Here is a 57,671-nt window from a genome sequence, read left to right as displayed (position 1 = left end):
ACTCCTAATAAACCACAGACTGTTCCAGATTTAATATCAAAACTGATATCTTGTAGCACCTGCTTTTCTTTATATGTTTTAGAAAGATTTTGAATTTTTACCTGCATTATATTTCCTCACTTTATTTTATGTTTAAAAAAAGTATATAAAACAATTTTCAGAATCTATTCAGAAACAAAAAAAGTAATCCTTAGAGATTACTAAATTACTTTTTTATTTTTAGGATAACTTCTGCCCCACCTTTTTGAGGATTACTGAGAATTAAGTTTCCTTGATGTTTTAAAGCTACACCTTGAGCAAAAGATAGTCCAATCCCATAGTGTTTCCCACTACGTCCAGTATCTTCTGTGAAAAATAGTTTTCCAGCATTTTTTTTTGCTTGTTCAGAAAAAGGATGACCATTATTCCAGATTTCAAAATAGAGATATTTTTCATCATCATAAATACTCAAACTGACTATTTTTTCACCCTCTTTAGCATACTGACAGGCATTAACAAAGATATTGATAAGTGCTCGACTTAAAGCTAATGTATTTCCGTAAAAAGTGGTTAAATCTGTTTTTTTAACTAGCTGATAGTCCACTTGATAAGTTGTTGACAACTCTTCCAATTCAAATGATAAATCTATCAAAAAATCCTCCAGGGAGATTCTCGCTTTGTAATCATTTTCATCATTCAAAAGTTTTGTATAACTAATCATTGTGTTAAAATACTTGTCAAAAACAGTCAAACTATTTTTCATTGACTCAATAAAATCAGCTTGTTGTTCATTTACTTCAGTCATCTCTAGCAGTTCAATATTTCCTTTTAATACTGTTAAAGGTGTCTTAACATCATGTGAAAGTGCAGCAACCTGGAAGGATAAATCATGCTTTTCATGACGCTCCGCTTCAATAAGGAAAGCTAATTCCTTACTTTTCGAATATAAGTTATTCAGAACCTGATCAAATTCAATAATTTTTGATTCCTCTTGTTCAGGAAAAGTAGTTATTTCCCCCATCTTCAATGCAATCTTTTGAACGGCTTGAAAATTCTTAGAAAATTCTCTAATGAGATGATAGACAGAAAAAATAATGAGTATTATTTCACCAAGAAAAAAGAAAAGGTAAGTAAATTGATTATAAGAAATTGAACGAAGCGTATGATTTGTAAATTCTGGCATACTGTTTTGTCTTAAAACAACTGAAAAATGCTTATTGCTTGAATAAGTATAAGTAATTTCTCCTTCTGTAATATTATGTGAAGACTGTTTTGAAGCTACAAAACTAGGTACATCCGACTTGACATAATGTCCTCCCAAAATTTTACTTGTCTCATTGTCAAAAATAATATAATCATATGGGTAGTGTTTCATATCACGTTCGATATCAGAAATAGTTAAATTATCTGAATCTAAAGATAAACGAATAGTTTCTGAACCACTGATTTGTCCAATTTGTCGTAGAAAGAAAGTCAAGCCCAGTAACAACAGGATAAGTAGACAAGTACCTATGATAATTTCAATGACAGCTTGCCATATCCGTCGACGCATTGAATATTTTTTACCCATGCCACTGATACCCAAGTCCCCGAACCGTTTTTATCGGATTAATATCGTATGGTGCAAACTTACTCCTAATCTGATAAATATACTCCGAGATTGACCGAAAAAGTGCATTAGAATATTCATCATATACGTCATCATAAATATCCTCTCTCGTATAAACTTTAGAAGTTCGTTGTGATAGTAATTCAAGAATATCGTATTCACGACAAGTCAGTGGAATTGTTTGACCATTGACACAGACTCGCCTTTCTTCTAAATAAAATGTAATTGGTCCTAAATCTCTACGAATCTCTGAAAAAACATGAACTGCATGTTTATTGCGTTCCTCTCGCTTTATATTTGCTTCCACTTTTGCAACCAACTGTTTAAGGCTAAAAGGCTTAGTAATATAGTCATCCCCACCAATATCTAAGCCGTTTATAATATCCTCTTCTGTATCTTTCGCACTAACAAAGATAATTGGAGTTGATATTTCTCTGCGAATCCTTTTACAAATTTCCGTCCCTTCAATATTTGACAACATGATATCTAACAAAATCAAATCAAAGCCCTGAAAATCAGTAATATCCAAGGGAAGTGAAATGTTTTGATGCGTCGCAACTTCATAGTTTCTCATTTCTAATGCTGTCTTCATTAATTTTAAAATTTCCTGATCATCATCAACTATTAAAATTTTATACACCACTTTACCTCCGATTGTTTAGTACTCATTACTTCATTATACCATTCATTCTGAAGAAATATAATCTATCAATTTTTAGTCTTTCTTTTCAATATACCAAGGATTGAGATACACACTATACCTGAAGCAGGTAAAAAATCTTCTCCATCTCCAGTAACAGGTAAAATTTCTTGACTTCGTACAGAAACAGCACCTCTCAAATTTCGATTATTAGCCATTTTTTGATTAATATTATAATCAACTGAAATTACTTCTTTTGAAATGTTTGATAGAAAAATTGTTATTTGTATTTCTTTGAATTTCCTTATCTTGTTCCTGTTTCATTGTATCCCTAGACTCTTTAAGATTCTCCATGGATTTATGGTTAATAGCATCATCCTGACCTTTATCTGTATCTAAGCTAAAAGCTTTATTTTTCCCATTCAATAAATCAACAATATTCAATACTCTATTCCCATTAACTTCTGGAGAATTCATTAGAAGAAACCTTTTTAGTTGGTTAGGATTCTTTATTCCATATTTATCAACTACTAATGCCAGTGCCCCAGATACTTTAGGAGCAGCAAATGAGTTGCCATAAACATATTGGTACCAGCCAGTATTAGTAGTTGTAAAAAGCCAATTTTTCAAATAATAACCCTGACTGACAAATTTATCTTGCCCATATTTTTTAAAATTGGCCGTTGTACCAGCAGGAGCATAAATTGCATCCGCTTCAATATTACTAAAATCAGAAATATTATCATATAATTCGCATTATTTCTAGTAAATGATAACTTTTTTGAGAAATCTACTTCCATTTTATGAACTAGGCGAATCAACCACTGAGTATCCAATCTTATACCCTTTGTAGTCTTTCCCATTAACTTGTACTGTGAACTTTTCGAAAAAACACCAATTGAAGTTTCACTAAATAATCCAAATGGAGTTGATCGTAAATAACTTCTCTTATAATACTTGTAAATAGATTCAAATAATTTTTTAACCCTTTTCTTCTTTAACAGACCAGCATTATATTTCTGCATAACATCATAGAGTTTAGGATTAGCTAGTAGTAACTGTTCCAAAAAAACTTTATTTTTACTTACAGTCTCAATGACTTGAGTATATTCAGTAAAACTCCGTTTATCGTTTGGAGATAATATTGTATTTCTTACTAAAAACGGTTGAGCTTTAAATGAACTTTTTATCATGTTTTTTCCTCTCTTTATTTTTATAAGCTATTTAGCAACCCTAAATAACTTATAAAAATAGGATAGTATCCATGTCTGAACTAACAAAAAACTATCCTTTGATTTGGTTATTTGCTTACGTGAATACTACAATTACAAGTTGCTGTTTTCATGTTACAACCCATCACAGCTCCTGTTTTACAACCGGGTGTACATAGCGAAATACTTGTAATGCGTGGTGATGCACCTGAATTTTTCTTCGAAACAGATACCAAATCCAAGTTAAAATCTTTTGTACTCATTTTGAGTGCCTCCTTATAATTTATTTTGTAGTTCCTTCGAACGAAATCTTTGTATCTAACAAACTTCAGAATTTAATCAGAGCCGTTTATTATGCTCGCGTTATCGACATTAATATTATTGCCAATACTTTCTCAAGATAGAATTAAGACTGTTTTAGATTTGTTAATGTTTCTATTGTCAGTATAGTTATAAGACTAGGTCATTCAAGTATGTCTAAGACTCAATAAACCTATCTCTATATTATTCAGGAACTAGAAAATCAAGATATTAATAAAATTATTAAATATTCGTCAACTATAACTTAAATAAATATTTTTTGTAAAAGAGATTATTCTAATGATTTTAACTTGTTAATTTTAGGTTAATGAAGAGTGATGGTATCGTCGAGGCGTTTAAAGAGTAGTCCAACTTCTGTTGTTCCTCATAATTTGAAACATTGAGAACTCAATCGTTTACAATTAATCATGATAAGTTCACTTGTCCTCCCCATAAATATTTATCTATTTATCTATTTATCTATTTATCTATTTGTTTTTGTCATTTTAACGATTGGATAATAACAAAAACCATCAAAATAGTAAATACTATCATGAAACTCAATGACTGAGATACATTTGATAAGGTTACTGCCGAACGTGCCTAAAAATAAGGTGACGGTGATTTTAATCTAAGTTATTGGCGTCAAACTCATGAGAGATTCCTTAAAACACATAGTATTTTTAAACCCGATATGCCAATTATTTGTTAAGATTACGAGCTTGTATACAAAAAAGGGAATTAAACAATAAAAAATCTAAGCATAATGGAAAGGTTATAATATGGAAAGGTTATAATAAACTAGACACAAAGTTAAGAGAAATCGTGGAAAGGTTTATTATGGCAAGAAGAAAATTCGATAAACAATTTAAAAATTCTGCAGTAAAACTCATTCTTGAAGAGGGTTACTCTGTTAAAGAAGTCAGCCAAGAGCTTGAGGTTCATGCCAATAGTCTTTATCGCTGGGTTCAAGAAGTTGAAGAATATGGAGAAAGTGCTTTTCCAGGCAATGGGACAGCCCTAGCTAATGCCCAACATAAGATTAAATTGTTAGAGAAAGAAAATCGTTATCTTCAGGAGGAACTTGAACTTCTAAAAAAGTTCCGGGTCTTCTTGAAGCGAAGCAAGTAAAACGTTTTGAATTTCTCTTGAAACATCATGGGAAGATAAAAATTAAGCATGCAGTAAAAGTTCTTAAGGTTTCTCGCTCAGGTTTCTATGAATACATGCATCGTCGTCCTTCAAAACAACAAGTGGAGAGAGAAATTCTCTCAGAGAAGATAAAAGCTGTCTTTCATGAGCATAAGGGACGCTATGGTGCGGTTAGAATTACCAAGGTACTTCATAATACTGGTATTATGACCAACACGAAACGTGTTGGAAAACTGATGCACTTGATGGGACTTTATGCCAAGGGAAGCCGTTATAAATATAAACATTACAACAGAAAAGGAGCTTCGCTTTCAAGACCCAATTTAATTAATCAGATCTTTAAAGCAACAGCTCCTAATAAAGTATGGCTGGGAGACATGACCTATATCCCTACCAAAGAAGGCACCTTATACTTAGCCGTGAATATCGACGTTTTTTCACGTAAGATTGTAGGCTGGTCAATGTCTTCACGGATGCAAGATAAACTGGTGAGGGATTGCTTCTTACAAGCTTGTGGGAAAGAACATCCTCAGCCTGGCTTGATTGTCCATACTGATCAAGGGAGTCAATATACAAGCTCTCGTTATCAATCTACTCTTCGTCAAGTCGGTGCTCAATCTAGCATGAGTCGTAAAGGAAATCCCTATGACAATGCAATGATGGAGTCTTTTTATAAGACGCTAAAGAGGGAGCTTATTAATGATGCTCATTTTGAGACAAGAGCTGAGGCTACTCAAGAAATATTTAAATACATTGAGACCTATTACAATACAAAAAGGATGCATTCAGGTCTTGATTACAAGTCTCCAAAAGACTTTGAAAAATATAATTCTTAAATTCTCTTAACTCCGTGTCTAGTTTTTCGTTGACTTTCCAAAAAAGTCTAACTTTTGGGGTGCACATCAATTCATTTATTTAGACTCTCTCACTTAAGAGTTATTTGTAAATTTACTTTAATATTTTAAACTACAAAACCTACTATAAATTTTACAGTAGGTTTTGGATAAAGTAAATGCTGTATAGTTTTGCTTTGGTTAGTTCTTTGGTTCATTTTATTTTTATTAACAGTAAATCTTTTAAAACTAGGTTAAAACGCACTTTATATGTGTATCAAAAATTTCCATTATCTTATTTGAAATTCCTTCTCCGTAATTTTTTAAGCAAAAAATTTTCCAATTTATTACTAGAGTTTTTTCTCTTTTTTATTAATCTGTCATTGATTAATTAATTTTACTTTTATTTAATCAACCCTAAAACATATTTTCATTTTTTTCCAAGACAAAAAAGTCAATAAGCATTTATATTATAACATATCTGTATATCTCTTTCATCTCTTCCTAGACCCCTATATTATTTTTCAATGCTTTCTATAGATATCATTCTGATAAAGCAGCTTGACAAATGTCATATAAAAAAATACAATCGTAAACAGGAGGAAGAAAATGGATAATTCAAAATTATTTGGCGAAGCTGCGAATGAAGAACAACTATTGAAAAATGATTATCGTAAGTATCGTGGTGAAAACATGGATATTTATTACAATGTAGCAATTTGTGAGCATGCAGGTGAATGTGTTAGAGGAAATCCTTTAGTATTTGAAGTTGGCCGTAAGCCTTGGATTATCCCCGATAATGGCGATGTCGCTTCCAATCAATCAGTAATCAATAGATGCCCTTCCGGAGCACTAAAATATTTGGCGAAGGAGAAAAACTAATGAACATTATTGAAAGAGAAAATCTATTTGAACTTCTGTCAGATAAAGGAGAAGTCATTGGCGAAATGGCCTATATGCCTATGAATAATTCAATAATAATCACTCATACTGGCGTTTCACTTGACTATCGCGGTCAAGGCCTAGCCGAAAAATTAGTTCTTGCCGGAATCCAAAAAGCAAGACGCGAACAATTAAAATTAGGAGCCACTTGCCCCTATGCCGTCAAATATTTCAGAGAACACAAAGAAGAATTAACTGATGTTTTAAAATAAGCTAATCCTTAAATATAAAAGACCTTTTAGCGGGACCTTTTTTATGTATTCTAAATTAAGCAATAGAAAAAATTTTCTTCAAACTTTACTTTAACACTGAATTTACTTGGTAATTTAAAAGGCTTAATAAAATCAATCGTCATGTTTTCTATAAAATTGTGTTGTAAATTCACAATTTTTTTGCTATAATAATTCATTATTTTATCTATCAAACAAATCAATTATAAGGAGTATTTATGGAGGAAAAATTAGCTGGTAAAGATTACCTCTTTATAGGGTCAATGTTATTTGGACTTTTCTTTGGTGCTGGAAATTTAATTTTTCCAATACATATGGGTCAAGAGGCCGGTGCTGCTATTTCACAAGCAAATTTTGGTTTTTTAATTACAGCAGTCGGCTTTCCCTTTTTAGGAATTATCGCTCTGGGAATTTCTCAAAGTAACGGGGTTTTTGAGTTAGCTTCCCGAGTCAATCGTATTTATGCTTATATTTTTACAATTTTACTTTATCTCGTTATTGGCCCCTTTTTCGCTCTTCCTCGCTTAGCAACTACTTCTTTTGAAATTGGAATTTCACCTTTTTTAAGTCATGAACTCCAAGCTCCACTATTGGCTCTTTTTAGTATCCTTTTCTTTGGAACCGCCTGGTTTCTGTCTAGAAAGCCAACAAAACTCTTAGATTATATCGGAAAATTTTTAAATCCCCTCTTTTTGGTTTTGTTAGGTATTATTTTGGTCATTGCTTTCACTCATCCATTAGGAAAAGTTAGCCAAGCAGAAATTGGTAAAGCCTATCAAGCATCTCCTATTTTGACGGGTTTCACACAAGGTTACAATACTCTTGATGCCTTGGCCGCCTTAGCTTTTGGAATCATTATCATCACAACTATTCGCCAACGTGGCGTAAAAAATCCTAAAATTATTGCTAAAGAAACCATAAAAGCTGGCCTCATCAGTGTAGGACTAATGGCTATCATTTACACCTGCCTTTCTTACCTAGGTGCTATGAGTCTTGGGCAATTTGCTATTAGTGAAAATGGTGGAATTGCTCTCGCTCAAATTTCCAACCACTACTTAGGAAATTTCGGCATGATTATCTTAGCACTCATTGTCATCATCGCTTGCTTAAAAACAGCCGTTGGCTTAATGTCTGCCTTTTCTGAAACCTTTGTCGAATTATTTCCTAAAAAAGAATATCGTTTTTATCTCCTCATCGTAAGTATTCTTCCTTGCATCTTTGCAAATATTGGTTTGACAAAAATTATAGAACTTTCGGTTCCAGTCCTCATGTTTTTATATCCCTTAGCCATTATCCTTATTTTATTAGCTTTATTAAGCCCACTTTTTAAATATTCTAGACTCGTTTATCAGATAACAACTGCTTTTACACTTTTAGCGGCTATTATCGACGGACTCAATGCTCTTCCAGCCAGTCTTCACACAATTACTTTCATATCAGTAATAATTAATTTTGCTAAAGACTTTCTACCCTTTTTCTCCCTAGGAATGGGTTGGATTCTTCCAGCGGTTTTAGGCTTTATCATCGGATGTTTATGTCAAATTGCGATTACTATATATAAAAATAAAAAGTCTTAAACACTTTCATAAAAGTTGAGAGCCTACAATATATAAAAAGGAGTTTCAAATAATTGATAACTCCTTTTCTTTTACATCATCTCAGATAATTAAATTTTTGATTTTCTCCTAATATAAATCATTCCAAGACCCCCAGAAATCAATAGAAGTATTCCCAACACTTTGAAAAAATCCCTTGGGCTATCCCCCATTTTAGGCAACTCTTCAGAAGGTTCTGATTCCATTGAAGAAGACGAAACCGACATTACTTGTGAGGATGAACTAGGAGTAGTAATTGATTGGTCGGGTTTTTCAGGAGTTTCTTCTTTAACAGGGATGATTGTATTTATAAAATTATACCCCTCCTGTTGACTCGTGTAATTACTAACAGGCACCTCTTTTACATCATAATCGTAAAGTTTCCCACTTTCATCGTACTTATCCAAATCGGTAAACGAATATTTCCAATTTTCTTTAGCCGTCACATCTCGTGAATCAACTTTCTCTCCATTCCGATATAACTCAATACTAATAAAACTTGGTCTTAAACCACGTGCATTATTTTCATCAATCCAAGTTTTCTCTCCAGAAATAGAAAGTTTCATACTTGCATTTCCATTTCCACCATTGTTAGGAGTGTGAACTTCCACTACCTGTTTTTCAATATTTTCTCCCGTCAATTCTCCTCTATTTTCATACTGTTGAGAAAGCCCTCCATCCGTTGCCTTCGTTGAATAATCGACAATAATCGTATTTGAAATATCACCTAAATTCACGGTAAATCCGTTCACGCCATTTTCTAAAATACTAGCCTGAGGATAATAGCTATCAACATTATAATTCTCTCCATCACTGCTATAAGTCACATTAGCTACCGAAATCGAACCAGAAACTAAATTCTGATTCCCACCAATAATATCAGTATAAATAGCTTTCTGGATATTTTCTTTAGCATAATTGATCCGAACCTGCCAATGAATTAAGGTTGAATCATTCTCGTCAACCCATCCCCATTTATAAAGTACCTCATCTTTATCCGGTCCTGTTGCCGGACCAATGTTAACCTCTGTTGTTCCTCCATCTTTCCAATCAACTACTACCCTTGTATTTTCCTCTACTTTTTGTTCATCCCAATTAACCCAAACGGAAAATGAACCTTTAATGTCTGAAGTTGCATTTTCAACAAGTTTTGAAAAAGTAACAGTTACCACCCCCGTAAGATGATTAGCAACCGCCGTTCCGATAATATTTCCAGCTTCATCTTTTATTTCAAAAGTAATATCTTTTGATAAGTTAATAAATCAGGAACATTGACACTCATTGTATCCCCCTGAGAAACGCTTCCCACTGGAATATCAAAATCCCAATGAGCCTGAACATCATCATAAATACCAAAATCTGTTTTCGGATTTCCCAAATCATCAGTCAGTTCATGTCCCGTTATAAATTTATTTCCATAGTCAGCAGCAAATACATTTGAAGGTTTAAATAAATTAATTCCAACCAAGCACATCAATAAACTCAGAACCATTAATAATTTAAATGACTTATTCTTCGCCTTCATGAATATCTCCTTCTTATTTTCTCTTATTATTGTGTCCCTTCACTTAAGAGCCAATGTTTGTGGACTAATGTCAAATATTTAGACACAAAATGAGCTATATTTTCTTAAAATAATTTTCTTCTTTCTGATTTGGAGTTAAACCATTGTTGGCGGAATGAGGATTATAATTGTTATAAAATTGTTCGATGTATTCAAAGCAAGAGAGTTGAACTTCTTGAATGGAGTGATAAGTTCTGCGATTAATTTCTCGTTGTTTAAGATACTTGAAAAAGACCTCAGTCACGGCATTATCATAAGGATATCCAGGCTTGGAGTAAGAAGCAAGCAATTGATGCTCATCTAATAGCTTTCTAAAGGAAGCTGACTTAAATTGACTGCCTTGATCAGAATGAAAAATGATTGGTTCTTTAGGTTTTCTTTTCTTTATAGCTATCTCTAAGGTATCACAGGCGAGTTTGGCATCAATTCGATCACTTACTTTCCACGCAATACATTTCCTTGAGTAGAGGTCAAGAATAGCACAGAGATAAATATGTCGTTTAGGTCCTATAGAAATATAAGTGAAGTCAGTTGTCCACACTTGATTTGGGGAGTTCGGGTTAAATTCTTGTTTCAGTAGATTATCAGAAGAAAATTCGGGCGATTTGTTTGAATAAAAACGAGGTTTAATGGTTGACATTTTAGGGAGTGTCATAGACTTGAGAAGTCTTAAGATACGCCCTTCAGAAATATTGACGCCATAATCACGCAGGAGAATAATTTTAAAAGCTCTTGTTCCGATTCTTTTCTTGGCTTTCATATAGATTTCAAGAAGTAATTTTCTCAAGCGTTGATTTTCTACTTCACGCTTCGAAGGCCTCTTGTTTATGAAGTTATAGTAGGTGGAACGATTGACATGTAAAACACGACAGAGCATAACTGTCGTGTGTTCAAATCGGAGTCTATAGATGGCTTTCAATCTTACTTGGAGTTTTGCATGAATATGGCACTCGCTTTTTTTAAGATCAGATTTTCTTCCTCTAGTTGGGCATTCCTTTTTTGTAATTTTTGAATCTGTTTAGCAGTCAACACCGTATTATCTTCAAGACGCACTTGAGAGTACTGCTTAATCCATTTTGCAAGTGCAGAAGAAGATACCCCATAATCTTTACAGAGTTCAGTTTGTGTTTTACCAGTTTGATAGAGATTAACGAGCGATTGTTTGAAATCCTCGTCGTAACGTTTAAAACCTGACATAAAAGTCCTTTCATTTTTGTGTCTTAATAGACAGATTATAACACACAATTTTCTGTCCACTTTTATAGTATAGCTCCAAGCCTCCTTCGTTAAAATATAAAGACTAGGAATCGTTAATATTGAAAGAAGACAAAACAAATCATAAATTATATCTTCCCAATTTGTTATTGGAAACCCAATGATTACAAAAACAGAGATAATTCCATCACTATATATCCCCAGCAAAGAGATTAATAAAAGAACGAAAACAATTAATATAAACAGCCAACATAGTGAAACAGCCAAGAATTCCAAAAAATGTCGTTTTTTCATTTTTTTACGTATTACTAATTCCATTATTACACCCCTCTATCAGGACTTTCCCATTTTCCTTTATTTGTCCGATTAGTTAAAACAACAAGTTCAGCAGAAAGAGCACTAATCAAATTTAGAAACCAATAAGCAACAAGATAAGCTGGAAATATTAATTTATCAGTCAAGGATAAGCGGCTCTCCCCTTTATCATTATTAAGTCCTAAAAAGAATACAAAAAATGAAATAAGAACAAAAATCACGATAATTTGACCCGATACTTTGAATTCTTGATTTAACAGCATTTGGAGAAAATACTGATAAGATTCTATTAAGAAAAACCAACTCCAAATATGACTACAAATCATTTCAATCAAAAGAAACCGATGTTTAAATTCTCCTCTTTTAAAAACCCATGATAAATTTGTAATTAATACTTCTACTCCACCAACTGCCCATCTTCTCCGTTGCTTTAAAAGAGATTTTAAATTTTCAGGAACGAGAATATAGCTTAAGGCTTTAGGGACATATTTGACTTTCCATTGATTACGATGAAGTCGCCAAGTGACATCAATGTCTTCCGTCATCACTTCGGTATTAAAGCCCCCAATTTCTTTCAAAGCCTCTACACGATACATAACAATCACACCTGATACGGTCATTATTGCACCTAGAAAAAGACTTTGCGCTCTCTTAATCGCATCAATCACACTTAAATACTCTAAGGTTTGTAATTTCCCCAATAGAGTTGTTCTGTTTCTAACAATAGGTCGTCCAGTCACAGCCCCAATATCTGAACTAGAAGTTAATTCGGCCAATAAATAAGATAGAGCATCTTTAGAAAGATATGAATCCACATCAATAACAAGCATATACTTGCTGTTAACTTGTTGCAAAGCAACATTTAAAGCCGTGGCTTTTCCCTTATTTTCCTTTTGCTCAAGAATAGTTAATGTTTCCCAATCGTCGAAAGATTTTTTTACTTCATAAAGTTTCTCCAAAGTGCGGTCACTACTCTTATCATCAACAATAAAGATCTCTAGGAAAGGGTAATTTAGATTACGTAGTGATAATAAAACTTCCTCAATCGTTTCTTCTTCATTGTACGCAGAAATAACAATACTAATTTTTTCAAATTCTTTTGTTTCATCAATTGCTTTCTTATCTCTTTCTTTCCGCCGAGATAAAAAAGCACCACTTGCCCAAATGAAGGACAAGATAATCGGATAATAAACAACATAAACATCTACCATTGTTGAGATTATCATAGTTTTAATTTTCCTTTCTTTCTTTTTTTCTCTTAAAAGGGAAATTTAAAACTTTTCCCACAAAAATTCCTAGTAATGCCGCACTAGTAAAGGCTACTGGAATAATAATCGGTCCTGCTATCACTCGTTGACTTAAGTTTGGAATTTCATGCTTAAAAAATCCATAGACAAACTGATCCGTTAAATCAGATATAAGATAGATAGTCAAAGTAGCGGTAGATAGAGCCTTTAGCAACCTAACGCTCCATTTTGGAATGGGAGTTCTCCACAAGATTGCTATAACTAATACTGTCATTATGGCTGTTTGATAACCAAAATAATCATTGTGGTCTAGCCACTGAAATTCTTGATTCCAACTTGCAAAAGTGTCCGTCAAAGTAAAAATCGTAAGTGCACTTAAGAATGCTGTAACAAGTTTTCCTATTGAAATTTTCTTTATTTCATTTTGACAAGTATAAAGGTAAGCTCCAATAAAATAATAACTAACGGGATAACAAATTTGCCAATAGTCTGGAATAACTTTTCCAAAACTATTTAATAAAGAGGGTAAGAATGTTAGCAAACTTGCGATAAAGACAATATATAAATGATAATTTTTTATTTCTTTTTTATAATTCCAGATAATATTTAATAAAGGGATAAAAAGATAAAGTCCTAAATACATTTCAACATACCAAGAGTAAGAATCGGTTGAATAATCAAAAATTCCATTTATGGCTGTGGAGAAGTCGCTTCCTTTTCCGACAAGAGATTGAACTCCCCATACTAATAAAGATATGCCTATATATGAAATGATGACAGGAACTATGCCCAGAACATATTGAGCACTTAATTCTTTTCGATTCATTAAAAATCCAGTTGCCACTAAAAACAAGGGCACACAAGTAATTAAAATCGTTCTTATCCCAATCCAAAAAATTGCTAAAGTGGAATGAATTGTCATATCATAAAAGCCCGAATTTAATAAAAAGTGGACCGAAATGACAAAGAATATTGCACAACTTTTCATTAAATCTATTGATGAATTACGTTTCATTTTTTTATATTTATGGCAGAAAAATTTTGCTCCTATAAATCCTTTCTCTAATTTGGGTTATAAACCGCTCAATTCAAAATTTACAATTATTTTTTCTTTACATCACTAAGATGTCTCGAAATCATGTTATTCTCCTAACTTTAATTTAGTATGGATTTATAACTAACGAAAATCATTAATTTTTGATTGCAATCCACCAATTTATCACAGTATAACATAACAAAAAGAAATATTGTAATATAAAGCTTACAAAATTACTTAATATCATCATAATATTCATTTTTAATTATTATTAAACCCTATAAAGTAAAATATCAATCAATAAAAAAAGCGGTACAACCCTTATAAACTGGCACTTATGATGGTTTTAGGTATATTAGGTAATACTCTAAATTGCAAATTTAGAAATCAAAAACAAACATCAGTTTGTAATTAGTAATATACAAAAAAAGTACTTACTCAAGTAAGTACTTTTTTGCATTGATTTACCATATTTTTATTTTAAAAACTTCTTTTATTCCTGACAATATTAATGTAGGTAGAGCAGGAATAAAAATCACAAGTAGATATACAGGTAATGTTAACTGAGCAGTTCCCATCACACTATTGAAAAACGGAATGATTGTTACTAAAAATGAAGAAACTCCTGCAAATAACACTGCTCCAACAAGTCTAATATTCCCAAAAGGATTACGTCTAAACAATGTTCTTGAACTTCTTGCATCAAATACATGCCATAATTGTCCATAAACTAAAGTCAGAAAAGCAACTGTTTGTGCTTCACTAGCGTTCAATCCATTTTGAGCAGCCAGGAGAAATCCAAGATAAACCATCGCTCCCATAACTGTTCCCCTAATCAAAACCCTAGACCACGTGTGGTTAGCAAGAATAGATTCATTAGGGTTCCGTGGTTTTTCTTTCATCAAATCTGTTTCGGCAACATCATAACCCAAAGAAAAAGATGGAATCGCATCACTCACCATATTAACCCAAAGAACCATTAAAGCAGTCAATGTCGGAGTCATTGCTGCTACATTTCCAACACTACTTCTAAATAAAACTAAACCTAATACAAGAGCCAAAACTTCAGCAACATTTGTTGTCAGTTCGTGTCTCATAAAGTTTTTTATATTAGCATAGATAGTACGACCGCTATAAACTGATTTTTCTATCGTTGTAAATTTATCATCTAATAAAATGAGATCTGCAGAATCTTTAGTTACTTCTGTACCAGTAATTCCCATCGCCACTCCAATATCAGCAGCTCTTAAAGCTGGAGCATCATTTACTCCGTCTCCGGTCATAGCAACAACTTGTTGATGATTTTGGAGCTGTTTAACAATACGTTGCTTATGCTCTGGTGTCACTCTTGCATAAACATTAACATTTTTTACTTCTGCATAAAGCTCCTGATCTGACATTTCTTCAAGGTCAATTCCCTTTAAAACTGTTGCATTTTTTTCTTTTACAATCCCCAAATCATAGGCAATCGCACGAGCTGTTTTTTCATGATCCCCTGTAATCATGACCACATTAATATTTGCATCATGAAGTTGTCTGATAGATTCTTTCACTTCTTCTCGTGGAGGATCAATTATTCCTGCAACTCCCGTTAATATAAAATCTTTTTCTACGTCTTCCGTGGCTCCGTATAATGCCTCTTCTTCATCAACTTTTTTGTAGGCCACAGCCAAGGTTCTTAGTGCTTCATCCGCATAATCATCTACCACTTTAATAAAGTTATCTTTTGACTGCTCAGATTGGTCAACTATATCTCCAATCAAAATCCCCGAAGCTTTTTCCATTAAAACATCTGGTGCTCCTTTGGTATAAACGTAAAATCCTTCATCATTTTGAACAATGACACTCATCATTTTTCTACTGCTACTAAAAGGAAGAGTTCTTATAATTTTATTGTTTTTTAATAACTTATTCTTGCTATAGCCGGCTTTACTACCAAGAACGGTAAGAGCAACTTCTGTAGGATTACCAAAAGTTTTTACTTGCCCCTCAACTTCTTTGACACTTGAATCATTACACAAAACGATATTTTTCATAAATTGAGCAAAATTTACATTTTTTTCACCTTTTGATACCAAGTGAATTTCACCAATGGAACGATATCCCAGACCATCCACATTATACAGTTGACCATTAGCGTAAAATTTTGTAACGGTCATCTCATTTTGGGTCAATGTACCTGTTTTATCAGAACAGATGTAAGAAGTACTCCCTAAAGTTTCCACACTACTTAGTGTTTTAATCAAACCTTTATTTTTTGACATTTTGACTGCACCGATTGTCAATACTATTGAGAGAACAACTGGTAAAGCATCTGGAATAGAGGCAACTGCGAGAGCGATTGAGGTTGAAAATACTGAAGTAATTGAGTTAATTGAAAATTCTCCAGAACTTATTAATCCAAATACAAAAGTTAATAAAACAATCCCAGCGGATATTTTCATCAGTGTTTTAGTAAGTTTTTTTACGGTTTCTTGTAATGGAGATGATTTCATTCCCTCATCTTTCATCAACTGAGAAATTTTCCCAAGTTCTGTGTTTTCTCCCGTGGCTACAACTATTCCAATTCCCTGTCCATTTGAAACGATAGAGCCAGAAAATCCCATATTCGTTTGATCACCAATTTCGACGTTTTCATTAATGACCTCTATATTTTTTATTATAGCATCAGCTTCACCCGTTAAATGAGACTCAATTAATTGAAGTTCATCAAGCTCTAACCATCTTATATCGGCCTCCACAAAATCACCTACTGTAACTTTTACGATATCACCAACAACTAGCTCATTTGATGAAATTTTTTCTAAGGCTCCATTTCTTAGTACAGATGCAAAACGATTGTTCATTTCTTTTAGTGAATTTAAATTTTTACGAGCACTAATTTCTTGCCAAAAACCTAAAAATGCATTTATAATAATCAAAATAGCTATAGCAATCGCTTCATATAAGGATTCTAAACCATGTTTTTTATCTCCAACTATTTGGAATGAATAAAATGAACTAAAAAATGATAGAGCGACTGCCCCTAATAAAACAATGATTATTGGTTCTTTAAAACTTTTAAAAAATACTTTTAAATAGCTTTCTTCCTTTTCTTCTGGAAGTTTATTTTCACCATATCTTTCTCGATTATCAGTAACCTGAGTACTCGAAAGTCCTCTATCTATCTTAACATCATAATTATGTAATAATTCTTCTTTGGATTTTTGATAAAATTTCATATCATCCCTTTCTAGTAAAAAACGACAAAAAAGAACGCAAACCTCAAAACAATCTCCTCACCCTTGGAGATATGTCTTGAAGCTTGCGCCCAACCTAGTCGTTTATTTAATTAATTATATTTTAACATTATCCATATCGTAAGTCAATCCATTTTATATTGTTTTGACTACAACACAATATATACTTATATTAAAACTCAAATTATCCCTCCGTTCCCAAAACAAATAAGTTCCAGTAGCCCCTTTAGTAAGTTAAATGGTAAAATATTATTAGAATGTATGAATTTATAATATGTACTATATAAATGAATTTTCAATTATTTTAAAGCTAGAAAGAATATCATGACTAAAAATTACTTAGAAATCCCTGAAGAACTTTATAATAAATTAAGTGATTATGCAGAAAATGACCAACTATCAATCCGTTTAGAAAATCAACAGATATTATTAGAAAATCCGAAAATTAATCATACCAATAAACAAAATTTAGCTTTACACTATTTTATAGTACCTAGTTTAGCATCTGGAATAATTGCATTGCTTATCTTTTTAAGTACCAATCATCCACAAATCGCATTTACGGGGAGCCGCCACCTCTCTGTTGCAAGTTTGAGCATAATTCTATCAACCCTTTTTGGTTTTTTTGGTTTCATATGGACTTATCTTCGCAAAAGTTGTGACTTATCCAAATCTAAATTTAAAATTTTTAGAGAAACTTTAACGCTATCGGTAGCCTATACAAGTATTTCTTTTGCTGTTCAAATCATTTTTTGGTACATAATTGGCAAAACATTTAGCGGAGTAACTTTTGACCCCTTTACTGCAGGGTTTCTTGTCTTAGTATTTGTTGGAATCATCTTTTATTTTCTTATTTCAGCAGCTCTTTCCATCACTTTACCTAATCTTATTTTGCTCCTCTTTACCACTTTCATAGGGGGTATTCTTGTTTCAATGGCAACAAACAATCAAAAAGATTGGTGGCAACATAACTTCAGCTTCTTAGGAACTGGTGAAGCCACACAGCACTGGCAGTTCAATATCACCTTAATATTTTCTGCTCTTATTCTTCTTACCATAACTGATTTTCTCTTTGCTGAGTTTTCTAAGAGCAGCCTTTACAATTATAAATTTAAAATAATTCGTGTTTTTTATATTCTCATAGCACTTTTGATCGCTTTCGTCGGAATTTTTCCAGCCCAATCATGGACAATGCCTATACATAATAATTCTGCATTTGGTCTGGTTGCGGTTGTTCTTATTATGATTATCTTTCTTAAATGGTTAGTTCCCACCATTTCTAAAGAATTTTTAGCATTATCTTGGACTGCTTTGATAGCATTAACTTTATCTGCCGTTGCCTTTATGGGAATTCACTATCTCTCATTAACGGTCTTTGAAATTATTGCTTTTGCTATAGCTTTTACCTGGCTCGTTATGTTTATCAATTCACTCAGGGGAATTATTCAAGAAGGAAACGAATGGCAAGTAAAGCTCCTTCAAAAATAATTACCTCAAGCATCAGATAAGAAAAACAAAAAGGTTGAATTTTCAGAAAATTGTGTTATAATATCTTCACAAATACATTTTGGTTGGAGGTTCATCATGGAATTTAAAAGTTTACTGCTCCTTTCACTTGCTGCAGTTTCTGCAGTTGATCCATACTTACCCACAATTTTTATTTCAGCCACAACACTTGATGATATTGAATTTGAAGGATAACAATAACCATAAAAAATTTTTTAATTCATTTTCTTTTATTATCCAATAACAATTACTATGCACTCAACAAAAAACCATTGTTCCTTTCTGGCAGTGGTTTTTTTCAATAAAAAAAAAAGACGCAAATGCGTCTATAAAAATTCCAATAAATGAATATTTTAATTATGAATTAAATTGCTGAACGCAAACGAGCGCCACCATTTTCTAAAACACGAACTGTACGAGGTAAAAAAGCACGGATTTCTTCTTCATTATATCCAACATGAAGACGTTTTTCATCCATAATAATTGGACGACGCATGATTTGTGGATTTTCAGAAATAATTTTAATTGCTTGTGAAAGTGAAATATCTTCAAAATCAACACCCAAAGTCTTCACAAAGCGATTTCTACTTGAAATTAATCCTTCAACACCATCGTCACATTTTTGTAGAATTTGACTAATCTCTGTTGTTGATAAAGGATCCGCGATGAGATTTCTTTCGTTAAATGGGATGTGGTGATATGAAAGCCAAGTTTTAGCTTTTTTACAGCTCGTACAAGAGGGTGCTGTATAGATTGTGATCATCGTCTCTCCTTCGTGTATATTTATTTATCTAATAGTATTAAACATCAATGATTGTACAATTATACCATATTTATAGACTTAAAAAAAGACCTTTTCAAAATTTTTTCACAAATTTTTTCAATAAAAAAACCACTGAAATCAGTAGTTTTTTTCACTGCATTAGATATTATAATGTTGTTTTTTCAACATCGATGGATAAACATTTTTAGCCTTTTGTAACTCTCGTTTTTTTGCCTCAATATCATCAGTAATTTCGACAGAAAAATTCTCGAAAATTGTACGAGATTCTTTGAAAATGTATCCCCCATTTTTCAAGTCCTGCTCGTCATCAAATACAGCTAAATGGTGAGAGAGCTTTTTGAAAAATGTATTCAAAAAATAAGTTGGAATGTATAAATTATACATTGAAGTATAGTTTTTCAAAAAATTATAATCGTAAAAAGGAACTTTCACATCACTTTGAGGATTAATTAATTCTTTATCACTCCCAGTAATTGGGCGATTAAGAATTTCAATCACTTTTTGATTAAGTGTGTTACGAACTTCAATTTCACGAAGTAATTTTTCAATTGTTAATCGTTTCTTATAACGATTTTCATCATAAATTTTGTAAATGTAGATGCCTGCAACCATTAGCCACGCGCCAATAATCAGACCAAAAATCATTGCAATAATAAGTTCTGTATTCATGTCATAATTATAACAAATTTGAAAGCGTTAAGAAAGTTTAAACTCTTTTTTTATCAAGTTTAGGAAAAGTCATAAAAAAAGACAATATTCTTTGACCTTTTTTGACCAATGAGTTATAATATAGAAAAATAAACAAATGAATTCAATTTTATCTAAAATTAAATTCATATCTTATTTATAAAGGAGATTCAATCTATGGGTTATTTAGTACCTACCGTTATTGAACAATCAAGCCGTGGCGAACGTGCTTATGATATTTATTCACGACTTTTAAAAGACCGCATTATCATGCTGACAGGACCTGTTGAAGATGGAATGGCAAATTCTATCATTGCTCAACTTCTTTTCTTGGATGCACAAGATAACACTAAAGATATTTATCTCTACGTAAATACACCTGGTGGTTCTGTATCTGCTGGTCTTGCCATTGTTGATACAATGAATTTTATCAAATCAGATGTTCAAACTATCGTTATGGGAATGGCTGCCTCTATGGGAACAATCATTGCTTCAAGCGGAACAAAAGGCAAACGATTCATGTTGCCAAATGCTGAATATCTTATTCACCAACCAATGGGTGGTACAGGTCAAGGCACTCAACAAACTGATATGGCTATTGTTGCTGAGCAACTTTTGAAAACTCGTAAACGTTTGGAACAAATTCTTGCTGATAATTCCAACCGTTCACTTGAACAAATTCACAAAGATGCCGAACGTGACCATTGGATGGATGCCAAAGAAACTTTGGAATATGGTTTCATCGATGAAATTATGGAAAATAATTCCTTAAAATAATGATGTAAATCTTAAAGGCCCTGATTTCAGGGCTTTTTTATTTTTCTGATTATCAATCTATTTTTTTAATATGTTTTTATAAAATCAATCAAAACGTCGGAAAATTTTGAAGTTGAAAGTTTTCCACCTAAATCAGCTGTCAAATTTCCATTCCTGAATGAAAATGAAAGAGCAATTTTGATTAATTCAGCTACCTCTTGCCAGCCTAAATACTCAAACATCATCACTCCAGATAAAATTAGACTAGAAGGATTTGCTATATTTTTTCCAGCGATATCTGGAGCTGTTCCATGAGTTGCTTCAAAAATAGCATGACCGCTTTTATAATTAATATTCGCACCTGGTGCAATTCCAATTCCTCCAACCTGTGCGGCAAGTGCATCTGAAATATAATCACCATTTAAATTAAGAGTGGCAATTACTTCAAAATTTTCAGGATTTAAAATAATCTGTTGGAGGAAGTTGTCAGCAATTACATCATCTACATAAATTTTTCCTGATTTTAATGCTGCTTTTTTCTCATTTTCAGCTTGTAAACTTCCTCTTTCATTTTTGATTTCATCGTATTCTAGTTTTGTAAAAGTTGGATATTCCCTAGCAACCTCATAGGCCCAATTTCTAAATCCTCCTTCAGTAAATTTCATAATATTTCCCTTATGAACAAAGGTCACTCTTTTTTTGTTCATTTTCAGAGCGTACTCAAAAGCCGCATTAACCAGTCGTTTACTTCCTTCAGGACTAACAGGTTTTATTCCTAGTGCTGAAGTTTTTGGAAAGCGAATAGAATGGACATTCAATTCTTTTTCTAAAAATTTTAATAAGTTGTGAGACTCATTTGTTTCACTAGCAAATTCAATACCTGCATAAATATCTTCTGTATTTTCTCGAAAAATTGTCATGTCAACTTTTTCTGGCGCCTTAACTGGGGATTTTATCCCTTTAAAATATTCAACTGGTCTTACGCAAGCATATAAATCCATTTTTTGTCTTAAAGTAACATTAATTGAACGAAAGCTTTCACCGACCGGGGTCATTAGTGGTCCCTTTATCGCAATTAAATTTTCATTAATATGAGCGAGAGTTTCTTTGGGCAGATATTCTCCACAAGTCTCAAATGCTTCTCCTCCAGCCAATAATTTTTGCCATTCTATTTTCTTTTTTTGACCATAAATTTTTAGAACCGCAGCATCAAAAACTTTTTGCGCCTGAGGAAAAATATCTTCGCCAACACCATCTCCTCTAATATAACCAATTGCTGGATAATCTGGCACAACTAATTTTCCATTTTTCATCTCAATTTTCATAATAATTTTCACCTATTTTTTTATTTTTTCCGAATCACATAAGGCATTATACCGTCATTAGCATAGTAATCTAAATCCGCCTGAGAATCAAAGCGTAAAAGAACCTCAAAGTTTTTTTCGGCAGTACTTACAGTAATTTTTTCATGAATTTTGGGATTTTCTGGTAGCTCTATAGTAAAACTTTCATAACCACTTAATCCTAAAGTTTCGGCATTTTCATTATCTAGAAACTGTAGGGGAAGAACACCCATCATGACGAGATTACTTCGATGAATACGTTCAAAACTCTCAGCAATTACAGCCTTGACTCCAAGTAATTTTGTTCCCTTGGCCGCCCAGTCTCGACTGGAACCCATTCCATAATCCTTACCAGCAAGAACAATTAATCCTTGTCCTTGTTCTTTATATTTTTTAGCTACCTCATAAATAGGTAATGTTTCATTATTGAATAGAGAATAACCTCCCTCAAGAGGAGCAACAAGCTGATTTTTGATACGGATATTAGCAAATGTTCCCCTTGTCATTACTTTATCATTTCCGCGTCTTGAACCAAAACTATTAAAATCCTTATAAGCAAGTCCTCGAGAACTTAGATAATCCCCAGCTGGGGATTTTAAAGGAATATTCCCTGCTGGACTAATATGGTCAGTTGTGATAGAATCACCAAATTTTGCTAAAACATGTAAATTTGACAGTGAAGCTATCGGTTTATTTATCATAGTTAAGTTTTCAAAATATGGTGGATTAGAAATATAGGTAGATTCAGATTTCCAGTCATAAACTTCACTTTTCTTTGTTTTGATATTATTCCAGACTGTATTTTCATCAAAAACCTTAGCATAACTTTCAGCATATAAATCACTTGTTACGTATTTTTGCACTAAATCATTCACTTCATCAGAAGTTGGCAGAATATCTTTCAAATATACCTTTTCACCTTCTAGATTAGTCCCCAGAGCAACAGTTGTTAAATTTTTACGAACAGAACCCGCTAAAGCATACGCAACTACTAATGGAGGACTTGCTAGATAGTTCGCCTTCACTAATGGATGAATTCGACCTTCAAAATTTCGATTGCCACTCAAAACACTCGTTGCAATCAGTTCTTTATTTCTAATCTCTGTTTCCATTTCACTTAAAAGTGGCCCTGAGTTACCTATACAGGTTGTACAGCCATATCCTACTACATAAAATCCCAACGTTTCAAGATAAGGAAGGAGACCCGCTTTCTCTAAATAAGAGGTAACAACTTTTGAACCAGGAGCTAATGAAGTTTTAACCCAGCTAGGAACCGTAAGGCCTTGTTCTACTGCATTTTTTGCAAGTAATCCCGCCATCATCATAACATGTGGATTACTCGTATTGGTACAACTTGTAATAGCGGCAATTGCAATTTTTCCATCCTCTTCTTTCAGAGGTTTTTGTTTTTTAGCAAAGTCTTCAAAGTTATTTGCTAGCTCAGACAATTCAAGCATATCTTGGGGACGAGAGGGACCTGATAATCGTGTTGCTACTTCACTTAAATCAACATTAATCGTCTTATTATAGTATGGTTCACGTTTTTCGTCATAAAATAACTTATTTGCCTTTGCATAGGTTTCTACTCGCGCAACCACTTCTTCAGAACGATTTGTCGCCCGAAGATATTTCAAAGTTTCATTATCAATCGGAAAATATCCACAGGTGGCACCATACTCAGGAGCCATATTTGAAATTGTTGCTCTATCTGCTAAACTTAAATTTTTTAGTCCTTCTCCAAAAAATTCAACGAATTTTCCTACCACTTTTTCATCTCGTAAAATTTTTGTCATTGTCAAAGCTAAATCTGTTGCAGTAGCAAATGCTCCTAAATTACCTATTAATCTAACTCCTACTACTTCTGGAACAGGCAATGAGCTAGGCTCTCCTAGCATCACTGCTTCTGCTTCAATTCCTCCTACTCCCCAACCAAGAACACCAAGGGCATTAATCATTGTTGTATGACTATCTGTACCAAAAACACTATCTGGATATAAAACGCCATTTTTTTCGGTAATTACTTCACTTAAATATTCAATATTAACTTGATGAATAATACCTGTTGCTGGAGGGACTACTCTAAAATTATCAAAAGATTGCTCTGCCCATTTTAAAAATTCGTAACGTTCACGATTACGTTCAAATTCTTTTTTTGAATTTAACAGAAAAGCCTCTTCATTTCCTTGAAAATCTACTTGAACAGAATGATCAATTACTAAATCCACTGGAGTTTCTGGGTTAATTAGTTCAGGATTCTTTCCTAATTCAACCATTGCGTCTCTCATTGCCGCAAGGTCAACAATAGCTGGAACTCCTGTGAAATCTTGAAGAACAACACGGCTTGGTAAGAAAACTGTTTCTTGACCAACTTCCCCTTTTAAATAGTCTTTAACGGATTGAATATGAGCCTGATTAATATTCTCATCATTTTTCTGTCTAAGCAAACTTTCTAAAAGAACTCGTAAACTATATGGAAAGTCTTCAATTCTTTCAGTTTCTGAGATATCATAATAATGGTATATTTTATTAGAAATACTTATTTTTTTCATCTTTCCCCCAACTTTATATAATTTTTTGATTCTAAGACACTTTCATAGGCTGGACGGATAATCTTATTCATATTAATTAGTTCTTCTATACGATGTGCTAACCAACCTACAATTCTAGCAATCGCAAATAATGGAGTAAATAATTCTTGTGGAATTTCTAATATTCTATAGACAAAGCCAGAGTAGAAATCAACATTTGGACAAATCGTTTTATATATTTTCCGATTTTCCGATATTACTTTAGGAGCTAGCCTTGCAACTTTTTCATATAACTTGAATTCCTCTTCCAATCCTTTTTCTTTTACTAAAGTCTCGACATAGGATTTAAAAACCTCAAACCGTGGGTCGCTTACACTATAAATGGCATGACCAATACCATAAATTAATCCTTGCTTATCAAAAACTTCTTTATTTAAGATTTTATGGAGATACTTTTCTATTTCAGCATCATCTTCATAATTAGAAATATTTTCTTTTATATTTTCTAACATTTTTGCTGCCTTAATATTAGCCCCACCGTGTTTAGGCCCTTTTAAACTGGAAAGGGCAGCAGCAATTGTAGCATAAGTATCTGTTCCACTTGAGGTGACCACATGAGTCGTAAAAGTCGAATTGTTACCTCCACCATGTTCCATATGGAGAATCAAGGCAATATCTAATACTTTAGCCTCTACCTCTGTGTAATGGCAGTCTGGGCGAAGCATTCGTAAAATATTCTCAGCGGTCGTCATTTTTGGATCAGGATAATGAATATAAAGACTTTCTTTTTTAAAATAATGAACATAAGATTGGTAACTGTAAATCGCAAGAAGTGGAAAATCAGCAATAAGTCCCAAAGATTGTTCTAAAACATTTTCAATCGAGATATCTGAAACTTTCTCATCGTAACTAGCAAGAGCTAGTATACAACGGCTCATCGAATTCATCACGTCACTTGAAGGGTTGGTTAAAATAGTTTCACGGACAAAAAATTCTGGTAGAGTTCTCCTACTGGCTAAAAGGTTTTGAAATTCCTGAAGTTCATTTGCCGTGGGAAGTTCTCCAAATAACAATAGATAAGTCATCTCTTCAAAACCAAAACGATTTTCTTTTCTTAAATCATTAATAATATCTTTAATATTATAAGCTCTATACTCTAAAATACCGGGAATTTGGTTTCCTTCTTTATCAAAAGAATGTATCGCCGAAATATTGGTTAAACCCGCTAAAACTCCTTTCCCATTAATGTCTCTTAAACCTTTTTTAACATTGTACTTTTTGTAAAATTCACTAGGAATTTGTGAATTTTTAATCATTTTTTCTTCTTTACTTAATAAATTCATAAACGCCTCCATCTATTTCATTATTATACACTTTTTATTCCGAAAATTATATATTTTCTGAAAATTTAAATATTTTTTTGAAGAAAAATAAAAAACCTACCCAAAAGGTAGGTTTAATTTATATTAATTAATTTCGATTAACAAGTCTTGAGTTTGAATTGCCTCACCTTTAACCACATGAAGGTCAACAATCTCGCCATCAAATGGTGCTTCAATAGTTGTTTCCATTTTCATGGCTTCAGTAACCATCAAGGCTTGACCTTTTTGAACTTTGTCACCAGCTTTAACTAAAATTTCAAGAACAGAACCTGGCATAGTAGCTCCAATTTGGTTTGGATTTCCTGTTTCGGCTTTGCGTTTAGCCACAACTTGAGTTTGTACAGATTGGTCATTAATTACGACTTCTCGACGTTGACCATTTAGGTTAAAGAAGAGAACACGATTTCCAGCTAGGTCAGGTTCTCCTATTTCATCTAAACGAATGCTGAGTGTTTTACCTTTTTCAATTTGTACTTCAATTTTTTCATTGAGACGCATTCCATGTAAGAAAGTAGGAGTGTCAAGTAGCGTAACTGCTCCAAATTCTCTTTGCATTTTTTGATAATCAAGGAAAACTTGTGGATACATGATATATGAGATAACTTCGTGATCTCCTGGTTCATAGCCAATTTTTTGTTCTAGGTCTGCTTTAACAGTTTCAAAATCAACTTTTTCTGCGTGTAAGCCTGGACGGTCAGTAATTACGGCTTTATCTTTCACGATAATTTTTTGTAATTCTTCTGGGAAGCCACCCACTGGTTGTCCTAAATCTCCACGGAAGAATGATACTACAGATTCTGGGAAATTAAGTTCGTTACCACGCGCATAAACATCTTCTTCTGTTAAATCATTTTGAATCATAAAGAGAGCCATATCTCCAACTACTTTTGAAGAAGGAGTTACTTTAATAATATCTCCAAACATCATGTTAACTTTACGATACATTTGTTTGATTTCATCAAAACGATGTCCAAGACCAACTGCTGCTGCCTGAGATTTTAGGTTAGTGTATTGACCACCAGGCATTTCATGCATGTAAACTTCTGTCTGAGGACTTGTAATACCCGCTTCAAATGGTGCATAATATTTACGAACATCTTCCCAATAATGGTCAATTTGTTCAGCATTTTTTACATTAATTGAGGCATGGCGAGGACCATGTTCAAGTGCATAGTAAATAGATTGCATTGATGGTTGAGATGTTCCTCCAGCAAGACTCGCTGTTGCTACGTCAATAATGTCTACACCTGCTTGAGTTGCACCAGAATATGTAATAATTCCATTTCCTGAAGTATCGTGTGTATGCAAATGAATTGGCAAATCAACGGTATCTTTTAATTCTGAAATCAAACGATAAGCAGCTTGAGGTTTCAATAAACCTGCCATATCTTTAACTGCCAAGATATGAGCACCTGTTGCTTCTAATTCTTTTGCTAAGTCTTTATAGTATTGAATATTATATTTTGGTCGGCTTGGGTCTAGGATATCTCCCGTATAACAAATTGTTGCTTCTGCAATTTTCCCATTATCTCGAACGGCTTGAATGGATTTTTCCATTTGGGGTAACCAGTTAAGACTATCAAAGATACGGAAAACATCGATACCTTCATGCGCCGCTACTCGGATAAATTCTTCAATCACATTATCTGGATAGTTTTGGTAACCAACTGCATTTGAACCACGGAAGAGCATTTGGAACATGGTATTTGGCATGAGTTTACGTAGTTTACGTAGACGATACCACGGTGATTCATTCAAGAAACGGTAAGCCACATCAAAGGTTGCACCACCCCACATCTCAGCTGAGAAAAGTTCTGGTAGCCCTTGGTCAATCGCTTGGGCAATTCCTTTCATATCTTGTAAACGTAAGCGAGTAGCAAGCAAGGATTGGTGAGCATCACGTAAAGTTGTATCTGTTAATAATACTTCTTTTGTATTTTTAACATAATCAACAACAGCATCAGCACCTTGTTCGTCTAAGATATTTTTGGCTGTCTTTTTCTTTTCAAGATTAAGAAGGGGTTGACGTGGTTCTTCAAAATGACGTTTTTCAGTATTTTCAATCCCTGGGAAGCCATTGACTGTAATCATTGATAAATAATGCAGCGTCTTTGTTCCACGGTCACGTAAGTGTGGGAAGTTGAACAGACTTGGTGTATTATCAATAAAGGTTGTTGTTGCTTGACCACTTGTGAAGTTTTCATTAGCAATAACATTAATCAAGAAAGGAATATTTGTTTTGACACCACGAATACGGAATTCATGGAGAACGCGGTCCATTTTTCTTACGCTGTCACTAAATTCATTGGCAAAAGTACAAACTTTTACTAAAAGTGAATCAAAATATGGAGTTACTTCATATCCAGCATAGGCATTTCCGACATCTAAACGAACACCAAAACCACCTGGTGAACGGTAAGTATCAATTTTACCTGTGTCTGGCAAGAATCCATTTTGTGGATCTTCTGTTGTGATTCGACATTGAATTGCTGAACCCAAAAGTGGAATTTCAGACTGTGCTGGAAGTCCAATTTCTCTATGTAAGTCTTTACCTTGAGCAATCAAAATTTGAGCTTGGACAATATCTACACCTGTGATAAGTTCCGTAATTGTATGTTCAACTTGAACACGTGGATTTACTTCAATGAAATAAAATTTATCATCTTTAACAAGAAACTCAACTGTACCAGCATTAACATAGCCAACATTTTTACAAAGTTTGACTGCTTCTTCACATATTTCGTTACGGAAGTCCAGTGAAAGTCCCACGGCTGGCGCAATTTCAATGACTTTTTGATTACGTCGTTGTACTGAACAGTCACGCTCATGGAGGTGAATAATATTTCCATGATTATCTCCAAGAATTTGGACTTCAATATGTTTTGGATTTTCAATATATTTTTCAACATAGATTTCGCCAGAACCAAAAGCTCCAATTGCTTCTGATTTTGCTCTAGCATAAGCATCATGCATTTCAGCATCATTACGCGCAACTCGCATTCCGCGACCACCACCGCCTAAAGCGGCCTTAATCATAACTGGATAACCGTAAGTTTTAGCAAATTCTAAAGCGCCGTCGATATCTACTGCTCCATTTGTTCCGGGAATTCCTGGAACTTTCGCTTCGTCGGCAGCTGCTTTAGCTTTAATTTTATCACCGAAAATATCCAAATGATGAAGTTCAGGACCCACAAAAACTAAACCTGCTGCGCGAACTTTGGTAGCAAATTCGAGATTTTCAGATAAGAGGCCATAACCTGGGTGAATAGCATCTGCTCCTGATTCAAGGGCAACACGAATGATATCATCAATATCCAAATAGGCATCAATTGGTTTTTTTCCTTGACCGATTAGATAAGATTCATCTGCTTTAAAGCGATGAACAGAATATTCATCTTCTCTTGCATAGACGGCTACAGTAGAAAGTCCGAGTTCATTACAGGCACGAAAGACACGAACGGCGATTTCTCCACGATTGGCGACGAGTAGTTTTTTCATTTTGACTCCTTAATGAGGCTTGCTTGGAAAGGTAATTGGTCATTACCTTTCACTCTTTCATATATTATAAAAATCTTTTATACACTTTTAAACGACTGACAATTGTCAATCGTTTTCATAAGTTGGGACACTGCTACTATAATGATTTGAGAGCTCAGAAACTTCTCTTCGTTTCTCATCAGCTGAAATATTTAATGCAAATGCAATTCCCAACGATAAGACAAGGAAGGACGACCCTCCTTGTGATAGGAAGGGGAAGGTTACTCCTGTTTCTGGAATAATTCCGATTGCTCCACCCACATTGACAAAGACTTGAACTAACAATAAACCAGATACCCCAATCATAATGAGTGAGTTAAAGGCACTTTTAGCACGAATTCCAACAATTAACATTCTGCTTATCAAGAAAAAGAGAATAGCTAGAATAATAATTCCGCCAATGATTCCTAATTCTTCCACGACAATTGGAAAGATAAAGTCAGTTTGAGCTTCTGGTAAGAAACCATTTTTTTGAATCGAATTTCCTAAGCCACGTCCTGTCCAACCGCCATTAACTATAGCATAGTATGAATTAGCTAGCTGGTGTCCAGAATTGGCTAAGTCTGTAAAAGGATTAACAAAAGCTTCAAATCGTTTATTGATATAAGCGATGGGTAAGAAACTTGGAATGATATTTCCACCTACAATGAAAAGAAATCCTAAGAAAATGGCCATCAAAGATAGAATTAATTTTGAATAGCCGGAATACCAACGCCAAGATATACCGCTGGCTCCAATCATTATCAAAGCAACTGCAGCAATAATCAAAGTATTACCTAGGTCAGGCATGATAAGGTCAACCAATAAAATGGCAACTACGGGTAATCGCCAACCACCAAACAGTTTCTGAAAGAGCGTCTTTCCTTTAAAAATCTCATTTATATCACGTTTTTCAATTTCTTCTTGTTTTGTTGAAAAAACTGAGGCTAAATACCAGATAATAAAAACTTTGGCAAATTCTGCTGGCTGCACCGTTCCGATTCCTGGAATATGAATCCAACCTCTGGCTCCATTTACGGGTGCTGTCAGAGCAAAACTGGAAGGCATTATTCTACAAAATATTAATGACAGAATCAAAATAACCATTATTGTTCCTATCATTTTTCTATTCTTAAGGGCTCTAAGTTTCAGACGGTAAATCACTGCAATCATAATGAGACTCAATAATACGAATGCTGTTTGGTTAATTACTAATTTATAAGGATTTAATCCTTTTTGTAACTGATCAGGAACCGTGGTTGAAAAAACCATCACAATACCAATTCCTGCAAGAATTAGGTATGGAATCAATATAGAGTAGTTTAAAAAATTATTCTTATTTAAATTCATTATCTTTTTTTCCTCATTCATATTATTATAGCATGAGTTGAATAATTTATAAAGATTTTCAAAGTGCTTATAAGTTTCTACCACCCAAAGATAAGGTATTTCCGAATATATTTTTTAAACTGAATTTTTTCTTTTATAAATAGTCCACAAAATTATGATTAAAATTTTTTATCTGTCTCCATCAACTGCTATTATAATGAAAAAATAATGTCTTTTTTTGCATAAAACACCTCTAATGAAATATTGTTTACTTTATTATATAATATTATCACAATTCTTAATAAGTGTACATAGTAAAAACTTATTATAAATAAAAAAACAGCAAGATAATTCTTGCTGTCTAACCTTCACGATGAAGTGTAACAATTCGTTCTTTGGGACAAAACTTCATTGTTTCAACTTTTTCCGGATGGGTTGCTTTATTTTTACTACTAATATAATTTTTATTCCCACAAGAACTACAAATTAATGTGATTTTTACTCTCATTCCATAATACTCCGTTTCCGCAGATATTTTCGGAAATTAATAAAGGACCAAATAATATTAACAATGACAAAAAGACTTGTCCCTACAATTGCTGCTCGATAACTAATATAACCTGCAATTGCTGATCCAACCAATGGACCGGTTACCATTCCTAAATTAGAACACATTTGTGCGTAAGCAAAAATTCTGCTGACACCTTCTTTGGGAGTAATTTTTGAAAGCAACGAATTTACTGACGGCATCAAAGCACCAGTTCCAAAACCAAGAAGGAAGCGTAATATCCCAAGTTGGAGTGGGCTTTGCACAAAGGCCATTGGTAAATAAATAATAAATGTAAAAACAAGTCCAATCAAAATTAAACGATGCGAACCGTATTTATCTCCTAAACGTCCTAGAAAACTTGATGATAACATTGCCGACAATCCAACTGCTGACACAATTAAACCTGAAATGAACATCAAATTGTTCGTGCTTGTCGTCAGGGTTTTGATATACAAGGTCACAAATGGTTCAATAGATTGCGAGGTGATTTGAATAATAAATGTTGTCACTAATAATCCAAAAAGAATTTGTTTGTTACTGACTTTATTAATAATTTCTTTACTAGATAACATTTCACCCTTAGCAATTGGTTCAAAGTTTTCATGAACAAAGAAAATGGTTAGTAAAGTTGCTAGGGCTAATAGAGCGCCGACAATCAAAAAGACATTTGCCATGCCAAACCACTCAGCTAATAACCCACCAAGTGAAGGACCAATCAGTGTTCCAGAAACCATTGCTGTTGCTAATGTTCCAAGGGCATAGCCTGATTTATCTTTTGGAGCTTGTGAAGCAATCATTGCTGTTGAGTTAGGGATATAGCCTGAGAAAAATCCCATTAGCAAACGTAATCCAAGTAACCACCAAACATTAGGGACAAAAGCTATTCCTCCCATTGTTAGGGTCATGACGATACTGGCACGTACCATCATCACTTTACGCCCATGTTCATCAGCTAAACGTCCCCAAATGGGGGCAACTAACCCTGAAGCTAAGGCTGGCAAAGAAAAAGCTAACCCTGAGTAAAGTTCAACATTTCCACCGCTTACGCCCAGTCCTTGAATATACAAGGGGAGAAAGGGCATGACGAGTGAAAATGATGAACCTACAAAAAAGCAGCCAATCCATGTTATAAATAAATTCCTTTTCCAATTAACTGTTTTCGTGCGATTCACCTCTATTTCTGTTCTTCTATCCTAGCTAGTTCTCGCTGGATTTGTTTTTTTAGTGCTTCAATCGTTCCAGAATTATCCAGAATGACATCAGCGACTTTTTGTTTTTCTGACAATGGCATTTGTGAGGAAATTCGTTTTTTAGCTTCTTTTTCCGTAAACTTATTTCTTGCCATCAGTCTTTCTAATTGTATTTTTTCAGGTAAGCTGACCAACCATATTTCATCAAATCCGGTATAATTGTATTCAATTAATAACGGAATATCCATAAATATTGGCTTATTTACTGACAGATTTTTTCCTTGACTCTTTGAATCAAAATTTTTACTGACAGACTTGTCAGTCATTTTTTTTAATAAGTCATCACGTCTATCATATAATTCTGTACGAATAATTTCATCTTGTAAGTTTGATAATTTCTCGCGCTCTTTTGGATCAGAAAAAACTAAAGCTCCTAATTTTTCACGATTTAACTGTCCATTGTCAGCAATAAAATCTAAACCGTAAGTTTCTACTATTGCCTTGTAAAGTTTTCCGCCAGGTTCTTGTAATTGACGGACAACTTTGTCAGCATCAATCACTTGATAACCCTCAGAAATCAAAAAATCAACCACCGTTGATTTCCCACTCGCAATTCCGCCTGTCAATCCAATTACCATTTTCATTCATCTATTTTAGCATAAAATTTAACTTTCTTAAACTAAAAACAATAGTTTTTAACTATTATGATTAATTTTTTCGTAAAAAAAGTCTGTCAGTAAAACTGACAGACCGAATATTCATTAAATTTTAAGAATTAAATGTTTGAAGTATGCATTACTTCTTCATCATCGTTTGAAAGAACTTCATGGAAGACACGTTCAGTTAATTCTTGTTTTTGTTCTGGTGTGAGGTATTTAGTATTGACACAGTAACCAGAGATACGAACGATAACATCTTCACCACGCATGATTTTATCGTAAACATCTTTAAGGTCCATTACGTTCAAGTTAACGTGTTGACCTGCAAATTCAGTACCATTAATCAAAGCACCTGGTGTGAAGTATCCATCAAGAATTTGAACCAAGTTATCCACTTGTTCATCACGAGTTTTACCAAGTGCACGAGGTGAAACTTGAGTAGTCAATGAAATACCATCATTTGCATCTTTGAATTCCAATTTAGCCAGTGAGCGAAGGTTTTGCAACCAACCACCCTTAGCTTTATTAGATGGGTTAGCACCTGGTGAGAAGAATTCAAGTTTAGATTTGTTTACTGTACCATCTTCATTAAGGAATACTCCTTTATGCACTGGAGAATTACCAGTTTGTTTAGAGTAAGCAACGTTAGATGTAATTGTCAAAAGTGAAACAGTAGCTTCAGCATTTTTGTAAAGTTTGTGTGAAGCTAATTTTTCATGGTACATTTTCATGACAAGTTTAGCAATATCATCAGCACGATCATCATCTTCACCATAACGAGGGAAATCACCTTCTACTTCGTAATCGTAGATATAGCCATTTTCATCACGCAATGTTTTAACTTTAGCATATTTAATTGCTGAAAGTGAATCAACTGTATTTGCGAATCCACAGATACCAAATCCCATGTTAGCACGAACTTTAGTAGGCAAGAAGGCCATTTGAACTGCTTCATAGTTATATTTATCAGTCATGTAATGAATGATATTCATTGCATCAACATAAGTATCAGTCAACCAGTCGAGAGATTTGTCAAAGTTTTCCATAACTGTATCATAGTCAAGAATTTCGTCACGAACAGGTTCGATGTCGAATACTTTATAATCTTTATGAACGTCATCATAACCACCGTTCAAACCAGTCAACATTGCTTTCAAGACGTTTACACGCGCACCAAAGTATTGGAGGTTATGACGTCCTTCTTCATTTTCTGGATCAAGTGGTGAGACACAACAAGAGATACATGACATTTCGCCATATCCATCTTTAGCCATTGTTTCAACACCTTCATATTGAATAGAAGAATGCTTGTGGCTCATAGACATTGAATAACGTTTGAATGAGTAAGGAAGTTTAGAATCCCAAAGGACTGTCAAGTTTGGTTCTGGAGCATTTCCGATTGTATCAAGTGTGTTCAAGAAACGGTAGTCCATTTTAGTGACACGGTGACGTCCGTCATTACCCATACCAGCCATAGATGTTGTGATGAATGTTGGGTCACCAGAATAAAGTTCATCATAAGCAGCTGCACGAGCAAATTTCATTGTACGGAGTTTCAAAACGAAATCATCAACAAATTCTTGAATTTCTTGTTCAGTAAATGTTCCACGAGCAAGGTCACGTTCTGCAAAGATATCAAGAACGATTGGAACACGTCCAAGTGAAGTTGCAGCTCCATTAATGACACGACATACTGCCATATAAGCGATGTTAACCCATTGGATTGCTTCTTTTACGTTCATAGCTGGACGTGAAACATCAAGACCATATAAAGCACCAAAGTTTACAACTTCTTGCAAAGCTTGGTATTGCATATTAATTTCTTCTTTAAGACGAATGTTTTCTTCGTTAATTTCAGTGATTGCATCCCATTCTTTTGCTTTTTCCTTCATAAGGTAATCAGCACCGTAAAGGGCAAGACGTGCATAGACACCAATGATACGTCCACGAGAGTAGGCATCTGGCAAACCTGTTACAGTATGAGCATGACGTGCTTTACGAATTGCTGAAGTATAAGCACGGAAGATTCCATCATTTACAGAAGTCATTGTTTGTGACAAAACATCATGCAAGCCTGGGTCAACTGAGAGACCGTGTTCTGTCAAAATCTTTTCAGCAACACGAAGTCCACCTTTTGGCATGAAGTTTAAGCGGAAAAGTTCGCTATTTTGCATCCCATAGATGAGTTCAAGTTCTTTATCATTAGCATCGATATATCCGGCAGGGATTTTATCAATAGAGGTTACGCGGTCAGTATCGAAGGGAAAACCAACTTCTTCATAGTGAGCTTTTGTATCTTCAATAATTTTCTTTACTTTAAGTGTACGTTCTGTTGGCCCAGCAAGAAAGCTTTCATCACCATCATATGGTTTGTAGTTTTCTTGTACAAAGCGAGTAACGCTTGCTTTATCACGCCAGTTGGTTCCTTTAAAACCATCCCAAGCTTGTTCAAAGATATTTTCCGTAACTTCGGTTTTCATTTTGAAATCTCCTTTGTTCTTTCTGTTTCAAATTACAACTTCATTATATCATACAGTTTGAGAATAGCAAACAGAATTCAAGAGAAATTACAGATTCTTTACTAATACAGTTCCAATTATTTTAATATCTGTTATACTTTTTTAAAACGTTTTCATAAATAATTCACAAAATAGTTTTAACAAACATTGCTAACTTCATAATCTGCAATCACTAATTAATTTTTTCACAAAGAGCAAAAAAATGGAGATTTTTCTCCATTTTATAACATATCTTTTTTATGTAACCACCAAGTGACCCAAACACATAATAAAATTCCTAGAACTAAAATAAGCCAAACCATCCAATTAAAATTTTGACCAGGAATTGGAACATTCATTCCGTAAAAACCAACAATTACTGCTGGAATCCCTAGAACGAAAGTAGCTGATGTCATGATTTTCATGACAATGTTCAAGTTATTAGAGACAATGTTTGAGAACAAATCTCGGAGATTTTCTAGTAACTTGAGCTGAATCTTGGTTTCTGTATAAGCTTGGTCTGTTTCGACAAAAATATCATAAATCTTTTCAGCAAAACCGTCTTCATCATCTTCTCTCAAGTAATCAATAAAATCCTGAAGTACTTGCATATTATTGTGCAAGGCATCTTCAAAATAAATTAAACTTGCTTGAATGGCAATCAAATCAACAATTTGGTCGTTCTTTGTTGAATTTTTGATTCCCTGTTCAAGTCTGCGACGTCTTGTTCGGAAATCTCTCAAATAATCATGGAAAGTGTGTGTCATTTGATACATCACTTGAAAAATAACTTGATGTTTGTAGCGTTTATAATCATATTCACGCTCGAAAATTAAGCCATTATCAATCTCATGATTAAGTGCTAAAATAACCGATTCATTTTTAGTCCAAACCAAAGAATATGGAAAAGTCGCAACTTCTCCATAATTAGAAAGTGCAGGATATTGTAAGAGAATCAGATTATTATCATTATCATCTGTTTCAAAACGGGCATTTTCATAATCATCCAAAATTCCTGATAAATAGTCAAAAGGGAAGTCATAGTATTCAGAAATATTCCCAATTTCTTCACGTGTTGGATTGAGAATATAGGTGAAATTCTTCATTTCAGAGGTTGAAATTAATTTTTTTTCGTTGGATAGTTCATAATTTTTAATCATTTTCCTATCTATCCCTTCTTTTCCTGATAAAAGAGGATTGGAATCCTCTTAGTGTCCCTTTAATTGTAGCAGATTTTAGACTTTTTTTCCGAGTATTTTATTCTCTACGACTTAAGAAAACATTTACATTAACTATTGGTCTAAAGAATACTTTGTGATATAATAAACTTATTAACTTGAGGAGATTTTTTTTGAAATTCAAACACGAACCCCTAAATTTGTATCTAAACTTTAAAAAATCAGCTGAACAGTTTCCTGATAGCCCAATTATCTTTGATGAGGCTGTTGGAGCTTTCCCTGAACTAGCTCTTGAAACGACTTACCAAAAGACTCATCAAGCAATTGTTGATAAGGCAAGTCTCTTATCTGAGTTGGGAATCAAAAAATCGGATAAAGTCATTATTTTTAAATCAAGTGCTTTTGATACCTATCTTTTAGCTGTTGCTGTTTCTTATCTAGGCGCTGTTCCAGCAATGATTTCTTATCATCTTCCTGCCGAAACAATGGATATTTTAGCTGGACGTTTAGGCAATCCTTGGCTCATTTATGACCAAGTTACTGACAAAACTGTAAATGAAATGAAGAATCTTGAAGATTCTAAAAAACTTTCTGTCAGTAAATTTGCTTTGGAAAAACCTACTCAAATTGCTGACAGTCAGCAATTGGCCAGTGATGAGATTGCTTATCTCACTCATACTTCTGGAACAACTGGTGTACCAAAATTAATCGCTCACTCTGCTAATTCAATGGGTTGGCGTTGGGTGCTTCAAAGAACTGTAATGGATTGGATGCCTGATAAGGAAGAAATTTTAGCTTTCCATATTTCTCCTGTTCATTCTCGTTTCAATATAGGGGTTTCATCAGCAATGACCTTTGGGTTTGGCCTTATGCCCCTCAATGATTTATCAAAAGATAATCTTGTCAATCTTTTTGCTAAACATCAGCCTTATGCTTTTGAAACACATCCAAACGATTTTGTTCGTCTAGCGAATCTTGCAAAGCAAGAACCTGAGATTTTTGCTTCAATTCGTTACCTTCACTCAACTTTTGATGCAATTAATAAAGAAACAATGCACACTTTTCTTTCTGCCTCTAAACAAAAAGAGCCAGTTTTCCTACAAATTTATGGACAGTCTGAATGTGGCCCAATGATTTGGAAAAAGCACCGTTTATCAACTTTAGCAGACACTAATGCCCGTGAAATGGGGATTGGTATGCCTGGATTATCTAAAGCACGTATTGCCGATGAAGATGGAAATGAATGTCCTGCAGGTACGCCTGGAAGAATCCACTTCCTCTCAAAAGGAAGAGCTTTGACTTACTATAAAGAAGAAGAACGTTTTAATAAAGAAGTCTATGGTGACTGGTGGGATACTGGCGATTGGGGTCTCATGAATGAAGACGGAATTCTCTTTTTACATGACAGACAAGTTGATTTAATTGATAAAATTGAATCTAATTTGGCAATTGAAGATCTTCTGTTAGACCAACACGACTTCTTAGATGAAGTTGTGATTATTCGTGATAAATCTGGTAAACCACAACCTATTTTGGCTCTAGCTGAAAATGCGGAAATGGATTGGTCAGCTTGGTGGGCTTCAATTGTTGATTTGACATTTTTAAATGAACCTATTCTTATGGCATACGATGAAATTCCTCGTACAGCAACAATGAAAGTTCAACGATTAGCTCTTGAAAGAGAATTGGCTAAATAAGTGTTCCTAATTTTACTGACAGAACTGTCAGCCACTTATACATCAGTAAATTTATTATCAAAACTACTGACAAAACTGTCAGTAGTTTTTTTGCTTAAAAAAATTAATTAATTGATGTTAATCAATTAATTTGTTAGAATTTAATAAATGACACAGTGTCATAAATTGAATGAATTGGAGAAAAAATGCCTAAATCAACCTATTTCAGTCTATCTGACGAAAAACGCAATCGCGTATATGATGCCTGTTTAAATGAATTTCAGACTCATTCTTTTCACGAGGCAAAAATTATGCACATCGTAAAAGCTCTTGATATTCCGAGAGGGAGTTTTTATCAGTATTTTGAAGATTTAAAAGATGCCTATTTCTATGTCCTCTCGCAAGAAACCCTTGAAATCCATGATTTATTTTTTAATTTATTAAAAGATAATTCCATTGAAGAGGCTCTAGATAAATACAAATATCTCCTTCTTGAAAATTTAATTGATTCTCCCCAATACCAACTTTATAAATATCGCTTTTTAGATTGGACTTATGAACTTGAAAGAGATTGGAAACCTAAAAGTTCAGCAACCGTCCCAGCTAGTGAAAATAATAATCCAGTTTCACAAGTATTAAAATCAGTTGTTCATAATCTCGTTTATAGATTATTCAGTGAAAATTGGACTGAGAAAACTTTTATTGAAAATTATGATAAAGAAATCAAATTAGTCACCGAAGGTTTACTTAATTATATTACTGACAGAAAAAACTGAAAGGAGATTTTATGTTTTTAGCACTAAGAGAAATACGTTATAATAAAGCTCGTTACACCTTAATCGGAGCTATTATTTTTTTAATCGCTTATGTAGTCTTTATACTGTCCGGACTATCTGTAGGACTTGCCAGTCAATTTAAACAAGCCGTCCTTGATTGGAAGGCCGAAAAAGTCGTTTTATCAACAAGTTCAAATAATATTATTTCTGCTTCACAAATTACTTCTGATGATTTAAGTAATATTCATATAGAAAATGGTTCAGAATTATCATTGTTTTCTACTTCTATGCGCAAATCAAAGAGCGAGCGAGACAATATTGCTATTATTGCCCTGCCTGATAAGTCTAAAATCATGCCAGAAGTTCTTGAGGGAAAAAAATTTACTGACAATCATTTAGAAATGATTATCTCAAAAAAGCTGGCAAATCAAGGATATAAAATCGGTCAAGAAGTTTCCGTGGGAAATAATAATATTAAAATAAAAATTGTCGGAATTTCAAAATCCTCTTCTTATTCTGCCTCGCCTGTTATCTATACTTCGTTTTCCGCTTTGAATCAGATAAAGTTTGGTGAAAAAAGTACTTCAACTTCTTCTGTTAATGCTGTCGTTGTAAAATCTGGAAAAGTTAAGATTGATTCTTCTATTTCAAATCAATATAAAGTCCTGTCTATTTCTGATTTAATTAACGATATTCCAGGTTATTCTGCTCAAAATATGACACTCAGCGCAATGATTTACTTCTTATTTCTGATTGTACTGTTGATTATTGGAGTCTTTATGTATGTTATAACTCTTCAAAAAGTTCCGATTTTTGGCATAATGAAAGCTCAAGGAATTTCAAATCGCATAATAATGAACTCTTTACTTGGTCAAAGCTTTATCATTAGTTTAGTTGGCGTCTTCGTTGCTTTTATAGCAAGTTATGGAACTAGCTTTATCTTACCCGATGCAATGCCATTTGAAATTAGTCTTACAAACTGGTTGCTCTATGCTTTAATTCTCATCATCGTATCAATTATTGGGTCACTTTTTTCAATCATTACTATCCGTAAAATTGACCCAACGAAAGCAATTGGAGGTTAAAAATGAAAACAATTCTTAAAATGGAAAATGTAAAAAAATCTTTTGGTAGTGGTCATAATGAGATTCAGGCACTCAAAGGAATCGATTTAGCAGTCAATCAAGGAGAATTTGTTTCAATTATTGGTCCCTCCGGTTCAGGCAAAAGTACATTTCTCACAATTGCAGGTGGTTTACAAAGTCCAACTTCTGGGAACATTTCAATCAATGGCTTAGATTTTACACCATTGTCAGAAAAAAAACGTTCTAAACTTAGATTTAAAGAAATAGGTTTCATCCTCCAAAGTTCTAATTTGATTCCTTATTTGACTATTGAAGAACAATTTCTCCTTATTGATAAAATCAATCACGAAAAACTAACTTCTAAAAAAGGGATTGAACTTCTTAAATCACTTGATATTTTAGACTTAAAAGATAAACATCCTAGTGATCTTTCTGGTGGTGAAAGACAAAGGGCAGCTATTGCTCGTGCTCTCTTTAATGAACCAAATTTAATTTTGGCCGATGAACCAACAGCAAGTTTAGACACTGAGCATGCTTATCAGGTTGTTGAATTATTAAGACAAGAAGCTCATTTGAAGAATAAAGCAACAATCATGGTCACTCATGACCAAAGAATGATTAAAAATAGTGACAGTATTTATAAGATTGAAGATGGACTCTTATCAAAAATCTAAATAAAATAAAAACTACTAGCTTACTAGTAGTTTTTTCATAGAATATTTTTTATAAAAAATAATCCTTCTCTAAATAAAGAGAAGGATTAAATCTAAATCATTCGTTGGTAAACCTTATTTTTTAAGGTTGTAGAATGCTTTAAGACCTTTGTATTGAGCCACTTCAGCCAATTGGTCTTCGATACGAAGCAATTGGTTGTATTTAGCCATACGGTCTGTATCAGGTTTCAAATAGATTCTGAACTACGTTCAAAGCCTGTTCTATGTTTAATGATAGTATAGCAGAATAAAAAATAATTGTCTAGTATGTTGAAGTAGAACCAGATAAAAAAGTGGTTGTATTTTAACATATATATATATATGTATATATAATAGAAGAAAGTTTGTAAAAAAGTCTCCCCCCCCTACTTTTTACCTAGAATTGTTTTGAATTTTGCATTTAAATTTGTCTTTCATATATTCCACCTCTTTAATCTACTGATTCTTTTGAGCTTCTTAAATATTAAAAAATCCATTTCCGTAAAGGGGAAATATTTGTTTACTTATTAGTTTTTGGTCATCACTACTAAGTCCAGACTGCTTTAAGAATTTATCTTTTGTCTTATTCCAACTTCGTTCCATCCTCCGCTGTACAACTTTACTAATGCTTCCCATTGGAGTTTCATAATCATATAAAAGAACAATATGTTCATCACCACCATATAAAAGCCATTCAGCTATTTTTTCCCAATATACTTTGTCTGTATCACCAAGAGATACTCCAAATAAGAACAAAACATCACTACTATCAATGACTTCTAAAGCCTTATCCAATTCAGTACTATTTACATGGTCAGTTAAATTTTTATTTTTTATGAAAAACTCTGGAAAATCATTATCAAATATTTCTGATTTGAATTGAGTTTCGTCATTGACACCTAATACCATAGAACTATTTAGTGTACCATGAACGTGAATAGGAATACGTAAGATTACAGGAACAGTTTTTCCGTCTTTACTTATACCAATCGTTTTCTTACTCATTGTCTTTTCAACCGTGTCTGTATAATTAAAAGTCACAAAATTTACCTCTGTTTGTTTAGACAAATACCTATGTATTATTTGCGAATTTTTATTTTGACCTGTTTCCACCAAATTTTTTTCTATACTATAAAATAATTCTGTTATGGAGTCTTCAATTGAAAATTCAGTTCCTATTTTTTCTTGTTCTAATAGTAGATATTCATTTAAATCTTCTATCAAATTTGCATAAGATTCTTCAAATTTATCTGGAATAATTTCATTATCAAAGGTATACTTTCCTAATGCAAGTTCTAAATCACTCCAATTCTCAGGCATTTCTTTGATGTTACAATAAATTTCATCACTTTCTTTTTTCTGATTCTCATCTAACCACTTATAAAAATCTTTATAAGTTGTATTAAGTCCTAAATTTTTATCAAAGCCATTTCCAAAAATAATTGTTAATTTCATACTTCTCTCATTTCAATCATTATGTAACTATTTTATCATATAAATTAGAAAAGTTTCTGACTTTTTAACAAAAAGAGCGCAAATGATATTAAGATTTTAGAAAAACGGAAGCCTCCCACCAAAGTTTATTCCATTACTCCTGGAAACACAACTGAAACTCTTCGAGTAGTTTACAGACATCTTTTTCAAGAAGAAAAAACCAAAAGACAAAACCAAATTCATCAATTGATGAAATGAATACATGTTACTCAAAAAACTTGACTTAACGTCAATCTGACATTAGTCCAAAAAATATACTTTGTTTACTTTTGAACATAAAGTATCTTTTTAACAATATTGTTCTATTTGGATAATGATAAATCAACGTCCGTGATGGATATTAATTACAAAAGTATCTGTCTGACAAGGAACTTTATAGCATCATCAATATAAGAAGGAAGATTTGTAGACCATTTAAAACAAACCTTATAAATTTATAATTGTTATTCTATTATTTTAAGATTAATTACTCTTGTAACAGTCCAATTCTTCATTTATTCTAACAGTAAATAATATCAGAATCATAAGCAGTTCCAAGTAATAACTCTTATAATCACTGTCTTGTTTTTTCCCATAGCTACCATGAGTAATCTTGTTTCGAATTGCCAATGCATTGCTAAATTTTTTATTATCCATTATATATGAAATATAATCACTCTCTTGTTCAGAAAATAAAGTGTTGCCATATTTAACATTTCCTGTCATACTTTCTTCCTCAATAACTTTTAAATCTGATTCAGACAGGTATAGGGTAGATAAATAACCTTTCTCCCACAACAAGTAATAAAAACTTATACTTGTAGGATTTGTAAATCTTATTTGGTTAACCAAATTAATATACAAAACTTTATTCTCTATAAGAGAATCTATCACTTTCTTCTGATACTCATAGAAGTCATTAATCGAAATTCCATATTGAACATACTCATAGAAATTCTTCCTATCTTTTTTCTTTTCTGGGAATGATAAATTCGATTGGCTGTTAAATATTAATTTACAAAAATTTAGCTTTTCTTCTGAATCAAAATAGACAAATTTTTTTTCACTCAATGATTTAATTTCTTGATAATTAGTATTTTTTGAATCCAATTCAAAAACATCAGAATCAATTTCACCATATCTCTGAATAAAATCAAATTGTTTTAATAAACTATCTAGCTCTGGAATTAACAGTTTACATCTTTCATAATAAGTATAGTTTTTTGAACTTGCGTTAAAGAAAAAATCAGGAAAGCCATACTCAGATTTTAAATGTTCATTGTAATAAAAAGCGAAAACTTCTTCCAAATCAATTTTTAGGAAAGTTAAATAATCAAAATACGCTAATAAAGAGAGCATATAAAAATTTTTTTGGTATTCAGATATGAGTGTTTGCTTATACGCATAATTTGATTTAGTTTGAAATATCTCTAACAAACCACCATGTTCATAAGGTGAATCAATCATAGAAAATTGAAAAAATTGGTTAAAAAAACCAAAAAAATAAATAAAATTATTCAAAATTGTAGGGTAATCATGTTCTTCATCAATCCAATCTTTAGATAACAAAAATTGTAAATCTCTAGAACCTTCTCGCACAATTTCAAAGTCTGTTTTTAAGCCCTCTTTAAGACCTACTGCCATTTTCCAAGATACTCCATTTTTTAGAGACATCGTCTTTTCAGTTTGTTCTATTCTTTTCTTTCTTGCTTTTGAAATTATTCTTGAATCAAGTTTATGTTCATGATGTAAGCTCCAATATGAAATTCGCTCTAAGTAATTAATATTGGCTTCATCAAGTTCACAATATCTCCTAGCCCAGTCATTTATTTCTTCATCAGATAAGTTATCTGGTAAATAAATGTTTTGAATATTAGGAGAATCATATTTATCAAGAAAAAACTCAAAGTAAACAGGATTTGACAATAGTTTCTTCTTGAAAAACAATTTATACTTTTCACATATTTTTTGCTGTTCTAATAATAAGTGAAACGGTATTTTATATCCATCAATTATTTTCTCGAAATCAAAATATTCTGTCCTCTTTATTATCTTGAACCAAACAAATATATCCCAGAAATCTGATTGATATTGGAAGTACAAATCACTATATTCTGTCATATATTCTGATAATTCTCTTTTACCGAAATATTCGTTTAATATTCGGTGACAACTTTTTCTAAATTCAGAAATTTTTTCTGATGTCCCTTTCTTAAAAAATTCCAAATCCAAAAACTTTAACACATTATATATCTCAATTGCTTCATTAAGAGTATTGATTATAGGATTTAAAATAAAGTCATTGATAAAAGTCTCTACGTTACTTAAATTTAATTCAGTTGATAAATCATTTTCGCCATAGAACTTAATCCAATTATTTTTCATTCTTTAAATCACCCTTCATAGTCTATAGTTTTAGTATACCAAGTTTTAATGAAAATTGTACTTCTATAATGTCTGCAATGGCGAGAAATCAAATGTGTCAAACTCATTATTATAATATAAAAGCTAAATACTTATCTTAAACTATTAATAGTACATCCTGTATTATAGCCATAACTTCTTATTCATTTTTTATGTTATAAAGTAGTAGTTCTAACTGGCTAAATAATTTATAGACTTCTTGTTGTTTTTCTTTACTAAAGGCAACTAAGATTTCTTGATAGGGACTATTCATATCGCTCAGTTTAAATCTTATTGAAATTTCTTTTAAATTACTAGAAGATTTAGACTTTTCAGTTACACCACCAACATTCGTTCCAATTCCCCCAGCTAGTATTCCACCAACTACCCCACGCGCCACAACACTCGCGGTAAAAACTTTTGTAACTATTTCATTGTCTTCTCTCAATTCAATATCAATAACTTTGTTTAAATCTATTACATTAGCCAGTTTACAACTGGGTTCTCTAAAACTAGTATCTACTGAAAATATATAACTATTTTTATTTACAGAGATATATTTGAATCATGATGTATTATATTTTTGGTTAATTCAGTCATTATAATAATTGATCAGGTATGACTACAAAAGTATAAGTCTTAGCAAAGACCAGTACTTCTTATAATGTTTATTTTTTCGATAAATCGTTATTAAAAAAGCTTATGTGATACATACTTTTTTATCAGTTTTTTAATTAAAAAAATATCATATGGATAAATAAATATATAAAAAAAATACCATTTACAACATAGTATTTTTTTAGACTACTTTTAATTATATTCCTTGAATAGTTGAGAGACAGATGGTTATTTACAAATAATTGAATATAAATGGGCAGAAGCGCGTGCTATATTCTAAATTAATTGATGTTTGAAGACAATGTTTAGAGTACATTTATATAAAGTATGTATTAATCCACCCAAATCTTTTTATCTACAAATATTTGAAATATTTGATAGTTGAACAAGTATAGTGGTGATAATATTTGAAAGTATTAGATTTAATTAACTTGGTAAAAACCCATCCCCCAGGTTATACTGAACTATTATTCAAATAATCCCCATTCCGCTAACAATGGTTTAACTCCAAATCAGAAGGAAGAAAACTATTTTAAGAAAATATAGTTCATTTTGTGTCTAAATATTTGACATTAGTCCAATTTTGTTCAATGCTGATAATTTATTCATTCTTTTTCCTCTCCTATTATTTAATTATGCTTGTTATATCATAAATCCTTATTTTCTTAACTATTACTTAAAATCAGATTAATTTCTTATCTTCTGATATAATATTTTTAATAGGAGTAATTTTATGAAAAAAATCAAAATTGTTGGAACCTTAATATTGTTATCAACTCTAGTATTATTTACTGGATGTGAAAATAAAAAAACTGACTCAACATCTAATAGTAAATCAAAGGTAAGTGAAACTAAGAAAATTGAGCGAAACGAAACTATTTCTCAACACTTTACTGATGATTTAAAAGATGAAATCTGGTTTGAAGTTACACCTGTAGCTGATAATAAGATTAGTGGTGAAGCACTTATTACTGCTGTAATTGTAACAAACCAATCACAATTAGATTCTAAAATAAGTAATGCATTCACTTATCAAAATATGGATAAAGGTTATTTTTTTACTCGTATTAAACCTTCATCACTTTATTTTGATTCAAAATATCCTACGTTCAACCAAATCTTGCAATTATACCTTGATGGAACCTTGCAGTCAAATATATATGAAGCATATATGAATGTAAATACGAGTCTTAAGGATAAAGCAAAAGTAGGTCTTGGTGAAAGTTCTTATGGCTTTGTTGGGGGTGTTTACACCTATAAACCAGAATTTTTTCACTATTTAAAAGATGGGAAATTAAGTTATCAAACTATTGACTTTAAAGGGAATGTTAAATTTGACGGAGAAGAATTTTTTGCATCTCCTGATTCTCAATATTATGACTTTAACGCATATGCAGATATCCAAACTCCTTTAGAAAGTAACAATAAAATTATCGGCTACGCTAATGGTTTTATTGGTTCTAATAATGATACTAAAACTGGTGATAATGATGATAATAAAATAGTTTATCTTATTAATATTTCTAACACTAAAAATAAAATTGAATTAGACCCTCTTTATTCAAACAAAGACATCAAAACATTTACAAGATAATTAATAGAGAAATAATCCTATTTAAAAGGTTATTTCTTTTTTGTTTTTTCTCTCAATAACATCAAGTCTTTTTTCAACCTTATCAGCTTTTTCTTCAATAACATCAAGTTTTTCTTGTAATTCTTTAAGTTTCTTATTCATATTTATCTTCTCCTTAATATTTGCCAGTCAACAAGCTATAAACATTGTTATTTATTTTATACCACTCTAAATCCTTATATTTCTTTCTTTTTCCTGATAATACATAGCTGATAGAACTACGAGTATAACCATCACGACCTCCTTCATTCATTGAAGAATAAATTTTTTCAACTGTTCCAAATTCATCTATACTTAAAATAGCTTGTGATTGCGCTTTTGCTGAACGCTCAACTCTTGTTCCCCATTCAAGATTTTCAACTGAATTATTACCTTTATCTTCGTCTATATGATTAACTTCTGGCTTATTATCATGATTCTCAATAAATGCCATAGCAACTAGTCTATGGACAAGTTTAGAATATTGAACTCCTTTATTATTCAAAATAAGTTCCTCATAACCAAGTTCAACAGAACCATCTTTCTTGAAAAATTTTTTTCTTCTTGGCTTCATGATTCTTGGATTTTTACCTTTTAAAGATTTAACTAAACCAGTATTTGAAACTTCATATTGTTCAAAACCTTTAACTGATTTCCAGATTACTGTAGTAGTTGTTGTATTTGCCATTTTAATTTCTCCTAATTTCTAATTTTTATTAATATTTGTTTGTTATTATAATTATTTTCCTCTTATAGCCATTTGCTAATATCATTTCCTAGTTTCTTACGTTTTTTTCTAGGTTTTTCATCTTCCTCGTGATATTGATATTTAATAATATCCTTGATTTCTTCTTGTGTAAATTCACTCTCACTTTGCTTTTTACGACCAATCTCATTATTTAATTGATTGAAATGTTTCTTATTCCATTGTGGATTGTCAAGTTTAATTTTTCCTTTTTCTGTAAGATATCCATCTTTTGTTGTCTTTAAAATATTATAATTTTCTAAAGACATTGGATATTTAAAATCTGTAAGTTCTTTTACCTGTTCAATAGTTATAACTCTAGGGTCAGTTATTTTTTTAAGAATTTTATGGTGTATAGTTCTTCCAAAAAATTCATTTTGCATATCATTTATTTTTTTATCTGTAATTGCGTTTCTTTTCTTTACCTTTGGTTTTAATGAAAGTTCTTCCTCTTCAAAATTATCAAAATCTTCTTCAACAAGTTCAGGTTCTTTAACAACTGACTTAGATGATTGAGCTTTATACGTAGGTTTCAAAGAAACTTCTTTAACATCTTCAACAGAATCAAAAGTTAAATAAGAGTTTGTTTCTCGTCTGTTAGTGTCTGAGTCAAAGCCATTAGAAACTCTAATAATAACTTCTGAATTATCTATAACGTTGAACGCATTTCTACTTGTCATTCCAAGAACAAAGCCCCATTCCTCATAACAGATTCTGTATTGGTGAGTTTTCATTTTTCTGTATTCTGTATAGGCATAAAGAGTAAAATTTTTACCTTCTAACAGAGTATCAATCACACTGTATTTAATCTTTGTAAAACCGCTAAATTTAACACCGCTTTGCTTCCAGTCAACTGATACAATATGTTCTTCTTTGTCATTCCATTTGTTGATTTGAACCGTGAACACATCTTGAGTTGATTCAAAATTAACGTATCCTTTATCTTTAAGACCATTCAAAGCTTTTACAACTTTCTTATTTGAATATTGACCTTTAGACCAACCTAAATATGAAATCAACAAAGGAATCATTGTTCTTGTCATTCTGTTATCTTTATCTAAATGACCAACTGTTTGTGTATATTGCAAGATTGCATATACTAATTTTTCATCATTATTTGTGTCTGCAAACATCTTATTTGGAATTTGTACAAAATTTTCATTTTTCATAATTGCTTAACCTAATTCTTTCTATTTTTTATAATTTGTAAGTGCTTTGTCTAATTGTTCTGTTTTAATGTAAACCCAAAACTCATTCATTGTCTTTGGATGTAATGCACTAAATTCTGAATCAATACCACATTCAAAATAAAGATATTGTTTTAATTTTTTGTTGTAACAGAAAAATATTTTTTCTTTTAAATTGTTATTCATATTATTTACCTCTTATTATTATTTATTTATTATTGTTTTAGCAAGGTGAATTGGAACGCAAGTTCCAAGAGGGCGCTAGCCCTTAAAACAAAACGTCCGTAAGGAAAATCTAACAAGCGTAGCGCCTAAAATTCTCTTTATTATTTATTCTCTTTTATTTTTATTCTCTTTTTATATTGAAATCTAGTTCCATTTTATATAACAAAATTTCAATAGCCATATGAAATATCTTTCCATTTTATATAACGAAATTTCAATAGCCATATGAAATATCTTTCCATTTTATATAACGAAATTTCAATAGCCATATGAAATATAGTTACTAAATATGGAACAAAACTTCATGTGGAATTATTTATTATTCTCCAACATATTCAAGATACTCATCAACAGAAATACTTATAAATTGAAACCCTCGGTGAGACTTAATATTTTTATTCAAACAATTTCTTATTCCCATTGAGCTAAACCCAAATTCACTTTCTCTTTCACATTGTTTACTATTACGGTAAACACCGACAATCTCATTTTTATAATCTAAAACTACAAAGGGATTGAGCCATTGTTTACTTACTGATTCTTTCATCTCGTCTGTCCAAGTTGTCATATTTTACCTGCTTTCTTTTTATTGTAGAAATTATAGAAACAAAAAAACATAAAATAACCCAAAAAAATATATTTATATAAGACTAACCAAAGAATGGCTGGACTTCTAAAATATTTTAAGTTTATTTTATGTTATGTTATGTTATGTTTAGTTTTATGTTAATGTTTAGTTTTTTAGTTAATTGCCGAATCTTTCTTCTAAATTAACTATATTACTATTATATCATAATTTGTATCACTTGTCAAGCAAATTTTACATTTAAATAAAATACGGTATTATATACATTTTTTTTGACAAGTCTAAAAAACAATGATATCTTCTTCTTACATAATATTTTATTTTTCAAAGATTATTTTTTCTAGTCTTGCTTTCTTTATTTTAATAATTACATCTCCCTCATTTAAACCGTGAATGCTTGACTCATAAACAAAAGCTAAATCTCCAATAAGACAATTCCCCATGTCTTGGCAAGCTTTCTTTCGCTATCGTTCAATTCCCCCTTCTCCATTAACATATAAAAATTGATTATTTTAGTTTATGATAATAAAAAAAGCTCTTACAATTAAGTAAGAGCTGTTTGTTAAACTTTATAACAGGACACTTTTTAGAAACTCATTCCAACAGTTTGAGAACTAGATAAAGCCTTAGTATCTAACTCGCTCAATTGAGATGAACGAGTTGAATATGAACCAGATGGATTTATAGCTTCATCATTGAAATTAAAAACATCCTGAGCGAACTCCTCTAAATCATCAGCTCTATTTGATTTTTCTGGAAAATATTTTCTTATTAATTCTGAAAGGTTGTTTGCAGAGTCAATATTGTCTTGAAAGAAACTATTCAATTCACTAAACTCATTACTATACTGTGCCTGAAAAGCATGAATAGCATCTTTAAAATCAGTATAGTGTTTTCCATTTACAGTGGCATAATTTTCAAAAATAGCATCTCTCCAGACTTTAGTGATTTTATTGCCATAAGACTCTGATTCTGATGCTTTAAGCATGGATTGTGTATATATTTCTATCCATTTATTATTTACTTCGTCTGTTATTTTTTTTTCGTTTTTCTTAGCCTCAGATTCATCCTTAGAGAATTTTTTGTCATATTCCCTAGTCATTTTTATCATTTGAAATAAATTTGACTTGTTATTCGCATTTTTAGACAATACAATCCATTGACCATAATCATTAACATGATTTTGTGGTGCAAAATTGTTTTCAGACAATTTTTCAACACTATCAATCTGTACAGCAATTTTAGAAGAATATCTATTTACTGATTGATGGTATGCTCCTAACAGTATAGTGACTAAGACAACTATTATTGCAATAATTATGGCTATTTTTTTATTTTTAATTATCGTTTCCATTTTTTCCTTTCAACCAATAATTATATTAAATTTCTTACTGTGCTCTGTGTAGTACTTTTTGTTTCAGCTGTGTCTTTATCCTGAGAATAAGCACTCAGTGATATTCCACATAAAGCAATGGCTCCAATACTTGTAAGCTTTCTCATGAGTTACTCCTTAAGTCTATTTATTAGATATTAACTATAATTTCATAATATATTTAGTATATCAGAAAAACATAATTTTATATGTTAAGTTATAGTTAAGTTTAAAATTATGTTCTGTAAGATATATTATTTTAAATGTTTTAATGGACTAAATTTGATAGCCTTACTTATTAATTGTTCATTTGTCAGCTTTTGTAAGTAAATTTGTGTAGTTGATAAATTGGTGTGTCCTAGCAGCTTGCTGATAGTAAATATGTCTTGTCCAAGTTCTAAGTTCTTACAAGTCCAATAATGTCTAAATTGATGTGGACTGCACCTTACAGAAGTCCTCACATTGGCTTGTAAGCCTGTTTGGGTAATCATAACCTCAATGTTTGTAATCGTTTTTATAGAGCGCCCTGTCTTGCCTAAAAACAGCTCAGAATCAAGTTCTCTGACTTTACCATTCCTATTTCTTATCTTATTGAAATGATTGTCTCTGAGTCTCTTATATTTCGTAAGGAGATAGTTTAACTCATTTGATATAGGTACGACTCTCCACTTATCGCCTTTCCCTAAAACTCTTATATATTGGTCTGTGAGGTCTGAATCTTTAATGTTGATTAGTTCTGATATTCTTATTCCTGTGTCAGCTAAGACAGCTATTATACATTTATTTCGAGCATTCAAATAGGTGTTAAAGTTCCACACGTTTAACATTGCCTTAACTTCATCATCATTGAATGTTGTTAGTGCTTGTTTGGTCTCTTTAAGTAACTTTATAGAGTCCATAGGACTTGTTTTAAGCACCTGTTCCCTTATTAGATAACTGTAGAAGGCTTTGTTTGATTTGAGTATTGCATTGATGTATGTAGCCCTCAGAGAGTTATCTAAAAGCAGTGAAATGAATAATTTGTAGTGCATTTTGTTAATTGCATAAATATCCATTTCTTTGCATATTTCTTTCTTGTAGAAATCAATGAACTTATCTATATGTTGTTCATATACTGCCATTGTTTTTTTAGAATAATTTCCCAGTTTTAGTTCTAGTAAATATTCTTTCACTAATTGTTCGAATTGCATCAAAAAATGCCCTCCCTATGTTTTGGAATTAAACATAGAAAGGACATCTATTAAATTCAGATATTGCTAATTAAAACCATCTAAACCTTATTTTTTAAGGTTGTAGAATGCTTTAAGACCTTTGTATTGAGCCACTTCAGCCAATTGGTCTTCGATACGAAGCAATTGGTTGTATTTAGCCATACGGTCTGTACGTGAAAGTGAACCAGTTTTGATTTGACCAGCGTTAGTTGCAACAGCGATATCTGAGATTGTTGAATCTTCAGTTTCACCAGAACGGTGAGAAACGATTGCTGTGAAACCAGCTTCTTTAGCCATTTCAATAGCTTCGAAAGTTTCTGTCAAAGTACCGATTTGGTTAACTTTGATCAAGATAGCGTTTGAAGCATTTTCACGGATACCACGTTCAAGGTATTTAGTGTTTGTAACGAAGAAATCGTCACCAACGAGTTGAACTTTTTTACCAAGACGTTCAGTAAGGATTTTCCATCCATCCCAGTCGTTTTCGTCCATACCATCTTCAATAGTGATGATTGGGTATTTAGAAACGAGCTCTTCAAGGTAGTCAACTTGTTCAGAAGCTGAAAGTTTTTTACCGCCTTCACCTTCGAATTTAGTGTAGTCGTAAACACCGTTTTCGTAGAATTCTGATGATGCACAGTCGAAACCGATCATAACGCCATCTTCACCAGCTTTGTAACCAGCTGCTTCGATTGCTTTAAGGATAGTTTCTACACCGTCTTCAGTTCCGTCGAATTTAGGAGCGAATCCACCTTCGTCACCGACAGCTGTTTCAAGTCCACGAGCTTTAAGAATTTTCTTAAGAGCGTGGAAGATTTCAGCACCCCAACGAAGCGCTTCTTTGAATGTAGGTGCACCAACTGGTACGATCATGAATTCTTGGAAAGCGATTGGAGCGTCTGAGTGAGAACCACCATTGATGATGTTCATCATTGGAGTTGGCAATACTTTAGCGTTGAATCCGCCAAGGTAGTTGTAAAGTGGAACACCAAGTTCATCAGCAGCAGCACGAGCAGCAGCGATAGAAACACCAAGGATAGCGTTAGCTCCCAATTTACCTTTGTTTTCAGTACCGTCAAGAGCGATCATTGCACGGTCAATAGCTTGTTGGTCAGTAACTTCATAACCGATGATAGCTTCAGCGATGATGTTGTTTACGTTGTCAACAGCTTTTTGAGTACCAAGTCCGTTGTAGCGAGATTTGTCGCCATCACGAAGTTCAACCGCTTCATGTTCACCAGTAGAAGCACCTGAAGGTACCATACCGCGACCGAATGCACCGTCTTCAGTGTAAACTTCAACTTCAAGTGTTGGGTTACCGCGTGAGTCAAGGACTTCGCGAGCATAAATATCAGTAATAATTGACATTTTAGTCTCCTTATTATTTTTAAGTGCGTCTGCACTCTTAATACATCTTTGATTTTACTATTTTTTGAAAGATTTTTCAAGTGAAAATCTTCGCAAAGCTAAACTTCAAAAGGTTTTGCGCTTACATTTTGATTTTTTATCTGAACATTAATAAAAAAGGATAGAAAAATCTATCCTTTTTTTTTTATTCTGTTTCAATTAAACCATAACGACCATCTGTACGACGGTAAACGACGTGGGTTCCGTTACTATCAGCATCTGTAAAGACGTAGAAATCATGTCCCAACATATCCATCTGAAGCACTGCTTCTTCGGCATCCATTGGTTTTAAAGCAACATGCTTAGTACGTACAATATCTACGTGATCCTCAGCAACTTCATCGGCTTTTTCTAATGGTGCAAACTCATCGCCAAAAGCTTGTCCTGTTGGGACAGCATTGCGTGGTTTACGGTTCATACGTGTCTTATATTTACGAATTTGACGTTCGAGTTTTTCTTCTACAAAATCAATTGAAGAATACATATCTTGTGAAGTATCTTCTGCACGTAAAGTGACATTTTTAGCTGGAAGAGTTACTTCAACTTTAGCTCGTTTTTCGCTGTAAACTTTAAGATTAACATAGGCTGTTACTTCATGACCATCGTTGAAATATTTATCAAGTTTTCCGATTTTATCTTCAACATAAGCGCGGATTGCATCAGTCACTTCGACGTTTTCGCCACGGATATTAAATTTGATCATAAGAGTACCTCTTCAACAGTTCTTTTTGTTTCAATGAAGCCCTTAAACTTTTGGAATTTTCAGGACTTCTGAATCTTTTCGAACTGTCCTTTCCTTTATTTCTAATTTAATTATAACATGAAACAGCTTTCATCTCAAACAATTTGAGCGATTTTAATTTTTTTATTAGATGCCCCAATTGAAACATGATTACCTGCTTTGATTTCACCAGAGAGCAATTGTTCACTTAAAAGGTCTTCAACTTCTTTTTGAAGAGCCTTGCGGAGCGGACGTGCACCATATTCTGGGTCAAAACCTACCTCAGCAATTAATTTCACCGCTGACGGTGTGAGTTTAACATGAATATCTTGTTCTGCCAGACGTTTAATCAAAGATTTACTCATAATTTTAACAATTTGTTCAATCTCTTGACTTTCCAATGAGTGGAAAACAATATTTTCATCAATTCGATTAAGAAACTCAGGACGATAATGACGTTTAAGCTCTTCTAATATTCTTGATTTCATGGCTGAATAATCAGCTGTGATATTTTTAGCGCCAAAACCAACTGTCTTATCATCACGAAGAGCAGTCGCTCCCAAGTTTGAAGTCATGATAATAATTGTATTTCTGAAATCAACTTTACGACCTTTAGTATCAGTCACAAAGCCATCATCTAGAATTTGCAACATGATGTTGAAAACGTCAGGATGAGCTTTTTCGACTTCATCTAAAAGAACAACAGAATAAGGTTTATTACGAACGCGTTCTGTCAATTGACCACCCTCATCATAACCTACATACCCTGGAGGAGCTCCAATCAAGCGTGAAGTCGAATGTTTTTCCATGAATTCACTCATGTCAACACGAATCATATTATCTTCACTACCGAACACACTGTCAGCCAGTGCTTTAGCAAGTTCGGTTTTACCGACCCCTGTTGGTCCAAGGAACATGAAAGAACCCATTGGACGACGGCTGTCAGCAACACCGGAACGTGCCCGACGAATGGCTCTTGAAACGGCAGAAATAGCTTCTTCTTGTCCAACAACTCGTTTGTGTAATTCTTTTTCAAGATTGATTAAACGATCACTTTCAGACTTAGTCATTTGTGTGATTGGAACACCTGTCAGTGTTGAGGCAACAGCAACAACAGCTTGGTCAGTAACTTCTTGACGTTTATCTTCTTTTACTGAGAATTTATAAATCTTGTCAGCAATTTTTTCAACTGCTTTTTCTTTTGTACGAGACGCTTTGATATCAAGTTTAATGACAGCTTCTGATAATTCTTCTTGAGCTTCCGCTAATTCTTTTTCTAAATCAAGACGTTTTGTTTGTTGATTTTTGACAGAAATTTTCACTGCTGCTGCAGCTTCATCAAGTAAATCAATGGCTTTGTCAGGCAATTTTCGGCTAGTCATATAACGGACACTGAGCATTACAGCACTTTTAATGGCTTGGTCAGTAAATTCCACTTGATGATAGTCTTCAAATTTTTCACGTAAGCCTTGCAAGATAGCAATCGCTTCATCTGGACTTGGCTCGTCAACATTTATTCTCGCCAAACGGCGTTCTAAAGCTTCATCTTTTTCAATATATTTTTGATATTCATGATAGGTTGTTGCTCCGACCATTTGAAAATCACCACGAGCAAGCGCTGGTTTCAAAATATTTGCGGCATCATTGACAGAATCCATACCGCCACCAGCACCGATGATTGTGTGTAATTCATCAATGAAAATAATGACATCTGGATCACTGCTAACTTCTTCAACAATAGCTGTCAAACGATCCTCAAATTCACCTCTAAATTTTGTCCCAGCAACAACAGTCGCCATATTCAAGGCCATAATTCGACTATTCATCAAACCAATTGGAACTTGACCATTGACAATTCTTTGAGCCAAACCTTCAATAATTGCTGATTTCCCAACACCGGGCTCTCCAACTAAGACAGGATTATTTTTTGTTCTGCGGCTGAGAATATGAATCAAACGGTCAATTTCAGCTTCTCGTCCAATCATTGGGTCAAGTTTACCCAAGCGAGCTTCTTCGGTTAAATCTGAGGATACAGAGTCTAACGTTGGCGTCGTTGAATTTTCTGCAACTCCCTTTGCCATCTTACGTTTTGACATTGGAGTCACAGCTTTTTTACTTTCTGGAACTTTGAGTCCAGTTCTTTTCTCAAGCTCTTTTCGCAAAGATACAATATTGATTTTTTGTAATTTCAGAAGTTGAAGACCAAATCCATCTTCTACTTGAAGTAGGGCATAAAGCAAGTGTTCTGTTCCAACGGCTTCTGAGTTATTATGAATTGCTAAAAAACTTGCCGCAGTCATCACTTCTTCTGCACGAGGTGAAAAACGTAAAGTTGAACGTTTGACCTTAACATGACTTGATAAATCCTCTAAATCAATCAGTAAGTCAGAAGAATCAACATTCATTCCTGCAAGAAGGCTGTAAGCAATTGAGCCTGAGGTCGTTGCCATTGCAGCTAGTAAATGAGCACTTTCAATGGTGCCATATTGATATTGGTGAGCATACTCTTCCGCTTTTTCTAAAATTCGGTCAAGCGTTGGTGTATATTTTATATTTTCAAATTTCATCGTCACGGTCCAATCTGTTTATTATACTTTTCATCATTATACCACGAGTAAAGGGACTAATGGCTCCGTCAGTAATGACTAACAAAAGTAGATTTCCCTCACGTTCTGTCAGTACTTTCTCATCAAAGAGAAGTTGAACGATATCATGGGCAGCTTTACTTGAGAGATTAGCTGGAACTTTCTGGTAAAGAGCCGTTAAGAATTCATGACGAGCAGAATATTGATACTTCACAATTTTGATGTATCCACCGCCACCACGTTTTGATTCCACATCAAAGCCTTTTGAGGCCGTAAATCGTGTT

General features: G+C 32.9%; 48 protein-coding genes, 2 pseudogenes and 1 other annotated feature (2 of these 51 cut by a window edge). Of the genes and pseudogenes, 11 read left to right on the top strand and 39 right to left on the bottom strand.

Annotation, left to right across the window (positions count from 1 at the left end):
* The 6 genes from MKX45_RS04685 to MKX45_RS04660 all read right to left on the bottom strand — a co-directional run.
* Positions 1 to 107, bottom strand: partial view of an ABC transporter ATP-binding protein gene (locus MKX45_RS04685; RefSeq protein ID WP_015425986.1) — the beginning only. 571 nt of this gene lie to the left of the window's left edge; only the first 107 of its 678 coding nucleotides appear in the window; the start codon lies at positions 105 to 107; the stop codon falls past the left edge of the window.
* A gap of 98 nt (positions 108 to 205) precedes the next feature.
* The gene (locus MKX45_RS04680) at positions 206 to 1,549 is read right to left on the bottom strand and encodes a HAMP domain-containing histidine kinase (RefSeq protein ID WP_063280251.1); all 1,344 of its coding nucleotides are present in this window, start codon (positions 1,547 to 1,549) and stop codon (positions 206 to 208) included.
* Complete coding sequence (locus tag MKX45_RS04675; protein WP_063280253.1) at positions 1,542 to 2,228, bottom strand: response regulator transcription factor; 687 nt, start codon at positions 2,226 to 2,228, stop codon at positions 1,542 to 1,544. Before MKX45_RS04675 ends, MKX45_RS04680 begins: the two co-directional genes overlap by 8 nt.
* Positions 2,229 to 2,465: 237 nt before the next feature.
* Entirely contained in the window at positions 2,466 to 2,933 is a 468-nt protein-coding gene (locus MKX45_RS04670) for a S8 family serine peptidase (RefSeq protein ID WP_231099406.1), read from the bottom strand.
* Positions 2,855 to 3,421, bottom strand: a complete 567-nt coding sequence (locus MKX45_RS04665; RefSeq protein WP_231099405.1) for a lantibiotic dehydratase — start codon at positions 3,419 to 3,421, stop codon at positions 2,855 to 2,857. Before MKX45_RS04665 ends, MKX45_RS04670 begins: the two co-directional genes overlap by 79 nt.
* Positions 3,422 to 3,528: 107 nt before the next feature.
* Positions 3,529 to 3,702: a gallidermin/nisin family lantibiotic gene (locus tag MKX45_RS04660; RefSeq protein ID WP_063280252.1), complete on the bottom strand. Its 174-nt coding sequence runs from the start codon at positions 3,700 to 3,702 to the stop codon at positions 3,529 to 3,531.
* Between the two features lie 877 nt (positions 3,703 to 4,579).
* Here MKX45_RS04660 and MKX45_RS04655 point away from each other — a divergent pair.
* From MKX45_RS04655 to brnQ, 4 genes are all read left to right on the top strand, one after another.
* Positions 4,580 to 5,727, top strand: a protein-coding gene (locus MKX45_RS04655; protein ID WP_095559415.1) for an IS3 family transposase whose coding sequence is annotated in 2 segments (ribosomal slippage) — positions 4,580 to 4,832 and positions 4,832 to 5,727 — 1,149 coding nt in all. Because the reading frame shifts where the segments join, the coding sequence is not laid out codon by codon here.
* A 606-nt stretch (positions 5,728 to 6,333) separates the two neighbouring features.
* Positions 6,334 to 6,606, top strand: coding sequence for a (4Fe-4S)-binding protein (locus MKX45_RS04650; RefSeq protein ID WP_015425977.1), 273 nt, complete (start codon positions 6,334 to 6,336; stop codon positions 6,604 to 6,606).
* A complete protein-coding gene (locus MKX45_RS04645; RefSeq protein WP_021214922.1) occupies positions 6,606 to 6,878 on the top strand; it encodes a GNAT family N-acetyltransferase in 273 nt (90 codons plus the stop codon). The genes MKX45_RS04650 and MKX45_RS04645 overlap by 1 nt, the downstream gene beginning before the upstream one ends.
* Before the next feature lie 236 nt (positions 6,879 to 7,114).
* Positions 7,115 to 8,473 carry a branched-chain amino acid transport system II carrier protein gene (gene brnQ / locus MKX45_RS04640; RefSeq protein WP_340816851.1) on the top strand — a complete coding sequence of 453 codons (1,359 nt, stop codon included), beginning with the start codon at positions 7,115 to 7,117 and terminating at the stop codon, positions 8,471 to 8,473.
* Between the two features lie 89 nt (positions 8,474 to 8,562).
* Here brnQ and MKX45_RS04635 read toward each other — a convergent pair whose 3' ends face one another.
* The 6 genes and pseudogenes from MKX45_RS04635 to MKX45_RS04610 form a co-directional block, all read right to left on the bottom strand.
* On the bottom strand, positions 8,563 to 9,696 hold the full coding sequence (locus MKX45_RS04635) for a collagen binding domain-containing protein (protein WP_340817262.1): 1,134 nt from the start codon (positions 9,694 to 9,696) through the stop codon (positions 8,563 to 8,565).
* 20 nt (positions 9,697 to 9,716) lie between these two features.
* Positions 9,717 to 10,016, bottom strand: coding sequence for a hypothetical protein (locus MKX45_RS04630; RefSeq protein WP_023188916.1), 300 nt, complete (start codon positions 10,014 to 10,016; stop codon positions 9,717 to 9,719).
* A gap of 78 nt (positions 10,017 to 10,094) precedes the next feature.
* Positions 10,095 to 11,252, bottom strand: a pseudogene (locus tag MKX45_RS04625) (IS3 family transposase).
* A gap of 338 nt (positions 11,253 to 11,590) precedes the next feature.
* The gene (locus MKX45_RS04620; RefSeq protein WP_340816850.1) at positions 11,591 to 12,811 is read right to left on the bottom strand and encodes a glycosyltransferase family 2 protein; all 1,221 of its coding nucleotides are present in this window, start codon (positions 12,809 to 12,811) and stop codon (positions 11,591 to 11,593) included.
* 4 nt (positions 12,812 to 12,815) lie between these two features.
* Complete coding sequence (locus MKX45_RS04615) at positions 12,816 to 13,847, bottom strand: acyltransferase (protein WP_251915861.1); 1,032 nt, start codon at positions 13,845 to 13,847, stop codon at positions 12,816 to 12,818.
* 485 nt (positions 13,848 to 14,332) lie between these two features.
* On the bottom strand, positions 14,333 to 17,089 hold the full coding sequence (locus MKX45_RS04610) for a cation-translocating P-type ATPase (RefSeq protein ID WP_340816849.1): 2,757 nt from the start codon (positions 17,087 to 17,089) through the stop codon (positions 14,333 to 14,335).
* A 51-nt stretch (positions 17,090 to 17,140) separates the two neighbouring features.
* Positions 17,141 to 17,184, bottom strand: a sequence feature (sodium ion sensor (DUF1646 type); this cis-regulatory element may regulate processes involved in with the transportation of sodium ions).
* A gap of 247 nt (positions 17,185 to 17,431) precedes the next feature.
* Between MKX45_RS04610 and MKX45_RS04605 the strand changes: the two genes are divergently transcribed.
* Positions 17,432 to 18,595, top strand: coding sequence for a DUF998 domain-containing protein (locus MKX45_RS04605; RefSeq protein ID WP_023188922.1), 1,164 nt, complete (start codon positions 17,432 to 17,434; stop codon positions 18,593 to 18,595).
* A 382-nt stretch (positions 18,596 to 18,977) separates the two neighbouring features.
* Here the strand turns inward: MKX45_RS04605 and spx are convergent, their stop codons facing one another.
* The gene (gene spx, locus MKX45_RS04600) at positions 18,978 to 19,376 is read right to left on the bottom strand and encodes a transcriptional regulator Spx (protein ID WP_003129597.1); all 399 of its coding nucleotides are present in this window, start codon (positions 19,374 to 19,376) and stop codon (positions 18,978 to 18,980) included.
* A gap of 159 nt (positions 19,377 to 19,535) precedes the next feature.
* The gene (locus tag MKX45_RS04595; RefSeq protein WP_003129594.1) at positions 19,536 to 20,066 is read right to left on the bottom strand and encodes a hypothetical protein; all 531 of its coding nucleotides are present in this window, start codon (positions 20,064 to 20,066) and stop codon (positions 19,536 to 19,538) included.
* A gap of 195 nt (positions 20,067 to 20,261) precedes the next feature.
* Here MKX45_RS04595 and MKX45_RS04590 point away from each other — a divergent pair, with 195 nt between their 5' ends.
* The gene (locus MKX45_RS04590) at positions 20,262 to 20,861 is read left to right on the top strand and encodes an ATP-dependent Clp protease proteolytic subunit (protein WP_003129593.1); all 600 of its coding nucleotides are present in this window, start codon (positions 20,262 to 20,264) and stop codon (positions 20,859 to 20,861) included.
* A 65-nt stretch (positions 20,862 to 20,926) separates the two neighbouring features.
* Here MKX45_RS04590 and icd read toward each other — a convergent pair whose 3' ends face one another.
* The 10 genes from icd to MKX45_RS04540 all read right to left on the bottom strand — a co-directional run bounded on the left by icd (position 20,927) and on the right by MKX45_RS04540 (position 36,995).
* The gene (gene icd / locus MKX45_RS04585; protein WP_010905501.1) at positions 20,927 to 22,165 is read right to left on the bottom strand and encodes an NADP-dependent isocitrate dehydrogenase; all 1,239 of its coding nucleotides are present in this window, start codon (positions 22,163 to 22,165) and stop codon (positions 20,927 to 20,929) included.
* A gap of 20 nt (positions 22,166 to 22,185) precedes the next feature.
* Positions 22,186 to 24,732 carry an aconitate hydratase AcnA gene (gene acnA / locus MKX45_RS04580; RefSeq protein WP_340816848.1) on the bottom strand — a complete coding sequence of 849 codons (2,547 nt, stop codon included), beginning with the start codon at positions 24,730 to 24,732 and terminating at the stop codon, positions 22,186 to 22,188.
* Positions 24,729 to 26,054 carry a citrate/2-methylcitrate synthase gene (locus tag MKX45_RS04575; protein WP_017864221.1) on the bottom strand — a complete coding sequence of 442 codons (1,326 nt, stop codon included), beginning with the start codon at positions 26,052 to 26,054 and terminating at the stop codon, positions 24,729 to 24,731. Before MKX45_RS04575 ends, acnA begins: the two co-directional genes overlap by 4 nt.
* 123 nt (positions 26,055 to 26,177) lie before the next feature.
* Entirely contained in the window at positions 26,178 to 29,591 is a 3,414-nt protein-coding gene (locus tag MKX45_RS04570; protein ID WP_340816847.1) for a pyruvate carboxylase, read from the bottom strand.
* 105 nt (positions 29,592 to 29,696) lie between these two features.
* Positions 29,697 to 30,959 (bottom strand): FtsW/RodA/SpoVE family cell cycle protein, encoded by a 1,263-nt coding sequence (locus MKX45_RS04565; RefSeq protein WP_012897351.1) that lies wholly within the window; start codon positions 30,957 to 30,959, stop codon positions 29,697 to 29,699.
* 340 nt (positions 30,960 to 31,299) lie between these two features.
* Positions 31,300 to 31,446, bottom strand: coding sequence for a 50S ribosomal protein L33 (gene rpmG / locus MKX45_RS04560; RefSeq protein ID WP_003129585.1), 147 nt, complete (start codon positions 31,444 to 31,446; stop codon positions 31,300 to 31,302).
* The gene (locus tag MKX45_RS04555; RefSeq protein ID WP_012897350.1) at positions 31,443 to 32,660 is read right to left on the bottom strand and encodes a multidrug efflux MFS transporter; all 1,218 of its coding nucleotides are present in this window, start codon (positions 32,658 to 32,660) and stop codon (positions 31,443 to 31,445) included. The genes rpmG and MKX45_RS04555 overlap by 4 nt, the downstream gene beginning before the upstream one ends.
* 2 nt (positions 32,661 to 32,662) lie before the next feature.
* Positions 32,663 to 33,322, bottom strand: coding sequence for a dephospho-CoA kinase (coaE, locus tag MKX45_RS04550; protein ID WP_023188926.1), 660 nt, complete (start codon positions 33,320 to 33,322; stop codon positions 32,663 to 32,665).
* A 131-nt stretch (positions 33,323 to 33,453) separates the two neighbouring features.
* Positions 33,454 to 35,817: a formate C-acetyltransferase gene (pflB, locus tag MKX45_RS04545; RefSeq protein ID WP_039114795.1), complete on the bottom strand. Its 2,364-nt coding sequence runs from the start codon at positions 35,815 to 35,817 to the stop codon at positions 33,454 to 33,456.
* A gap of 260 nt (positions 35,818 to 36,077) precedes the next feature.
* Positions 36,078 to 36,995, bottom strand: coding sequence for a magnesium transporter CorA family protein (locus MKX45_RS04540; protein WP_340816846.1), 918 nt, complete (start codon positions 36,993 to 36,995; stop codon positions 36,078 to 36,080).
* 191 nt (positions 36,996 to 37,186) lie between these two features.
* Here MKX45_RS04540 and MKX45_RS04535 point away from each other — a divergent pair, with 191 nt between their 5' ends.
* The 4 genes from MKX45_RS04535 to MKX45_RS04520 all read left to right on the top strand — a co-directional run bounded on the left by MKX45_RS04535 (position 37,187) and on the right by MKX45_RS04520 (position 41,224).
* On the top strand, positions 37,187 to 38,710 hold the full coding sequence (locus MKX45_RS04535) for a class I adenylate-forming enzyme family protein (RefSeq protein WP_340816845.1): 1,524 nt from the start codon (positions 37,187 to 37,189) through the stop codon (positions 38,708 to 38,710).
* Between the two features lie 185 nt (positions 38,711 to 38,895).
* The gene (locus MKX45_RS04530) at positions 38,896 to 39,465 is read left to right on the top strand and encodes a TetR/AcrR family transcriptional regulator (protein WP_039114777.1); all 570 of its coding nucleotides are present in this window, start codon (positions 38,896 to 38,898) and stop codon (positions 39,463 to 39,465) included.
* Between the two features lie 11 nt (positions 39,466 to 39,476).
* Positions 39,477 to 40,550 carry an ABC transporter permease gene (locus MKX45_RS04525; protein ID WP_003129569.1) on the top strand — a complete coding sequence of 358 codons (1,074 nt, stop codon included), beginning with the start codon at positions 39,477 to 39,479 and terminating at the stop codon, positions 40,548 to 40,550.
* A gap of 2 nt (positions 40,551 to 40,552) precedes the next feature.
* On the top strand, positions 40,553 to 41,224 hold the full coding sequence (locus tag MKX45_RS04520) for an ABC transporter ATP-binding protein (protein ID WP_010905491.1): 672 nt from the start codon (positions 40,553 to 40,555) through the stop codon (positions 41,222 to 41,224).
* A gap of 114 nt (positions 41,225 to 41,338) precedes the next feature.
* Here the strand turns inward: MKX45_RS04520 and MKX45_RS04515 are convergent.
* The 4 genes and pseudogenes from MKX45_RS04515 to MKX45_RS04500 form a co-directional block, all read right to left on the bottom strand.
* A pseudogene (locus tag MKX45_RS04515) lies at positions 41,339 to 41,443 on the bottom strand (hypothetical protein); the annotation flags it as partial.
* 276 nt (positions 41,444 to 41,719) lie between these two features.
* The gene (locus MKX45_RS04510) at positions 41,720 to 42,697 is read right to left on the bottom strand and encodes an AbiH family protein (protein ID WP_340816844.1); all 978 of its coding nucleotides are present in this window, start codon (positions 42,695 to 42,697) and stop codon (positions 41,720 to 41,722) included.
* A 501-nt stretch (positions 42,698 to 43,198) separates the two neighbouring features.
* A complete protein-coding gene (locus MKX45_RS04505; RefSeq protein ID WP_340816843.1) occupies positions 43,199 to 45,100 on the bottom strand; it encodes a hypothetical protein in 1,902 nt (633 codons plus the stop codon).
* A 178-nt stretch (positions 45,101 to 45,278) separates the two neighbouring features.
* A complete protein-coding gene (locus tag MKX45_RS04500; RefSeq protein ID WP_340816842.1) occupies positions 45,279 to 45,566 on the bottom strand; it encodes a hypothetical protein in 288 nt (95 codons plus the stop codon).
* Between the two features lie 903 nt (positions 45,567 to 46,469).
* Between MKX45_RS04500 and MKX45_RS04495 the strand changes: the two genes are divergently transcribed.
* Positions 46,470 to 47,330 (top strand): hypothetical protein, encoded by an 861-nt coding sequence (locus MKX45_RS04495; protein ID WP_259746493.1) that lies wholly within the window; start codon positions 46,470 to 46,472, stop codon positions 47,328 to 47,330.
* A gap of 154 nt (positions 47,331 to 47,484) precedes the next feature.
* Here the strand turns inward: MKX45_RS04495 and MKX45_RS04490 are convergent, their stop codons facing one another.
* From MKX45_RS04490 to MKX45_RS04440, 11 genes are all read right to left on the bottom strand, one after another.
* Positions 47,485 to 48,036 carry an HNH endonuclease gene (locus MKX45_RS04490; protein ID WP_340816841.1) on the bottom strand — a complete coding sequence of 184 codons (552 nt, stop codon included), beginning with the start codon at positions 48,034 to 48,036 and terminating at the stop codon, positions 47,485 to 47,487.
* Positions 48,037 to 48,098: 62 nt separating this feature from the next.
* Positions 48,099 to 49,262 (bottom strand): hypothetical protein, encoded by a 1,164-nt coding sequence (locus MKX45_RS04485; RefSeq protein ID WP_340816840.1) that lies wholly within the window; start codon positions 49,260 to 49,262, stop codon positions 48,099 to 48,101.
* Positions 49,263 to 49,283: 21 nt separating this feature from the next.
* Positions 49,284 to 49,466 (bottom strand): hypothetical protein, encoded by a 183-nt coding sequence (locus MKX45_RS04480; RefSeq protein WP_058220632.1) that lies wholly within the window; start codon positions 49,464 to 49,466, stop codon positions 49,284 to 49,286.
* 358 nt (positions 49,467 to 49,824) lie between these two features.
* Positions 49,825 to 50,073 carry a hypothetical protein gene (locus MKX45_RS04475; RefSeq protein WP_340816839.1) on the bottom strand — a complete coding sequence of 83 codons (249 nt, stop codon included), beginning with the start codon at positions 50,071 to 50,073 and terminating at the stop codon, positions 49,825 to 49,827.
* Between the two features lie 604 nt (positions 50,074 to 50,677).
* The gene (locus MKX45_RS04470) at positions 50,678 to 51,445 is read right to left on the bottom strand and encodes a hypothetical protein (RefSeq protein WP_340816838.1); all 768 of its coding nucleotides are present in this window, start codon (positions 51,443 to 51,445) and stop codon (positions 50,678 to 50,680) included.
* Between the two features lie 20 nt (positions 51,446 to 51,465).
* Entirely contained in the window at positions 51,466 to 51,591 is a 126-nt protein-coding gene (locus tag MKX45_RS04465; RefSeq protein ID WP_021213684.1) for a hypothetical protein, read from the bottom strand.
* 126 nt (positions 51,592 to 51,717) lie between these two features.
* A complete protein-coding gene (locus MKX45_RS04460; protein WP_340816837.1) occupies positions 51,718 to 52,653 on the bottom strand; it encodes a tyrosine-type recombinase/integrase in 936 nt (311 codons plus the stop codon).
* An 87-nt stretch (positions 52,654 to 52,740) separates the two neighbouring features.
* Complete coding sequence (eno, locus tag MKX45_RS04455; RefSeq protein ID WP_010905473.1) at positions 52,741 to 54,042, bottom strand: surface-displayed alpha-enolase; 1,302 nt, start codon at positions 54,040 to 54,042, stop codon at positions 52,741 to 52,743.
* Between the two features lie 184 nt (positions 54,043 to 54,226).
* Complete coding sequence (gene hpf / locus MKX45_RS04450; RefSeq protein ID WP_003129564.1) at positions 54,227 to 54,784, bottom strand: ribosome hibernation-promoting factor, HPF/YfiA family; 558 nt, start codon at positions 54,782 to 54,784, stop codon at positions 54,227 to 54,229.
* 134 nt (positions 54,785 to 54,918) lie between these two features.
* Positions 54,919 to 57,369 carry an ATP-dependent Clp protease ATP-binding subunit gene (locus MKX45_RS04445; RefSeq protein WP_081199328.1) on the bottom strand — a complete coding sequence of 817 codons (2,451 nt, stop codon included), beginning with the start codon at positions 57,367 to 57,369 and terminating at the stop codon, positions 54,919 to 54,921.
* On the bottom strand, positions 57,359 to 57,671 hold the 3' portion of the coding sequence (locus tag MKX45_RS04440) for a CtsR family transcriptional regulator (protein ID WP_010905471.1). The gene runs 143 nt beyond the window's last position; only the last 313 of its 456 coding nucleotides appear in the window; its start codon lies off the right edge, out of view; its stop codon occupies positions 57,359 to 57,361. Before MKX45_RS04440 ends, MKX45_RS04445 begins: the two co-directional genes overlap by 11 nt.

The sequence above is a fragment of the Lactococcus sp. FSL W8-0209 genome (assembly GCF_038006585.1).
GTDB lineage: Bacteria > Bacillota > Bacilli > Lactobacillales > Streptococcaceae > Lactococcus > Lactococcus lactis.
Note: the sequence above shows the minus strand (reverse complement) of the source record. Positions and strands in the feature narration are given on the sequence as shown.

What these genes read in the sequence shown, in the direction of transcription:
- MKX45_RS04680 (WP_063280251.1), bottom strand. Translation starts at nt 1,549, where the DNA reads ATGGGTAAAAAATATTCAATGCGTCGACGGATATGGCAAGCTGTCATT.
- MKX45_RS04665 (WP_231099405.1), bottom strand. Translation starts at nt 3,421, where the DNA reads ATGATAAAAAGTTCATTTAAAGCTCAACCGTTTTTAGTAAGAAATACA.
- MKX45_RS04660 (WP_063280252.1), bottom strand. Translation starts at nt 3,702, where the DNA reads ATGAGTACAAAAGATTTTAACTTGGATTTGGTATCTGTTTCGAAGAAA.
- MKX45_RS04650 (WP_015425977.1), top strand. Translation starts at nt 6,334, where the DNA reads ATGGATAATTCAAAATTATTTGGCGAAGCTGCGAATGAAGAACAACTA.
- MKX45_RS04645 (WP_021214922.1), top strand. Translation starts at nt 6,606, where the DNA reads ATGAACATTATTGAAAGAGAAAATCTATTTGAACTTCTGTCAGATAAA.
- brnQ (WP_340816851.1), top strand. Translation starts at nt 7,115, where the DNA reads ATGGAGGAAAAATTAGCTGGTAAAGATTACCTCTTTATAGGGTCAATG.
- MKX45_RS04630 (WP_023188916.1), bottom strand. Translation starts at nt 10,016, where the DNA reads ATGAAGGCGAAGAATAAGTCATTTAAATTATTAATGGTTCTGAGTTTA.
- MKX45_RS04620 (WP_340816850.1), bottom strand. Translation starts at nt 12,811, where the DNA reads ATGATAATCTCAACAATGGTAGATGTTTATGTTGTTTATTATCCGATT.
- MKX45_RS04615 (WP_251915861.1), bottom strand. Translation starts at nt 13,847, where the DNA reads ATGAAACGTAATTCATCAATAGATTTAATGAAAAGTTGTGCAATATTC.
- MKX45_RS04610 (WP_340816849.1), bottom strand. Translation starts at nt 17,089, where the DNA reads ATGAAATTTTATCAAAAATCCAAAGAAGAATTATTACATAATTATGAT.
- MKX45_RS04605 (WP_023188922.1), top strand. Translation starts at nt 17,432, where the DNA reads ATGACTAAAAATTACTTAGAAATCCCTGAAGAACTTTATAATAAATTA.
- spx (WP_003129597.1), bottom strand. Translation starts at nt 19,376, where the DNA reads ATGATCACAATCTATACAGCACCCTCTTGTACGAGCTGTAAAAAAGCT.
- MKX45_RS04595 (WP_003129594.1), bottom strand. Translation starts at nt 20,066, where the DNA reads ATGAATACAGAACTTATTATTGCAATGATTTTTGGTCTGATTATTGGC.
- MKX45_RS04590 (WP_003129593.1), top strand. Translation starts at nt 20,262, where the DNA reads ATGGGTTATTTAGTACCTACCGTTATTGAACAATCAAGCCGTGGCGAA.
- icd (WP_010905501.1), bottom strand. Translation starts at nt 22,165, where the DNA reads ATGAAAATTGAGATGAAAAATGGAAAATTAGTTGTGCCAGATTATCCA.
- acnA (WP_340816848.1), bottom strand. Translation starts at nt 24,732, where the DNA reads ATGAAAAAAATAAGTATTTCTAATAAAATATACCATTATTATGATATC.
- MKX45_RS04575 (WP_017864221.1), bottom strand. Translation starts at nt 26,054, where the DNA reads ATGAATTTATTAAGTAAAGAAGAAAAAATGATTAAAAATTCACAAATT.
- MKX45_RS04570 (WP_340816847.1), bottom strand. Translation starts at nt 29,591, where the DNA reads ATGAAAAAACTACTCGTCGCCAATCGTGGAGAAATCGCCGTTCGTGTC.
- MKX45_RS04565 (WP_012897351.1), bottom strand. Translation starts at nt 30,959, where the DNA reads ATGAATTTAAATAAGAATAATTTTTTAAACTACTCTATATTGATTCCA.
- rpmG (WP_003129585.1), bottom strand. Translation starts at nt 31,446, where the DNA reads ATGAGAGTAAAAATCACATTAATTTGTAGTTCTTGTGGGAATAAAAAT.
- coaE (WP_023188926.1), bottom strand. Translation starts at nt 33,322, where the DNA reads ATGAAAATGGTAATTGGATTGACAGGCGGAATTGCGAGTGGGAAATCA.
- pflB (WP_039114795.1), bottom strand. Translation starts at nt 35,817, where the DNA reads ATGAAAACCGAAGTTACGGAAAATATCTTTGAACAAGCTTGGGATGGT.
- MKX45_RS04540 (WP_340816846.1), bottom strand. Translation starts at nt 36,995, where the DNA reads ATGATTAAAAATTATGAACTATCCAACGAAAAAAAATTAATTTCAACC.
- MKX45_RS04530 (WP_039114777.1), top strand. Translation starts at nt 38,896, where the DNA reads ATGCCTAAATCAACCTATTTCAGTCTATCTGACGAAAAACGCAATCGC.
- MKX45_RS04525 (WP_003129569.1), top strand. Translation starts at nt 39,477, where the DNA reads ATGTTTTTAGCACTAAGAGAAATACGTTATAATAAAGCTCGTTACACC.
- MKX45_RS04520 (WP_010905491.1), top strand. Translation starts at nt 40,553, where the DNA reads ATGAAAACAATTCTTAAAATGGAAAATGTAAAAAAATCTTTTGGTAGT.
- MKX45_RS04510 (WP_340816844.1), bottom strand. Translation starts at nt 42,697, where the DNA reads ATGAAATTAACAATTATTTTTGGAAATGGCTTTGATAAAAATTTAGGA.
- MKX45_RS04505 (WP_340816843.1), bottom strand. Translation starts at nt 45,100, where the DNA reads ATGAAAAATAATTGGATTAAGTTCTATGGCGAAAATGATTTATCAACT.
- MKX45_RS04495 (WP_259746493.1), top strand. Translation starts at nt 46,470, where the DNA reads ATGAAAAAAATCAAAATTGTTGGAACCTTAATATTGTTATCAACTCTA.
- MKX45_RS04490 (WP_340816841.1), bottom strand. Translation starts at nt 48,036, where the DNA reads ATGGCAAATACAACAACTACTACAGTAATCTGGAAATCAGTTAAAGGT.
- MKX45_RS04485 (WP_340816840.1), bottom strand. Translation starts at nt 49,262, where the DNA reads ATGAAAAATGAAAATTTTGTACAAATTCCAAATAAGATGTTTGCAGAC.
- MKX45_RS04480 (WP_058220632.1), bottom strand. Translation starts at nt 49,466, where the DNA reads ATGAATAACAATTTAAAAGAAAAAATATTTTTCTGTTACAACAAAAAA.
- MKX45_RS04475 (WP_340816839.1), bottom strand. Translation starts at nt 50,073, where the DNA reads ATGACAACTTGGACAGACGAGATGAAAGAATCAGTAAGTAAACAATGG.
- MKX45_RS04470 (WP_340816838.1), bottom strand. Translation starts at nt 51,445, where the DNA reads ATGGAAACGATAATTAAAAATAAAAAAATAGCCATAATTATTGCAATA.
- MKX45_RS04465 (WP_021213684.1), bottom strand. Translation starts at nt 51,591, where the DNA reads ATGAGAAAGCTTACAAGTATTGGAGCCATTGCTTTATGTGGAATATCA.
- MKX45_RS04460 (WP_340816837.1), bottom strand. Translation starts at nt 52,653, where the DNA reads ATGCAATTCGAACAATTAGTGAAAGAATATTTACTAGAACTAAAACTG.
- eno (WP_010905473.1), bottom strand. Translation starts at nt 54,042, where the DNA reads ATGTCAATTATTACTGATATTTATGCTCGCGAAGTCCTTGACTCACGC.
- hpf (WP_003129564.1), bottom strand. Translation starts at nt 54,784, where the DNA reads ATGATCAAATTTAATATCCGTGGCGAAAACGTCGAAGTGACTGATGCA.
- MKX45_RS04445 (WP_081199328.1), bottom strand. Translation starts at nt 57,369, where the DNA reads ATGAAATTTGAAAATATAAAATATACACCAACGCTTGACCGAATTTTA.